55 protein-coding genes and 1 pseudogene (2 of these 56 cut by a window edge) are annotated in these 56,798 nt (G+C 63.6%); 32 read left to right on the forward strand and 24 right to left on the reverse strand.

What is annotated here, in order from left to right; all coding sequences use genetic code 11:
- The 7 genes from CKO35_RS07475 to CKO35_RS07505 form a co-directional block, all read right to left on the reverse strand.
- On the reverse strand, positions 1-355 hold the 5' portion of the coding sequence (locus CKO35_RS07475) for a uracil-DNA glycosylase (RefSeq protein WP_200174235.1). Its footprint begins 305 nt before the window's first position; only the first 355 of its 660 coding nucleotides appear in the window; the start codon lies at positions 353-355; its stop codon lies beyond the left edge, outside the window.
- A gap of 114 nt (positions 356-469) precedes the next feature.
- Positions 470-1,189, reverse strand: coding sequence for a response regulator (locus CKO35_RS07480; RefSeq protein WP_338031769.1), 720 nt, complete (start codon positions 1,187-1,189; stop codon positions 470-472).
- Between the two features lie 3 nt (positions 1,190-1,192).
- Entirely contained in the window at positions 1,193-1,660 is a 468-nt protein-coding gene (locus tag CKO35_RS07485) for a CYTH domain-containing protein (RefSeq protein WP_200174237.1), read from the reverse strand.
- 90 nt (positions 1,661-1,750) lie between these two features.
- Positions 1,751-2,722 (reverse strand): beta-ketoacyl-ACP synthase 3, encoded by a 972-nt coding sequence (locus tag CKO35_RS07490; protein ID WP_200174238.1) that lies wholly within the window; start codon positions 2,720-2,722, stop codon positions 1,751-1,753.
- Positions 2,719-3,747: a phosphate acyltransferase PlsX gene (gene plsX / locus CKO35_RS07495; RefSeq protein WP_200174240.1), complete on the reverse strand. Its 1,029-nt coding sequence runs from the start codon at positions 3,745-3,747 to the stop codon at positions 2,719-2,721. The genes CKO35_RS07490 and plsX overlap by 4 nt, the downstream gene beginning before the upstream one ends.
- Positions 3,748-3,947: 200 nt before the next feature.
- The gene (rpmF, locus tag CKO35_RS07500) at positions 3,948-4,139 is read right to left on the reverse strand and encodes a 50S ribosomal protein L32 (RefSeq protein ID WP_008932652.1); all 192 of its coding nucleotides are present in this window, start codon (positions 4,137-4,139) and stop codon (positions 3,948-3,950) included.
- Between the two features lie 87 nt (positions 4,140-4,226).
- Positions 4,227-4,769 carry a YceD family protein gene (locus CKO35_RS07505; protein ID WP_200174242.1) on the reverse strand — a complete coding sequence of 181 codons (543 nt, stop codon included), beginning with the start codon at positions 4,767-4,769 and terminating at the stop codon, positions 4,227-4,229.
- A gap of 227 nt (positions 4,770-4,996) precedes the next feature.
- Between CKO35_RS07505 and CKO35_RS07510 the strand changes: the two genes are divergently transcribed.
- The 3 genes from CKO35_RS07510 to CKO35_RS07520 are packed head-to-tail and all read left to right on the forward strand — an operon-like array spanning position 4,997 to position 8,871.
- Positions 4,997-6,415: an acetyl-CoA carboxylase biotin carboxylase subunit gene (locus CKO35_RS07510; protein WP_200174244.1), complete on the forward strand. Its 1,419-nt coding sequence runs from the start codon at positions 4,997-4,999 to the stop codon at positions 6,413-6,415.
- Between the two features lie 18 nt (positions 6,416-6,433).
- Positions 6,434-8,257, forward strand: coding sequence for a sodium-extruding oxaloacetate decarboxylase subunit alpha (gene oadA, locus CKO35_RS07515; RefSeq protein ID WP_200174246.1), 1,824 nt, complete (start codon positions 6,434-6,436; stop codon positions 8,255-8,257).
- Entirely contained in the window at positions 8,254-8,871 is a 618-nt protein-coding gene (locus CKO35_RS07520) for a Maf family protein (protein WP_420870745.1), read from the forward strand. Before oadA ends, CKO35_RS07520 begins: the two co-directional genes overlap by 4 nt.
- Before the next feature lie 218 nt (positions 8,872-9,089).
- On the opposite strand, the gene CKO35_RS07525 is transcribed toward CKO35_RS07520, so the two are convergent.
- Complete coding sequence (locus CKO35_RS07525; protein ID WP_200174248.1) at positions 9,090-9,515, reverse strand: FHA domain-containing protein; 426 nt, start codon at positions 9,513-9,515, stop codon at positions 9,090-9,092.
- Positions 9,516-9,680: 165 nt separating this feature from the next.
- On the opposite strand from CKO35_RS07525, the gene CKO35_RS07530 reads away from it, so the two are divergent.
- The 3 genes from CKO35_RS07530 to CKO35_RS07540 all read left to right on the forward strand — a co-directional run bounded on the left by CKO35_RS07530 (position 9,681) and on the right by CKO35_RS07540 (position 11,808).
- On the forward strand, positions 9,681-10,625 hold the full coding sequence (locus CKO35_RS07530; protein WP_200174254.1) for an L-lactate dehydrogenase: 945 nt from the start codon (positions 9,681-9,683) through the stop codon (positions 10,623-10,625).
- A 109-nt stretch (positions 10,626-10,734) separates the two neighbouring features.
- Positions 10,735-11,562, forward strand: a complete 828-nt coding sequence (locus tag CKO35_RS07535) for an ion transporter (protein WP_200174255.1) — start codon at positions 10,735-10,737, stop codon at positions 11,560-11,562.
- A gap of 57 nt (positions 11,563-11,619) precedes the next feature.
- Positions 11,620-11,808 (forward strand): hypothetical protein, encoded by a 189-nt coding sequence (locus tag CKO35_RS07540; protein ID WP_200174256.1) that lies wholly within the window; start codon positions 11,620-11,622, stop codon positions 11,806-11,808.
- Between the two features lies 1 nt (position 11,809).
- Here the strand turns inward: CKO35_RS07540 and CKO35_RS07545 are convergent, their stop codons facing one another.
- The 4 genes from CKO35_RS07545 to CKO35_RS07560 form a co-directional block, all read right to left on the reverse strand.
- Positions 11,810-12,163: a metalloregulator ArsR/SmtB family transcription factor gene (locus tag CKO35_RS07545; protein WP_200174262.1), complete on the reverse strand. Its 354-nt coding sequence runs from the start codon at positions 12,161-12,163 to the stop codon at positions 11,810-11,812.
- A 69-nt stretch (positions 12,164-12,232) separates the two neighbouring features.
- On the reverse strand, positions 12,233-12,370 hold the full coding sequence (locus CKO35_RS07550; protein WP_008932661.1) for a hypothetical protein: 138 nt from the start codon (positions 12,368-12,370) through the stop codon (positions 12,233-12,235).
- Complete coding sequence (gene ubiG, locus CKO35_RS07555; RefSeq protein ID WP_200174263.1) at positions 12,355-13,158, reverse strand: bifunctional 2-polyprenyl-6-hydroxyphenol methylase/3-demethylubiquinol 3-O-methyltransferase UbiG; 804 nt, start codon at positions 13,156-13,158, stop codon at positions 12,355-12,357. The genes CKO35_RS07550 and ubiG overlap by 16 nt, the downstream gene beginning before the upstream one ends.
- 60 nt (positions 13,159-13,218) lie before the next feature.
- Positions 13,219-14,121, reverse strand: coding sequence for an NAD(P)-dependent oxidoreductase (locus CKO35_RS07560; RefSeq protein ID WP_200174265.1), 903 nt, complete (start codon positions 14,119-14,121; stop codon positions 13,219-13,221).
- A gap of 176 nt (positions 14,122-14,297) precedes the next feature.
- Here CKO35_RS07560 and CKO35_RS07565 point away from each other — a divergent pair, with 176 nt between their 5' ends.
- The 3 genes from CKO35_RS07565 (at position 14,298) to lexA (ending at position 16,729) form a co-directional block, all read left to right on the forward strand.
- Positions 14,298-15,236 carry an ATP-binding cassette domain-containing protein gene (locus tag CKO35_RS07565; RefSeq protein ID WP_200174272.1) on the forward strand — a complete coding sequence of 313 codons (939 nt, stop codon included), beginning with the start codon at positions 14,298-14,300 and terminating at the stop codon, positions 15,234-15,236.
- A gap of 1 nt (position 15,237) precedes the next feature.
- The gene (locus CKO35_RS07570; RefSeq protein WP_200174274.1) at positions 15,238-16,017 is read left to right on the forward strand and encodes an ABC transporter permease; all 780 of its coding nucleotides are present in this window, start codon (positions 15,238-15,240) and stop codon (positions 16,015-16,017) included.
- Positions 16,018-16,129: 112 nt separating this feature from the next.
- The gene (gene lexA / locus CKO35_RS07575) at positions 16,130-16,729 is read left to right on the forward strand and encodes a transcriptional repressor LexA (RefSeq protein ID WP_200174277.1); all 600 of its coding nucleotides are present in this window, start codon (positions 16,130-16,132) and stop codon (positions 16,727-16,729) included.
- Here lexA and CKO35_RS07580 read toward each other — a convergent pair.
- On the reverse strand, positions 16,721-17,731 hold the full coding sequence (locus CKO35_RS07580; protein ID WP_242467083.1) for an alpha/beta fold hydrolase: 1,011 nt from the start codon (positions 17,729-17,731) through the stop codon (positions 16,721-16,723). The two genes, lexA and CKO35_RS07580, sit on opposite strands and share 9 nt — an antisense overlap.
- Before the next feature lie 144 nt (positions 17,732-17,875).
- Between CKO35_RS07580 and CKO35_RS07585 the strand changes: the two genes are divergently transcribed.
- Together CKO35_RS07585 and CKO35_RS07590 are read left to right on the forward strand one after the other, a co-directional pair.
- A complete protein-coding gene (locus CKO35_RS07585; RefSeq protein ID WP_200174281.1) occupies positions 17,876-19,393 on the forward strand; it encodes a DUF2868 domain-containing protein in 1,518 nt (505 codons plus the stop codon).
- A complete protein-coding gene (locus CKO35_RS07590) occupies positions 19,390-20,775 on the forward strand; it encodes a GTPase/DUF3482 domain-containing protein (RefSeq protein ID WP_200174283.1) in 1,386 nt (461 codons plus the stop codon). Before CKO35_RS07585 ends, CKO35_RS07590 begins: the two co-directional genes overlap by 4 nt.
- Before the next feature lie 120 nt (positions 20,776-20,895).
- Here CKO35_RS07590 and CKO35_RS07595 read toward each other — a convergent pair whose 3' ends face one another.
- Both CKO35_RS07595 and pabB read right to left on the reverse strand, forming a co-directional pair.
- Entirely contained in the window at positions 20,896-22,551 is a 1,656-nt protein-coding gene (locus tag CKO35_RS07595) for a methyl-accepting chemotaxis protein (protein ID WP_200174285.1), read from the reverse strand.
- Positions 22,552-22,655: 104 nt separating this feature from the next.
- A complete protein-coding gene (pabB, locus tag CKO35_RS07600; RefSeq protein WP_200174287.1) occupies positions 22,656-24,077 on the reverse strand; it encodes an aminodeoxychorismate synthase component I in 1,422 nt (473 codons plus the stop codon).
- Positions 24,078-24,190: 113 nt separating this feature from the next.
- Here pabB and CKO35_RS07605 point away from each other — a divergent pair, with 113 nt between their 5' ends.
- The 7 genes from CKO35_RS07605 to moeA are packed head-to-tail and all read left to right on the forward strand — an operon-like array spanning position 24,191 to position 34,079.
- Positions 24,191-25,405, forward strand: coding sequence for an efflux RND transporter periplasmic adaptor subunit (locus CKO35_RS07605; RefSeq protein ID WP_200174288.1), 1,215 nt, complete (start codon positions 24,191-24,193; stop codon positions 25,403-25,405).
- Positions 25,402-28,515: an efflux RND transporter permease subunit gene (locus tag CKO35_RS07610; RefSeq protein ID WP_200174295.1), complete on the forward strand. Its 3,114-nt coding sequence runs from the start codon at positions 25,402-25,404 to the stop codon at positions 28,513-28,515. The genes CKO35_RS07605 and CKO35_RS07610 overlap by 4 nt, the downstream gene beginning before the upstream one ends.
- A gap of 55 nt (positions 28,516-28,570) precedes the next feature.
- The gene (locus tag CKO35_RS07615) at positions 28,571-30,175 is read left to right on the forward strand and encodes a TolC family protein (protein WP_420870746.1); all 1,605 of its coding nucleotides are present in this window, start codon (positions 28,571-28,573) and stop codon (positions 30,173-30,175) included.
- Positions 30,176-30,185: 10 nt separating this feature from the next.
- Positions 30,186-31,088, forward strand: a complete 903-nt coding sequence (locus CKO35_RS07620) for an AEC family transporter (RefSeq protein WP_242467084.1) — start codon at positions 30,186-30,188, stop codon at positions 31,086-31,088.
- A gap of 49 nt (positions 31,089-31,137) precedes the next feature.
- Positions 31,138-31,803: a molybdenum cofactor guanylyltransferase MobA gene (gene mobA, locus CKO35_RS07625; protein WP_200174299.1), complete on the forward strand. Its 666-nt coding sequence runs from the start codon at positions 31,138-31,140 to the stop codon at positions 31,801-31,803.
- Positions 31,800-32,810, forward strand: a complete 1,011-nt coding sequence (moaA, locus tag CKO35_RS07630) for a GTP 3',8-cyclase MoaA (RefSeq protein WP_200174301.1) — start codon at positions 31,800-31,802, stop codon at positions 32,808-32,810. Before mobA ends, moaA begins: the two co-directional genes overlap by 4 nt.
- A 3-nt stretch (positions 32,811-32,813) precedes the next feature.
- Complete coding sequence (gene moeA / locus CKO35_RS07635) at positions 32,814-34,079, forward strand: molybdopterin molybdotransferase MoeA (RefSeq protein WP_200174303.1); 1,266 nt, start codon at positions 32,814-32,816, stop codon at positions 34,077-34,079.
- Positions 34,080-34,142: 63 nt separating this feature from the next.
- On the opposite strand, the gene CKO35_RS07640 is transcribed toward moeA, so the two are convergent.
- The 4 genes from CKO35_RS07640 to nagZ form a co-directional block, all read right to left on the reverse strand.
- Positions 34,143-34,895, reverse strand: coding sequence for an S-methyl-5'-thioinosine phosphorylase (locus tag CKO35_RS07640; RefSeq protein ID WP_200174305.1), 753 nt, complete (start codon positions 34,893-34,895; stop codon positions 34,143-34,145).
- A gap of 107 nt (positions 34,896-35,002) precedes the next feature.
- A complete protein-coding gene (locus CKO35_RS07645) occupies positions 35,003-35,554 on the reverse strand; it encodes a hypoxanthine-guanine phosphoribosyltransferase (protein WP_338031772.1) in 552 nt (183 codons plus the stop codon).
- Positions 35,555-35,600: 46 nt separating this feature from the next.
- A complete protein-coding gene (locus CKO35_RS07650) occupies positions 35,601-35,969 on the reverse strand; it encodes a DsrE family protein (protein WP_008933148.1) in 369 nt (122 codons plus the stop codon).
- Positions 35,970-36,095: 126 nt separating this feature from the next.
- Entirely contained in the window at positions 36,096-37,142 is a 1,047-nt protein-coding gene (nagZ, locus tag CKO35_RS07655) for a beta-N-acetylhexosaminidase (protein ID WP_200174309.1), read from the reverse strand.
- 449 nt (positions 37,143-37,591) lie between these two features.
- Between nagZ and CKO35_RS07660 the strand changes: the two genes are divergently transcribed.
- Positions 37,592-37,861 carry an Lpp/OprI family alanine-zipper lipoprotein gene (locus CKO35_RS07660; RefSeq protein WP_200174311.1) on the forward strand — a complete coding sequence of 90 codons (270 nt, stop codon included), beginning with the start codon at positions 37,592-37,594 and terminating at the stop codon, positions 37,859-37,861.
- A gap of 329 nt (positions 37,862-38,190) precedes the next feature.
- Positions 38,191-40,248 carry a TonB-dependent receptor family protein gene (locus CKO35_RS07665; protein WP_200174313.1) on the forward strand — a complete coding sequence of 686 codons (2,058 nt, stop codon included), beginning with the start codon at positions 38,191-38,193 and terminating at the stop codon, positions 40,246-40,248.
- A 72-nt stretch (positions 40,249-40,320) separates the two neighbouring features.
- Here CKO35_RS07665 and hemP read toward each other — a convergent pair whose 3' ends face one another.
- The 3 genes from hemP to CKO35_RS07680 all read right to left on the reverse strand — a co-directional run bounded on the left by hemP (position 40,321) and on the right by CKO35_RS07680 (position 43,155).
- Positions 40,321-40,479 (reverse strand): hemin uptake protein HemP, encoded by a 159-nt coding sequence (gene hemP, locus CKO35_RS17920; protein WP_338031770.1) that lies wholly within the window; start codon positions 40,477-40,479, stop codon positions 40,321-40,323.
- Between the two features lie 168 nt (positions 40,480-40,647).
- Entirely contained in the window at positions 40,648-41,922 is a 1,275-nt protein-coding gene (locus CKO35_RS07675) for a GGDEF domain-containing response regulator (protein ID WP_200174322.1), read from the reverse strand.
- Between the two features lie 387 nt (positions 41,923-42,309).
- Entirely contained in the window at positions 42,310-43,155 is an 846-nt protein-coding gene (locus tag CKO35_RS07680; protein ID WP_338031771.1) for an ATP-grasp domain-containing protein, read from the reverse strand.
- Positions 43,156-43,308: 153 nt separating this feature from the next.
- Between CKO35_RS07680 and frdA the strand changes: the two genes are divergently transcribed.
- The 6 genes from frdA (at position 43,309) to cas6 (ending at position 47,981) form a co-directional block, all read left to right on the forward strand.
- A complete protein-coding gene (gene frdA / locus CKO35_RS07685) occupies positions 43,309-45,069 on the forward strand; it encodes a fumarate reductase (quinol) flavoprotein subunit (RefSeq protein ID WP_200174324.1) in 1,761 nt (586 codons plus the stop codon).
- A 12-nt stretch (positions 45,070-45,081) separates the two neighbouring features.
- A complete protein-coding gene (locus tag CKO35_RS07690) occupies positions 45,082-45,834 on the forward strand; it encodes a succinate dehydrogenase/fumarate reductase iron-sulfur subunit (RefSeq protein ID WP_008933156.1) in 753 nt (250 codons plus the stop codon).
- Complete coding sequence (locus tag CKO35_RS07695) at positions 45,834-46,232, forward strand: fumarate reductase subunit C (protein WP_200174326.1); 399 nt, start codon at positions 45,834-45,836, stop codon at positions 46,230-46,232. Before CKO35_RS07690 ends, CKO35_RS07695 begins: the two co-directional genes overlap by 1 nt.
- Complete coding sequence (gene frdD / locus CKO35_RS07700; protein ID WP_200174328.1) at positions 46,232-46,594, forward strand: fumarate reductase subunit FrdD; 363 nt, start codon at positions 46,232-46,234, stop codon at positions 46,592-46,594. Before CKO35_RS07695 ends, frdD begins: the two co-directional genes overlap by 1 nt.
- Positions 46,595-46,705: 111 nt before the next feature.
- Positions 46,706-47,020, forward strand: a complete 315-nt coding sequence (gene csx16, locus CKO35_RS07705) for a CRISPR-associated protein Csx16 (protein ID WP_200174329.1) — start codon at positions 46,706-46,708, stop codon at positions 47,018-47,020.
- Positions 47,021-47,024: 4 nt separating this feature from the next.
- On the forward strand, positions 47,025-47,981 hold the full coding sequence (gene cas6, locus CKO35_RS07710; protein ID WP_200174331.1) for a CRISPR system precrRNA processing endoribonuclease RAMP protein Cas6: 957 nt from the start codon (positions 47,025-47,027) through the stop codon (positions 47,979-47,981).
- Between the two features lie 124 nt (positions 47,982-48,105).
- Here the strand turns inward: cas6 and CKO35_RS07715 are convergent, their stop codons facing one another.
- Both CKO35_RS07715 and tnpA read right to left on the reverse strand, forming a co-directional pair.
- A complete protein-coding gene (locus CKO35_RS07715; protein WP_200174333.1) occupies positions 48,106-48,441 on the reverse strand; it encodes a HigA family addiction module antitoxin in 336 nt (111 codons plus the stop codon).
- A 182-nt stretch (positions 48,442-48,623) separates the two neighbouring features.
- Positions 48,624-49,054: pseudogene (tnpA, locus tag CKO35_RS07720) on the reverse strand (IS200/IS605 family transposase).
- A 360-nt stretch (positions 49,055-49,414) separates the two neighbouring features.
- On the opposite strand from tnpA, the gene CKO35_RS07725 reads away from it, so the two are divergent.
- The 6 genes in view from CKO35_RS07725 to CKO35_RS07750 are tightly spaced (at most 5 nt apart) and all read left to right on the forward strand, a layout consistent with a single transcriptional unit that may run on beyond the window.
- A complete protein-coding gene (locus CKO35_RS07725) occupies positions 49,415-51,046 on the forward strand; it encodes a hypothetical protein (protein WP_200174334.1) in 1,632 nt (543 codons plus the stop codon).
- Positions 51,047-51,051: 5 nt separating this feature from the next.
- The gene (locus CKO35_RS07730; RefSeq protein WP_242467085.1) at positions 51,052-51,702 is read left to right on the forward strand and encodes an RAMP superfamily CRISPR-associated protein; all 651 of its coding nucleotides are present in this window, start codon (positions 51,052-51,054) and stop codon (positions 51,700-51,702) included.
- A complete protein-coding gene (locus CKO35_RS07735; RefSeq protein WP_200174338.1) occupies positions 51,699-53,297 on the forward strand; it encodes a hypothetical protein in 1,599 nt (532 codons plus the stop codon). Before CKO35_RS07730 ends, CKO35_RS07735 begins: the two co-directional genes overlap by 4 nt.
- Positions 53,294-54,730, forward strand: a complete 1,437-nt coding sequence (locus tag CKO35_RS07740; protein ID WP_200174340.1) for an RAMP superfamily CRISPR-associated protein — start codon at positions 53,294-53,296, stop codon at positions 54,728-54,730. Before CKO35_RS07735 ends, CKO35_RS07740 begins: the two co-directional genes overlap by 4 nt.
- Entirely contained in the window at positions 54,730-55,251 is a 522-nt protein-coding gene (locus CKO35_RS07745; RefSeq protein WP_200174342.1) for a hypothetical protein, read from the forward strand. The genes CKO35_RS07740 and CKO35_RS07745 overlap by 1 nt, the downstream gene beginning before the upstream one ends.
- On the forward strand, positions 55,248-56,798 hold the 5' portion of the coding sequence (locus CKO35_RS07750) for a TIGR03986 family type III CRISPR-associated RAMP protein (RefSeq protein WP_200174344.1). Its footprint extends 636 nt past the window's final position; the window shows 1,551 of its 2,187 coding nt (coding positions 1-1,551); the start codon lies at positions 55,248-55,250; the stop codon falls past the right edge of the window. Before CKO35_RS07745 ends, CKO35_RS07750 begins: the two co-directional genes overlap by 4 nt.

Below are 56,798 nucleotides of genomic sequence, written 5' to 3' on the forward strand. Positions count from 1 at the left end.
TCTCCGGGGGCAGACACTTGACGGCGTTGGTGATGCGGCAATCCCGCAACGTCAGACCATCATCACGGCTGACTGATTCCGGGGCACTGCCAAAACCCATCTCATATAACATCCGGTAAAGCAGAATCCCGGCATGATCCCCGGTGAACGGACGGCCACTGGCGTTGGCGCCATGCATCCCGGGAGCAAGTCCCACGATCAGAAACCGGGCCTCGGGATCGCCAAAGGGAGGCACGGGCGCGGCATGGTACTCAACATGCCGCGCCCGCACCCCAGCCAGAAAATCCACCAGTCTCGGACAACGGGAACAGGCCGGATCAAAACACTCCGGAGGAACGGGAACAACAGGGTTCATGGCTCTAAATCGCTGTCGCTGGAACGGATAGGGGTTACGTCATGCAGGCGGTCGAGGCTGATGCGCGTCGGGTCAAGGGCCGTAAACGGCCTTCCAGATCCGGTGCATCGACATCTAACGATCAGGGAGTGACGGGGTGGAAATACCGTGATCCAGCGCCATGCGGAATAATTCGATATCGGACACACACCCCAGTTTGTCACGCAACCGTCCCTTGTATGTGCTGACCGTCTTCACGTTCAGCCCCAGATGGTGCGCAATCTCACCGGGTTTCTTGCCTTCCACCATCATGATCAGGATCTGCCGTTCCCGATGGGAGAGCCTGGCCAGGGGGTCGGCGGCCTTGTCTCCGGTTTCCGCCAGCTGCCGGGCAATCTTCGGGGTGACATGACAGTCCCCGCGCATGGCCAGACGAATGGCCTGTATCAGCTCATCCTCCTGACAGCCCTTGCTCAGATAGCCGGCCACACCGCTATCCAGCATCCACCGGGGGTAAGGGCCCTCCTCCTCCACGGTCAGGGCGATGATCTTGATGCCCGGCCGAAATTCCAGTGCCTTGCGCGTTGCTTCAAGCCCTCCCATGCCGGGCATGTTGAGATCCATCAGAATCACGTCAGGCCGCAGGCGCACCAGCTGTTCCAGGGCTTCCTCCCCGGATGCGGCCTCACCGATCACCTTGATACCGGTATATGCCGTCTGGGCTTCAAGGAGACCGCGGATCGCGCGACGTACCAGCAGATGGTCATCCACCAGCAGCACATCGACCATGAGGGCGGTATTTTCAGATTTGCTGGCAGCTTCCCCTGCGGTATGTATCCCGATTGAGGAAGACATGGTTCACCAGTCCTTATAAGGATGTCTGACAAGGCTCGTATTGTAATAACGGACATCATGGGAGACTTCGTCTCCCACCCAGGGCGGCAAACTGGGGGAATCGTCAATGTGCCGCAGTTCCACCTCGGCCACCACCAGCCCGGCGTTATCCCCTTCGAAGACATCCACTTCCCAGACATGATCTCCATGGGGGACAAAGTGACGTGTCTTCTCAATCAGAGGATGGATGCAGAGGGTGTCCAGCAACTCCCGGGCATCTTCGGCCGGGATGGCATATTCATACTCCTGCCGCCTGACCCCAAGGGTGGCACTCTTGATGTTCAGGTGGGCCGAGGCGTCCGAGATACGAATCCGGATGGATGTCCTCTCGTTACCGCAGAGATAGCCCTGGCGATACTGAACGCATCTGGAAGCCTGCTGTTTCCAGGCATCCGAAACCACGAGGAATTTTTTTTCAATTTCCAGTCCCATGGCCGCCGACGCACAACCCTGCTGTGGATACGCCCGACATCCTACCACGATTCACAAGGATAACGGGAAGTGACTGACGCAATGCAGCAATCAGAAATAAAGCAGGGCCGACCCCCAGGTGAAGCCGCCGCCAAAGGCCTCCATCAGCACCAGGTCTCCCTGCTTGATCCGCCCGTCACGCACCGCGGCATCCAGCGCCAGGGGAACGGAGGCGGCAGAGGTATTGCCATGCTTTTCCACCGTTACGACCACCTTCTCCATGGGCATCTTCAACTTGCGGGCGGTGGCCTGGATGATGCGGATATTGGCCTGATGGGGAATCAGCCAGTCCACCCGGGACTGATCCACGCCGCTGGATTCCAGGGTCTCCTCGACAATGCGCCCCAAGGTATTGACCGCCCACTTGAAGACCTCATTCCCCTTCATCTGCAGGTAGGCCTCACCGGCCATCATGTCGGCATATCCCTTGCCTACCCCCCTGGGGACATTGAGCAGGCTCTCGTATCGGCCATCCGCATGCAGGTGGGTGGCAAGAATACCCGGTGAATCCGAGGCCTCCAGAAGCACAGCTCCGGCGCCATCCCCGAACAGGACGCAGGTACCGCGATCATTCCAGTCAAGAATGCGGGAGATGGTTTCCGCCCCCACCACCAGGGCGCAACGAGCGCTACCGGCACGAATGAACTGATTGGCCACGCCAAGCGCATAGACAAAGCCGGTGCATACCGCCTGGACATCGAACGCGGCACAACCGTTGTGGATTCCCAGGCGCTGCTGCAGCAGGCAGGCGGTACTGGGGAAGACCTGATCCGGCGTGGTGGTTCCCACGATGATGAGATCAATATCCTCGGGCCGGCGTCCCGCCATCTCCATCGCGGCGCGAGCCGCCTTTTCCGCCAGATCGCAGGTGGTTTCATCCGGTGCGGCAATATGCCGCTGACCGATGCCCGTTCGCTCACGAATCCATTCATCGGAAGTTTCCACGAACTTTTCCAGGTCGTGATTGGTGAGCACCTTTTCCGGAAGATAGCTCCCGGTGCCCGTGATCCGGGAGTAAATCACTGGTCTTTTGCCTCTTTCAGCAGTTCTTCCAGCCGCTTGTCAATACGCTGCGGCACCCGTTTGCGCGCCTCCAGACGGGCGATGCGGATGGCATTTTCAAAGGCAACGGCATCGGCCCCCCCGTGGCTCTTGATCACCACCCCCTGCAGACCCAGAAGGCTGGCACCATTATAGGCACGGGGATCGATACGTCGCCGAAACGCCCTCAATACGGGCATGGCCACCAAGGCGGCAAGCTTGCTGTAGAGACTGCCGGAAAACTCGCTCCGCATGTAGTGAGACACCATGCGCGCCACCCCCTCGCTGGTCTTGAGGGCGACATTACCCACGAAGCCGTCGCATACCACCACATCCACATCACCGCAGTAGATGTCGTTGCCTTCGACGAAACCGATGTAGTTCAGGTGGCTGGCCTCCAGCATGCGGGCCGCCTCCTTGACCTGATCGTTGCCCTTGATCTCTTCCTCGCCGATGTTCAGCAGGCCGACCCGGGGCGAGGCGATATTGTCCACCGCACTGGCCAGCTCGGACCCCATCACCGCAAACTGATAAAGATGGGTGGCGGTACAGTCCACATTGGCCCCCAGGTCCAGCATGTGGGTATGGCCCTTGATGGAGGGAATGGCAGTGATGATGGCCGGCCGGTCGATGCCCGGCAGGGTCTTGAGCACATAGCGCGCCGTGGCCATGAGGGCCCCGGTATTACCCGCACTGACGCAGGCATCGGCCTGCTGGTGCTTGACCAGGTTGATGGCCACCCGCATGGACGAATCCTTCTTGTTGCGCAGTGCCTGGGACGGGGGCTCGTCCATGCCCACCACCTGGCTGGCGTGATGCAGGCGCAACCGGTCGGAGGGCGCCTTGCCACAGGCGGCCAGTTCCTGCCCGACCCGTTCCTTGTCGCCCACCAGGATCAGGTGGATGTCGGAAAACTCCTCCAGGGCCTTGACTGCCGCAGGGACAACCACGTGGGCACCATGATCACCGCCCATGGCATCCAGTGCGATGGTAAAGATTCCACTCATGGGAAAACCTGCTTTGAATCAGCGCGAAAAAGCTTCGTGGATAAAACACCCACGAAGCCCATGGAATACAGCCCTCGGCTCCGTCCGGCAGGCGGGACGACGCGGGCAGGATGACACACACGCCGGCCAGATGCGAGCCGCTTGCCTCGACGAGGCAGAAGCACACCGGCCGGAATCCAGAGATCCGGCCGGCAAACGTCTTACTCTTCGTCCTGCTGTTCCTTGGCCTTGATCACCTGCCGGCCACGGTAGAAACCGTCGGCACTGATATGGTGACGGCGGTGGATCTCACCGGTGGTGGGTTCGGTGGACAGGGTGGGGCCCTTCAGGGCGTCGTGGGAACGACGCATGCCCCGACGGGAAGGGGTGGTGCGACCTTGTGCAACAGCCATGGTGTCATCTCCATCTATACTGAATCTATACTGAAAAACATCAATGCCCCACGGGTCCCGACCGGAACCCGGGGGGCATGGGGTGTTTCAACTGTCTGCGCCCTGCCCGCCCTTGAGGCGGCCCAGCACGGCAAACGGGTTGTTCTCTTCTTTCTGCGCGGCCTTCACGTCCCGACCGTTGAACTCGGGCTGAAACCCGGCCTCGCATGCCTGCTCCGGGTGCAGGGGCACCACCGGCAGGCACAGCATCAGTTCATCTTCCACCAGCGCCACCAGATTCAGGCGCTCGTCACCGACCACCAGCACGTCTTCCTCGCCCAGGGCGCCGGCGGTCTGGCGATCTTCCTGCACCAGCTGCATCTCGAAACGGGTGTCCACCGGCAGGGCCATAGGCTCCAGACAGCGCTGACACAGGGGAGCCAGCTCGGCCACCACATGGCCGCTCAGCCGGGGGCGGCCCGACGGCACACGGTCAAAGCACAGCTCAACCCGGCACAGACCTTCGCCCGGTCGCCCCAGCGCCTCGGCCAGACGCGGCATGGCGGCAAGATCCAGCACACCGTCCAGGACACGGGACTTGTCCGCCAGGCGGAAGGGATCGACCAGTTCGGGTAGCAGGCTGTCGGACATAAGCGCGCAATTCTAAAGGCGTTCTCGCACCAGTGTCAAAAGCAATCTCCCCCATGACCTGAAAACCGTGAATCGCGCCCCGACTCCCCCTCTCCCTTCGGGAGAGAGGTGGGATTATTCCGTTTCCATCAACAAGGGTGGCGCATATCGCCATGACCGTTTGCTTGAAAAGCCCTGCCCTGTTCAAGGATACTTAGTGCTTTGCTTATAACGTGCGGGATGCTTGCGTGATAAATAAGTTACTGATTGCCAACCGCGGTGAGATCGCCGTCCGCATCATCCGTGCCTGCGCGGAAATGGGGATTACCTCGGTGGCGGTCTACACCGACGCCGACCGTCACGGTCTCCATGTCAAGAAGGCCGATGAATCCTACTCCCTCGGCCCCGATTCCCTGTCCGGTTATCTGAACGTGCATCGGCTGGTGAACGTGGCCCGCAGCGCCGGCTGCGATGCCATCCACCCCGGTTACGGCTTTTTGTCGGAAAACCCCCAGTTTGCCCAGACCTGTGCCCGGCGGGGCATCCGGTTCGTGGGGCCGGACGCTGACATCATCCGCCGCATGGGGGACAAGGTAGCCGCCCGCGAGGCCATGATCGCCGCCGGCGTCCCCGTGGTCCCCGGCAGCGAAGGCAATCTCAAGGATGTGGAAGAAGCCGCCGCCCTGGCCCGGGAGATCGGCTATCCGGTCATGCTCAAGGCCACCAACGGTGGCGGCGGTCGCGGCATCCGTCGCTGCGACGACGAGGCCGCCCTGCGCCGAAATTATGAGCGTGTACGCTCCGAGGCCACCAAGGCCTTCGGCAGCACCGAGATCTTCATGGAGAAGGCCATCATCAATCCGCGCCACATCGAGGTGCAGATCCTGGCCGACCGCCACGGCAACGTGATTCACCTGTTCGAGCGCGACTGCTCCATCCAGCGCCGCCACCAGAAGCTGGTGGAAATCGCCCCCTCTCCCCAACTCTCCGAGGACCAGCGCCGGGAGGTGGGCGAACTGGCGGTACGGGCGGCCCGGGCGGTGAACTATGAAAATGCCGGTACGGTGGAGTTCCTCATGGACGCCGACGGTCGCTTCTACTTCATGGAGATGAACACCCGGCTGCAGGTGGAACACCCGGTCACCGAAATGATCACCGGCGTGGATATCGTGCAGGAACAGATCCGCGTGGCCTCGGGACTGCCCCTCACCTACCCCCAGGATCAGATCACCCGGCGCGGATTCGCGGTGGAATTCCGCATCAACGCCGAGGATCCCAAGAACGACTTTCTGCCCAGTTTCGGCCGCATCACCCGCTACTTCGCCCCCGGCGGACCGGGCGTGCGCACCGACGGCGCCATCTATACCGGCTACCACATCCCGCCTCACTATGACTCCATGTGCGCCAAGCTCGTCGTCTGGGCCATGGACTGGGACAGCCTGATCCGCCGTGCCCGGCGCGCCCTGGGCGACATGGGGGTCTACGGGGTGAAGACCACCATCCCCTATCACCTGGAAATCCTCAACAGCGAGGCCTTCCGCCAGGGCAGCTTCGACACCGGTTACGTGGATGCCCATCCGGAACTGACCGATTACTCCGTACGCCGCCCGACCCGCGAACTGGCCGCCGTCATCGCCGCCGCCATCACGGCTCACAAGGGTCTTTAAGACAAAAGGTATTGATAGATGTCCAAGGTAACGATTACTGACCTGACCCTGCGTGACGGCCACCAGAGCCTGATCGCCACCCGCATGCGCACGGAAGACATGCTCCCCATCTGCGAGAAGCTGGACGCGGTGGGGTTCTGGTCCCTGGAAGTCTGGGGCGGCGCCACCTTCGATACCTGCCTGCGGTTTCTGAAGGAAGACCCGTGGGAGCGCCTGCGCAAGCTGCGCGAGGCCCTGCCCAACACCCCCTTGCAGATGCTGCTGCGGGGCCAGAACCTGCTGGGCTATCGCCATTATGCCGATGACGTGGTACGGGATTTCGTCGCCCGCTGCGCCGACAACGGCATGGACGTCTTCCGCATCTTCGATGCCATGAACGACACCCGCAACGTGCGCGTCTCCATCGAGGCGGTGAAAAAGGCGGGCAAGCACGCCCAGGGCGCCATCAGCTACACCACCAGCCCGGTGCATACCCTGGACCAGTTCGTGACCATGGCCCGGGAGATGGTGGAGATGGGCTGCGACAGCATCGCCATCAAGGACATGGCGGGCCTGCTCACCCCCCGGGCCGCCGGCGAACTCACCGCCGCCCTGGTGGACGCGGTGAAGGTGCCCGTGCACCTGCATACCCACGCCACCGCGGGCCTGTCCGAGATGTGCCACCTCAAGGCCATCGAAAACGGCTGCAGCAACATCAATACCGCCATGTCCGCCTTTGCCGGCGGCACCAGCCATGCCCCCACCGAGAGCATGGTGGCGGCACTGCGGGATACCGAGTACGACACCGGTCTGGACCTGAACCTGCTGCAGGAGATCGGTTTCTATTTCCACGAAGTCCGCAAGAAGTATCATCAGTTCGAGAGCGAATACACCGGCGTGGATACCCGGGTGCAGACCACCCAGATCCCCGGTGGCATGATCTCCAACCTCATCAGCCAGCTCAAGGCCCAGGGTGCCCTGGACAAGGTGAACGCGGTGATGGCCGAAATCCCGCGGGTACGGGAGGATCTGGGCTATCCGCCCCTGGTCACCCCCACCTCCCAGATCGTGGGCACCCAGGCAGTGATGAACGTCCTTACCGAGTCCCGCTACAAGACCATCACCAACGAGGTGAAGCTCTATCTGCAGGGCCGCTACGGCCGTACCCCCGGCCACGTCAACAGCGTGGTCCGGCAAAAGGCCATCGGCCACGCCGACGTCATCGAGTGCCGGCCAGCGGATCTGCTGGAGGACGAAATGGACGCCCTGCGCGGCCAGATCGGCGAACTGGCCCACTCCGAGGAAGACGTCCTCATCTATGCCATGTTCCCCGAGATCGGCCGGGAGTTCCTGGAACAGCGACGCGACGGCAAGCTGGTCCCCGAACCCCTGGAACCCCTGGGCGGCCAGGGCGAGGACAAGGTGGCCCCGGTGGAATTCAAGGCCACCCTGCATGGGGAGACCTACCATATCAAGCTCACCGGCACCGGCCACAAGCGGGATCACATGCGTCCCTTCTACGTGACCGTCGACGGCATGCCGGAAGAGATCGTCATCGAAACCCTGGACGAGATCCTGGTGGACGGGGACAACGGCGCACGGCGCGGCGGCCCCCAGGGCAGCGGCCGCCCCCGGGCCACCAAGCCTGGCCATGTCACCACCTCCATGCCGGGCACCATCATCGACGTGCTGGTCAAGGAAGGGGATACGGTCAAGCCCGGTGACGGCGTACTGATCCTGGAGGCCATGAAGATGGAAACCGAGGTCCAGGCCCCGGTGGGCGGCGTGGTCAGGGCCATTCACGTGTCCAAGGGCGACAGCGTCAACCCGGATGATGCCCTGGTGGAAATCGAGGAAGCCTGATGGTGATGGCACAGGCGGCACGCACCCTGGTTCTGGCCTCCACCTCACCGTTCCGGCGCGAATTGCTGGAACGGCTGGGGTTGCCGTTTTCGACCTGCGCCCCGGACGTGGATGAGACCCCCCTACCGGGGGAGTCTCCCGCGGCCATGGTGGCCCGCCTGGCCCGGGCCAAGGCGGAAGCGGTCCGGGACCGATTTCCCGACGCCCTCATCATCGGCTCGGACCAGTGCGCGGAACTCGATGGAAAGATACTGGGCAAGCCCGGCAACCATGAACGGGCCGTCGCCCAGTTGAGCGCGGCCTCGGGACGCAGCGTGGCCTTTCATACCGGACTGTGCCTGCTGGATACCGGAAGCGGTGAGAGACAGGAGGCGGTGGAACCCTTCCGGGTACACTTTCGCACCCTGGGCCGGGAAGAGATCGAGGATTACGTGCGCCGGGAACAGCCCTACGGCTGTGCCGGCAGCTTCAAGTCGGAAGGATTGGGCATTGCACTGTTCGAGCGCATGGAGGGTGATGACCCCACGGCCCTGATCGGACTGCCCCTGATCCGCCTGTGCCGGATGCTTGTCCACATCGGGATGCCGGTCTTGAAACTCTCGGCAACCGACTGACCTTGTAACTGCCCAGGGCGGTCATTCCCGCTCCGGGCAGTCGCTCCCGCGAAAGCGGGAACCCGGTCAGGCGCACAAACCCTGGACTCCCGCTTTCGCGGGAGTGACGGGAAGGATACTCCGGGGGTAACGAAAAGCCCCTCCAGGGCGCGGGCGGCAAGTGGACGCAGAACTTCCTTACAATGGCCTTTAATCCGAAGAGGGATACTCGCTACTTGCTAGTGAGGCACGGAAAACGCCACCAGATCCACATCACCCTCCACCACGGAACGCCCAAGGCTGATGACGCCCTCACCCACCAGCGGCAGTTCTTCCCCGTTCAGCAGGCAGATCTCTTCCATGCCGTGCACGCGAACATACGTACCGTTGGTACTCTGGTCCACCAGCACAAACTTACCCTTCCGATAGATCACCCGGGCGTGGTGCCGTGAGGCAACGGGTACATTGACCACAAGATCGCAGTCGGGACTGCGACCCACCACAAACACCCGTGCCCCGGCCTTGAAATCATGCTTCTCACCATGCACCGAAAACGTCATGACCGCATTGAGGTTGTACAGGGCACGCACGGCATCTGCACTGATGCGCTGTGTCGGAGAGCCTTCTTCATAGTCGTCATCCGGGATGCCGGAAGAGGAATTCATCTGGGAATCACCTTGGTCGGCAATAGGTCATCTGCCTATTATGTCCTGAGTCCTGAAAAATGTTCTGTGATCGTCTGCAGAATTCATACAAAAACGGCGGAAAGAGACAACCACCATCAGGTTCACTATCCTTTACAGTGTAACGCATAGCCGGGGACATGACAGATGACCAGACTCAATACCGTGGGCATCATTGGCACGGGCAATGTGGGTATCGCCGCCGCCTACTCCCTGTTCCAGCGGCAGGTCACAAGCCGCCTCATCCTGCTGGACAGGGACCGGAGAAGGGCCGAGGGCGAGGCCATGGATCTGATGCATGGGCAATCGCTGGTGGGTCGGGTTTCGGTCCTGGCCGGGGATTACCCGGATCTTTCCGAGTGCGGCGTGATCGTGATCACGGCCGGGGTCAGCCAGAAACCGGGGGAATCCCGTCTGGAACTGCTCAACCGCAATACTGCCGTCTTCAGGGAAATCGCCGCCCAGCTGGATCACCATGCCCCGGAAGCGATACTGGTCATTGCCACCAATCCGGTGGATATCCTGACCCATGTGATGCAACACCTGAGCCGACGCCCGCCGGAACGTATCATCGGTACCGGCACCATGCTCGACACCTCCAGATTCCGGGCTGCCCTGGGTGATCACTATGGGGTAGACCCCCGCTCCGTCCACGCCTACATCATGGGAGAACATGGTGATTCGGAAGTCCCGATCTGGAGCACCGCCAAGGTGGGAGGACTGAGCATCCATCAGCAAACCATCAACGGCAGGGATTTCGATGCCCAGGCCATGCAACGTCTGTTCCTGGGAGTGAAAAACGCCGCCTACGACATCATTGCACGCAAGGGCTACACCAACACCGCCATTGGCCTGGTGATCAGTCACCTGGTCAGGGTGATCCTGGAGGACCAAAAGAGCGTCCTGCCGGTGAGCGTCAACCCTGACGGAACCTATGGCCTGCAGGGCGTCTGCCTGAGCATCCCCTGCATCATTGGACGGGACGGCATCGAAGCCCAGGTTGCCCCGTTACTCAACCCGGAAGAACTCAAGGGCATGCAGGATTCCGCCGACGTCCTCAGGCGCAGCCTGCAGGGTGTTCAACTGGCCTGATTCCATGTAGCGGATGATTGTATCGAAGGGCGGATTTCATTAATCTGCCCCTCGCTCGGGCTTTGGCCCGCCTTTCCAGCCGCAATTGAGCACCCGGGAGTCCCAGACCATGCAAGCCGAGGCCGGCCTTCGCGCCCGAGTGGGCGCCTTCATCGAATCCGATCGCATTCAACGCATCATCATTGCGCTGATCCTGATCAATGCAGCGATACTTGGTCTGGCCACTTCACCCACACTCATGGAAATGGCCGGCCCATGGCTGATGAATGCCGACCGCGTCATCCTGGGGGTGTTCGTGGTGGAGATCCTGCTCAAGCTCTACGCCCAGGGCCTGAGCTTCTTCCGCCGCCCCTGGAACGTCTTCGACTTCCTGGTGGTGACCATTGCCCTGATTCCCACCACCGGCCCGCTGGCCGTACTGCGTGTCCTGCGTGTCCTGCGCCTGGTATCCATGGTGCCCAAGCTGCGCTTCATCGTCGAGGCGCTGCTCAAGGCGATCCCCGGCATCCTGTCCATCTTCGGGCTGCTGATCCTGCTTTTCTACGTGTTCGCGGTCATCGCCACCGGCCTGTTCGGCTACTCCTATCCGGAGTGGTTCGGTCACCTGGGCAGATCCATGTATACCCTGTTCCAGGTGATGACCCTGGAGAGCTGGTCCATGGGCATCTCCCGTCCGGTGATGGAAACCTATCCCTGGGCCTGGGTGTTCTTCGTGCCCTTCATCCTGATCGCCACATTCACCATACTCAACCTGTTCATTGCCATCATCGTGAACACCATGCAGTCCATGCAGGAGGAGCAGCAGAAATTCGAGCATGACACCATCGAAGAGGTGGTGCATACGGAAAACGCCCAGCTCCACGAAGACCTAAAGGCCCTGCGCCAGGAGATCTCGGCCCTGCGGCAGGAAATCTCGCAACTGCGCGGCAAGGAATAGGCCGCGCCATCAACAACCCGGCCCGCCCTCAAGGACAGGCCGGGCAGGAGGCGACCAGTGCGCGAAGAAAACACATCCACGGACAACCCTCAGCTCCATGACGGATCCGAACGGCGCAAGGGAGAGCGGCGCAAGCTGCCCGATCGCAGGGAAATGATCCGTTTCGAGCTGGAAAAGGAGCCCCGCAGATCCGGCAGGGACCGGCGCAGGAGCCGGCAGGACCTGTGGGAAAGACGGGATTTCTAGTTCACGCGGCGCAGCCCCTCCCGGGGCGGCCATCCATGGCATCAAGACGCGAGCGGTCTTCGCTGTAAGGACTCATGCCGCCACAGGCCGCTGTCGTCTGCCGCAGCACTTCCCGCACCCAGGCCGGCAGCGCGGGATTGATGCGATAGAAGATCCATTGGCCCCGACGCTGGTCGGCCACCAGCCCACTCTCCCGCAGCAACGCCAGATGACGTGACATCTTCGGCTGCGGCACACCGATGGCGTGGGTGAGCTCGCACACGCACAGGACATCCTCCTCGTCGAGGAGGACCAGGCACCTCAGGCGGGTGGAATCGGACAGGGCCTTGAACACGGATTCCGGCGAGATCGTCATGGGGGGTGACTATAGGCCAAGGGCAAACCCGGGAACAAGCCGCTGCCGACGCTCACCAGCGGGTGACGCTCACTCCCGCCCGTCCCGACCGTACACCACCACATAGGCCCCGTAGAGAAACAGCACGCCGCCCGCCACGATGACAGGCATGGATCCCAGCAGGAAACCCACATGGCCCAGGGCATATCCGATCACGAACCACCACATGTGCGACTCCTCGACTCCGTCACTCCCGCGAAAGCGGGAGTCCGGGTTGTCATCAGCATATAGTTCACCCCCATGTAGCCGGTGAGGTGCATGCCGCGGTTGAAGGGATTGACCCTGACACCGGTCCGCTCCAGCACCCGCAAGTCGTCCGGCGCCAGCAGCGCCTCCAGTTCCGCGGGTTTTGGAAAACGGCGCCACTGATGGGTGCCTCGGGGCAACCAGCGCAGGATGTATTCTGCCCCCAGGATGGCCACGATGAACGACACCGGGTTGCGGTTGATGGTGGCAATGAAGCTGTACCCTCCCGGCCTGACCAGCCGGTTGCAGGCGGCCATGAAGCCCGGCAGATCCGCCACATGCTCCACCACTTCCATGTTCAGCACCACATCGTACTGTTCTCCGCGGGCGGCCAGGGTCTCAACAGGCACCGCCTCGTAATGGATGTCCAGTCCGGAATGACCGGCATGCAGCCGCGCCACGGCGATGTTTCTTTCGGTCACATCCACTCCCTCGACCCGGGCGCCCAGACGGGCCATGGACTCGCTGAGGATGCCGCCGCCGCAGCCGATGTCCAGCAGGCGCAGACCCTCCAGGGGGCGGGACACCGCTGGGTCGCGGCCCAGATGGGCACAAAGCCGGTTGCAAATGTAATCAGTGCGCAACCGGTTGAGGGTGTGCAGGGGCCAGAAGGGGCCGCTTTCATCCCACCAGCGATCCGCCAGCGCGGTATAACGGGCCACTTCCTCCGGGTCGATGGAAGACGGCTTGAGGGCTTCAGGCGAGTTCACGTTGGCTCCGGTGACTGGATCAATGAAGATTCTATTCCTGTTCGGCCATTGCAGGGGCACTCAGTTCCCGTTGCCGTTCATCGGTCCCGGAGGCGCCAGTCGGCGCAGCACCTCGGCCACCACGGCGGAATCCTCCTCCCCATGCCCCAGTCCCACGGCGGCGCTGATCCACTGGGCGGACAGGGCGGTGCCCGGCAGGGGCAGGCCCAGATCCGCCGCCGCCCGCAGGACGATGGCCATGTCCTTGTTATGCAAACGGGCCTTGAAACCCGGGGGATACTCCCGCCGGATCATGCGCTCCCCGTGCACCTCCAACACCCGGGAATAGGCCAGGCCGCCCATGAGGGCCTCTCGCATGGCTGCCGGGTCCACTCCGGCAGCCTCCGCCAGGCTGATGGCTTCCGACACCGCCACCATGGTTTGGGCAACGATGAGCTGATTGCAGGCCTTGGTGAACTGACCGGCCCCAGCCCCCCCCACATGGGTGATGGTCCGGCCCACCACCTCCAGCAGCGGCCGCACCCGCTCCAGGATGGCGGTCTCGCCGCCCACCATGATGGTCAGGGTACCGTCGACGGCGCCGCGTTCGCCGCCGGACACCGGGGCATCCAGCAGATGGATCCCCCGCTCCGCCAAGGTGTCCGCCAGCCGCCGGGTGACGGTGGGCGAGATGGTGCTGTGGTCCACCACGATCATCCCCGGCCTGGCGCCCTCAACCACGCCGCCAGGCCCCAGCAAAACCTGCTCCACATCGGGTGTATCCGACACATTGGTGAAGACCACGTCCACCTGCCGGGCCAGATCCGCGGGACTGTCGGCCCGATGGGCGCCCTGCCCCACCAGGGCGGTCAAGGTCTCCGGGCGACGGGCCCAGACGGTGACCTCATGCCCCGCCGCCAGCCAGTGCCCCGCCATGGGGCGCCCCATGATGCCAAGACCGATACAGCCGATTTTCAGCGTCATTGAAAAAAATCCCTCAGCGTTATTGAAAAAAACCGTTTCAGAACATCCCTGGATATTCCCTCGGGGTTTGCTGTCTGACGACATCCCCCCTTCACCGGGACGGGACTGACAAAAATGCCTGCCGATAGGTTAGCCTGTCCACCGCCCCAAGACCCGGAAGGATTGCCTTGCCTCACATGGACCCGCTCGATCCCCCCTCGATCCCCGCCCCCATTGCCCAGGCCCAGGGACTGGTCAAGCGCTATGATGGCCGCACCGTGGTCGATCATATCGACCTCACGGTCCAGCCGGGCGAGTGCTTCGGACTGCTGGGCCCCAACGGGGCCGGCAAGACCACCACCCTGCGCATGCTGCTGGGATTGACCCCGCCCGACGAAGGTGCCCTGTCCGTACTGGGTGAACCCATCCCGGAGCGGGCCCGGGAGGCCCGCCGGCGACTGGGGATCGTGCCACAGTTCGACACTCTGGACCCGGACTTCACGGTACGGGAAAACCTCCACACCTACGCCGACTATTTCGGCCTCAAGGGACGGGCACGCCGTCAGCGGGTGGAGGATCTGCTCCGGTTCGCCAGCCTGGAATCCCGTCGGGACGCCCCCATCAGCGCCCTGTCCGGCGGTATGAAACGGCGCCTGACCCTGGCCCGTGCCCTCATCAACCAGCCCGAACTGGTGGTGCTGGACGAACCCACCACCGGCCTGGACCCCCAGGCCCGGCATCATATCTGGCAATGCCTGCGCGGCCTGCTCAAGAGCGGCACTGCCCTGATTCTCACCACCCACTACATGGAAGAAGCAGAGCGGCTGTGCGATCGCCTGGCCATCATTGATCGGGGCCGCGTGGTGGCCCAGGACTCGCCCCAATCCCTGATCCGGACCCATATCGAACCCCACGTGCTGGAACTGGACGGGCCAACCGCCATGGCCTGGCTGGATGCACAGACCGGGGATCTACCGGCACGACTCTGGCGGATGGGCGATCTTGCCCTGCTCTACACCCTGCAGGCCGCCCCCCTGACCGCCGCGCTGGAACAGGCCGGCATCCGCTACCTGCATCGTCCCGCCAATCTGGAGGATGTCTTCATGAAGCTCACCGGTCACGAGTTGAGGGACTGACATGTCCGCTTTCCCCCTACCCAGGCTCAGCCTGCGATTCATCCCGGTGTGGCGCCGCAACCTGCGGGTCTGGCGCAAGATCATGGTGCCTTCCATCATGGGCAACTTCGGCGAGCCGGTGCTCTACCTGTTGGCCTTCGGCTATGGCTTCGGCCGCCTGGTGGGGGATCTGGGCGAGTTGCCCTACATGGTCTTCCTGGCCTCGGGCATCGTCTGTTCCAGTGCCATGTATACCGCCAGCTTCGAAGGCATGTACTCCGCCTATACCCGCATGTCGGAACAAAAGACCTGGGACGGCATGCTGGGCGCCCCCCTCAACCTGGACGACATCGTGCTGGGCGAGATCATCTGGGCCGCCACCAAGGCCCTGTTCAGTGCCGGCGCCATCCTGGTGGTGGCCGCCGTGCTGGGCCTGATCAGCGACCTGCGCGCCCTGCTGGCCCTGCCGGTCATCCTGCTGGCGGGCTTTTGCTTCGGCGCCTGCGCCATGATCGTCACCGCCGTCTCCCGCAGCTATGACTTCTTCCTCTACTACTTCACCCTGGCGGTCACCCCCATGCTGCTGCTCTCCGGGGTGTTCTTTCCCCTGGAACAGCTCCCAACCGCCGTGGCGGCCCTGGCCTGGGCCCTGCCCCTGGTGCATGTGGTGGAGATCGTCCGTCCCCTGATGACCGGGGCCTGGCCATCCCAGGTACCGCTGCACCTGTCGGTGATTCTGGTCTATGGTCTGGTGGGGCTGACCGTGGCCACGGCATTGCTGCGGCGACGGCTGATGCGCTGATACCGACTTGCCAATGACCGGGGCTTGCCCTACTGTGCAAAGATATACCTTCGCCCATTGATCGAAGGCCCCGGCCCGCCGCCGGCATCCCCGGCGTCAACGAGAACCTGTCATGGAAAAGCTCACCCCCCGCCAGACGGAAATCCTCGATTTCATCCGCGACTGCCTGCAATCCAACGGCCTGCCGCCCACCCGGGAAGAGATCATGCGGGCCTTCGGCTTCCGTTCCCCCAACGCCGCCGAATGCCACCTGCGCACCCTCGCCCGCAAGGGGGCCATCGAGATCCTGGCCGGCACTTCACGGGGCATTCGCCTGCTGGGGGGAACGGGACTGCCCCTGGTGGGCCGGGTGGCCGCCGGGGCGCCCATCCTGGCCCAGGCCCATATCGAGGATCATTACCAGTTGGATCAGCGCCTGTTCCGGCCCCGGCCGGACTACCTGCTGCGGGTCCAGGGTGACAGCATGCGCCTGGCCGGCATCCTGGACGGAGACCTGCTGGCGGTCCACCGCACCCACGAGATCCGTAACGGCCAGATCGTGGTGGCCCGTCTGGAGGACGAGGTAACCGTGAAACGCTTTGAACGGCAGGGTCACCGGGTCCGGCTGAAGCCTGAAAACCCCGACTACCGGCCCATCGAAGTGGACCTGCGCAGCCAGTCCCTGGACATCGAGGGTATCGGCGTCGGGGTCATCCGCAGTGGTTCATGGTGAGATCCCGGGTGCTGCCCGCGCCCGTAGCCAGTCACGCACCGCCGCCGCCACCGCCGCCGGGCATTCCTCCTGGGGTACGTGCCCGCACTCGGGCAGCATGATCCGGTCCGCCGACGGCAGGGCCAGGGCGGCGCGGATGGAGTCCTCCGGCGGCACCACCCGGTCCTGCTCACCGATGATCACCAGCGCCGGCTGAAGGATGTCGGCCAGATGGGCGCTGACATCCACCGGACTGGACATGGCCCGCACGAACAGTTCACCCCAGGCCAGATCCCAATGCCGCACCCGGGTATGCAGGGTGGTCAGTGCCCGGCGCTCGTCGGTGATGCGCTCCGGGTCATGGTAGGACAGATCCAGCAGGGCGCCGCTGCTGCCCAGTCGGCGGGCCAGCAACAGGTTCAGACGCCGCAACTGGGGCCATTCCGCCACCGACTCGGGGAAGCTGGGGCGGTTCACATAGACCCAGGGATTGACCAGCACCAGTCCGCTCACCCGTTCGGGCCGGCTGAGGGCCGCCTCCATTGCCAGGGTGGCGCCGGAGGAGTTCCCCACCAGTACTGCCTGCCCCACCCCCTTGGCGTCCAGAAAGGCGAACAGGTGTTCCAGGGCCGCGGTCTTGGTAAAGGGATTGCTGCCGGACCATTCCCCTCGCACCGGTTTGGCGCTCAGGCCATAGGGCACCTGATCGTAGGCCAGGACCCTGCCTGCCCCGTCCAGGTCGTCCATCATCCCGTTCCAGGTGAAGGCGTTGAAGGTGAAGCCGTGCAGCAGCACCAGAACGGGGCCCTCGGCGGCCTCCTGTTCCCGCTCCAGGTAGTGAATCATCAGGCCGTCCGTGCCGTCATGGGGGATGGTCAGGAAACGACTCTCCGGCAAGGCCACATCCACCGCCGAAGACAGATCGGGCAGCGGCCGGGGGGAAATGAGGAACGGCCCCAACAGGCCCGCCACGAGCACCAGGGACAACAGACCGCCCAACAGGATCAACAACCATCGCAACATGCCGGCTTCCATTTCATCAAGGGATGTTCCGACGATTGTATGCGGGATATTCCAAATCCGTCATTCCCAAGCACATGACCATACCACTGATTTCCTCGCACCCAGGTTGGCGTCCCGGGGACATGGCCTTATAGTGTGCCCGCAATGAATACCCATATTTCCGACAAGGCGAGCCAAGCCCCCCATGGACGTTTCACCGACCGTCTCGTGGCCGAGGCCGTGCGCCTGCACGAAGATCGCGCCGGCCGTGTGATCGACGAGACATCGGCCTGGCAGGCCGGGCGTGATGCCGGCGGCGACCTGGAGCATCGGGTGCTGGTTCGCGCGGGGGCCACACGCCTGGGTGGCCAGGTGCGGGAATCCCTTGGCGGTGCACGCACCCTGGCAGGCTGGCTCCTGATCCTGATCCTGCTGCTCACCGGCCTGAGCGGCATGGCCGCCGCCGGTGCGGCCCTGGCAGCCCCCCTGGTGGCGGGCAGCTCCCAGATCAACATCCTCTGGGCCCTGGGCAGTCTGCTGGGCGTGCAACTGCTGATGCTTCTGCTATGGGCAATGTTCATGCTGGTCCGCCCCCGGGGCGGCGGAGGTCTGCTGGGCCAGGGGGTACTGGGCCTGGGCGGGGGACTGGCCCGGCGCATGGTCCGGGGGCAGGCCCCGGTACTGGCCATCCGCGCCCTGCTGCAACTCATGAGCCGCAATGGCCTGGGACGCTGGTCCGCCGGCACCCTCACCCATCTCATCTGGGCGGCCTTCACCGCCGGGGCCCTGCTCATGTGCCTGTGGGCCCTGAGCGTCCGCCAGTACGATTTCATCTGGGGCACCACCCTGCTGGCCGAAGATCATTTCGTCGCCCTGATCACCGCCTTGGGCCTGTTGCCCGGCTGGCTGGGACTGCCCATGCCCGATGAAGCCCTGATCCGCGCCAGCCGGCTGGGCGTGACCGAAGACGCCCTGGGGCGGGTGCAGTGGTCAAGCTGGCTGCTGGGCAGCCTGCTGTTCTACGGCCTGCTGCCCAGACTGGGGCTGGGTCTGTGGTGCGCCCTGATGGCGCGACGGGCCCGGCGGCGGCTGCGTCTGGACCTGGCCAGTCCCGGTTACGCCCGTCTGGCTCCCCGATTGCTGCCCAATTCCCAGCGCCTGGGGGTTGTTGACCCGCCACCGCTCAGCCTGCTCCTGCCCCCCGAACCGCCCCGCCACCGAGAGCGCCACGGAGGCGCCACCCTGGCCCTGCTGGGCTATGAGCTGGAACAGGCCAACGAACACTGGATTCAACATCACAAGCACCCTGCATGGATACCCCTGGGCCAAGTGGATGACCGTCATACGCGGCGGGATGTCCTGGCCGCGGCCCAGGCCCTGCAGCCCCCCCCCGCCGTGGTGGTGGTCGTCTGCTCCCTGGCCCGAACCCCGGATCGCAGTACCGAGGGGTTCCTTACCGACCTGCGCACCCGGACCCGTGCCCCTGTCTGGCTCCTTCTGGACCAGCAGGACATGGCGAGGGCCCGGGGCATCGACCCCCGGGCCCGTCGCACGGCGTGGGAACAACTGGCGGAACGGACTGGCGTGGATCGGCTGTTGCCGGAGCGACCGACGGATGAAGACCGGGCGGCGGCGGAGATTCTGGAGGCAGCCTTTGCTGCATCGGAGGATGCAACCCCATGACATCGATCCTGGAAGTGGCCGTGGTCGGCCACACCAATACCGGCAAGACCTCCCTGCTGCGCACCCTGTCGCGGGATACGGAATTCGGTGAAGTCCGCGATGCCCCGGCCACCACCCGGCATGTGGAAGGCACCCAGCTGCTGGTGGACGGGGAACCCCTCATGACCCTCTACGATACCCCGGGCCTGGAAGATGCCTCCGGCATTCTGGACTGGCTGGATGAAACCGGCGGTGGACGTCAGGCCAGAGGGGATGATCTGGAGCGTTTTCTGGAATCCCCCGATGCCGCCGGCCGGTTCGATCAGGAAACCAAGGTGTTGCGCCAGTTACGGGCCTCTCAGGTGGGGCTGTACGTGATTGATGCCCGGGAACCGGTACTGGGGAAATACCGGGACGAACTGACCGTGCTGGGCCTGTGCGCCCGCCCCCTGCTGCCGGTACTGAATTTCGTCGCCGGTCCCCACAACCGGGCCCAGGAATGGCGGGATGCCCTGGCGCGGCTGGGGTTGCATGCCGTGATCACCTTCGATTCCGTGGTCTATGACCTTCAGGGCGAACTGCGTCTGTACGAAAAGCTCCGCAGCCTGCTGGACCCCTGGCGCATTCCCCTGGAACGGCTGATGCAGGCCCGGGAACGGGAGGCCCACTGGCTCCGGCAGGCGGCGGCGGAAACCGTGGCCGACATGCTCATCGACGTGGCCGCCTGCGTGATGGTGGTGGAGGGCGGGGGCCGGCACGATACCGAAAAGGCCATGGAAACCCTGCAGGACCGGGTCCGGGAACGGGAGCAGGCCTGTGTGGATGCCCTGCTGAACCTGTTCCGGTTTCGTCCCAGCGACTACCTGGGCGAGCGCCTGCCCCTGGAGGATGGTCAGTGGGGGCTGGACCTGTTCACCCCCGAGGCACTGCGCCACTATGGACTGCGCACCGGTGAAGGCGCCGCCGTCGGTGGCGCCATGGGAATGGCGGTGGACGTGATGGCCCTGGGCACCACCCTGGGGGCCGGCACGGCGGTGGGCGCGGCTGCCGGCGCCCTGCTGGGCAATACCCTGGATCTGGGACGCCGGCTCATGCACCGGATGCAGGGGCACCGGGAACTGAGAGTGAACAACAACACCCTGAGACTGCTGGCCCTGCGCCAGTGCCAGCTGGTGCAGGCACTGATTCACCGGGGACACGGTGCCGACCAGGCACTGCAGCTGGACGCACCGACGGACGACACTTGGCGCAAGGGTTCATTGCCCAAGCCAGTGCAGAAGGCGCGGCTCTATCCAGAGTGGTCGAGACTGAACAGCGATGCAACCGGCACCGAGTCCCGTGCCCGTGCCCAGGCCCTGGATGCCCTCACCCTGCTCCTGTCCGGGGATGCCGACACCCCCTGATTCACGGATTCAGGGGCGTAACCTTGTTCCAGGCCCAAGGCCACGCCCTCGGGAGACAGGGGGCGCGGCCTCTTCCCTCCCCGAAGGAGGGGCGGAGGGGAGAGGCACAATCGGGTCCAGTCAAATACGGAAGCGCCCGACCCGTCCCTGCAGATCGGCGGCGAGGCGGGCCAACTCCTCGCTGGCCGAAGCAATCTGGGCGGCGCCCCGGGACGTCTGATCCACGGAATGGCTGATATTGGAGACGTTGCGATTGATCTCCTCGGCCACCGCCGACTGTTCCTCCGCCGCGCTGGCGATCTGGGCATTCATGTCGTTGATACCGGTGATGGCCTGATTGATCGTCTCCAGCGACTGACCTGCCTTGGCGGCCTGGGTCACGCTCTCCCTGGCCTTGCCGCGCCCTTGCTCCATCACCTTGACCGCGCCGCTGGTTCCGCTCTGCAGCCGCTCGATCATGGCCTGGATCTCCTTGGTGGATGACTGGGTCCGGCTGGCCAGGGTCCGCACCTCATCGGCCACCACGGCAAACCCCCGCCCCTGTTCACCCGCCCGGGCCGCCTCGATGGCCGCGTTCAGCGCCAGCAGATTGGTCTGCTCCGCGATACCCCGGATCACATCCAGTACCTTGCCGATTTCCTCGCTGTCGGCGGACAGGCGCCCGATCACCTCGGCGGCATTTTCCACCTCGCCCGCCAGGGCCTCGATGGAGGCGATGGTCTGCTTCACCACCTGGCTACCCGTACGGGACTCATGCTGGGTTTCCTGAGCGGCCTGGGCCGCCTCGCCGGCATTCCTGGCCACCTCTAGCACCGTGGCGGTCATCTCGTTCATGGCGGTGGCCACCTGATCCGTCTCCGAATGCTGATGACGCACCTGCTCCCGGGTCTCCTCAGAGGTGGTGGAGAGCTGCTCCGAGGCGGACGCCAGTTGGGACGTGGCCACGGACACCTGGCGCACCAGTTCGTGAATGCGTTCGGCAAAGGCATTGAAGGCCGAGGACAGGTCGGCCAGCTCGTTCTTGCCGGTCACCGTGAGTCGTCGTGTCAGATCCCCCTCGCCGTCGGCAATGTCCCGGAGAGTGGCACCGACATGCCGGATCGGATTGACGATGGACCGGGCAAACAGCACCGCGCCCACCATGCCCAGGGCGATCACGGTCACCAACGTCAGGACCATGCGCACCAAAAGACTGGACATGCCCGAAGCCACGATGGCGTCGGCCTGGGTGCGGGGAACACCCAACCCCATAACGCCGATGACCTCATTGCGCTGATTGAAGATGGGTTCATAGGCGGTCAGGTGAGGTACGCCAACCACCAGAGACTCACCGACGTAACGCTGACCTCTGGCCACTGTCTGGTGGACCGGTGTATCCCGTCCCAAAGGCGTCCCCACGGCCCGGCGCCCGTCGGCCCCGATTACGCTGGTGGACACCCGGACGAATTCATTGCGATCGGCGGCGAAGAAGGTGAATAACAGTCCCAGATCCCGGCTGATAGCGTCGGCCATGTCATGGCGCCCTTCCAGGGGTACGCCCCGGGCATCCACCAGGCGACCGTCCTGCAACCTCAATTCGCCGTAATACTGTTGCAGATAGACCCGGGCGGCCTTGAGATCGCCATCCGCCTTGACCAGCAGGCTGTGTTCCACCAGGCTGCGGGCGGTGCTGGCCGCGGACTGATAGGACACGGCGGCCAGCAGACAGCCCACAACGGTCAGGCCGACGATGGCTAGAAGAATCAGTCTTGTACGGATGGTGATGTTGTCCAACATCGGATGCCCTCGAAGGTCATTGCAACAGGACGGCCACGGCCGACCGGGGTCCTGACAGTGGTGAGGCGACCGCATTTCAATCGGCCATGCCCCATCTTAGGACTTTATCGGCTCTCCCGGTTATTTTCTTGAATCAAAGCGTCATTTGAAACGCCCGTTTCAAGGAGCTGCATCATTGCCGCCGCCTTGTCCAGGGTTTCCTGATACTCCTGCTCCATCACTGAACCGGTGGTGATGCCACCCCCCGCCCAGAACCGCAGTGTTCCATCGCTGAATACCAGGGTACGGATGGCAATACTGGTATCCAGGGTGCCGTCAAAGCCCAGGAATCCGATAGCCCCGCAGTACACCCCGCGGCGATGGGGCTCCAGGGCCTCGATGATCTCCATGGCCCTCAACTTGGGTGCCCCGGTGATGGACCCTCCCGGAAAACAGCCCCGCAACAGATCGACGGCATCCCGACCCGGCGCCAGCCGGCCAGTCACAGTGCTGACCAGATGATGCACCGTGGCATAGCTTTCCACCGCGAACAATTCCGGCACCGCCACGCTGCCGACGTCGCAGGTCTTGCCCAGATCATTGCGCAACAGATCCACGATCATCACGTTTTCCGCGCGATCCTTGTCACTGGTCGCCAGGGCTTCCCGCAGCCGCAGGTCCTCCTCCGGCGTCTTTCCCCGGGGCCGGGTGCCCTTGATGGGACGGGTGTTGGCCATGCCGTCCCGAAGATGCAGGAAGCGTTCCGGAGAATTGCTCAGGATGGACACCCCGGGGAACCGGAGAAAGGCCCCGTAAGGCGCGGGGCTGAGTTCGCGCAACCGTCGATACGCGCCCCAGTCATCCCCTTGGGCAGGCGCCTCGAACCGCTGGGCCAGATTGACCTGATAACAGTCACCCTCGCGGATGAATGCCTGTACGCGATCAAAGCGGCGGCGGTAGTCACCGGGCGAGAGGTTGGCGCGCAGCGGCCCACCCAGGACAAACCCGCCCCGGGAAGACAGTGAAGGGGGGTGACTGAACCGCCGCACCAGTGACTCCCAGCGTTCGGCGGTGCGTCGATCCCTGCCCTGCCCCACCAACACGCAGGTGCGCAGATCATGGTCCACCACCACCGCCCAGTCATGGATGCCGAGCATCATCTGGGGCAGGGATTCATGATCCCCGGCCAGAGTGGGCAAATGTTCCAGGCGCCGCGCCAGATCATAGCCGAAGTAACCGACGGCCCCGCCAGCAAAGGGCAGTCCGGCCAGCGGTCGGATGGGCGCCCCCAGGCGTGTGCGCAGGACCTCGAAGGGGTCGGCTCCGGTTATCTCCAGCTGTTCGCCTTCCCGATTCCGCACCCGGGTCAGATCCCCATCCGTCACCAGGGTGAGATAGGGGTCTGCGGTGATAATGTCGAAGCGGCCCCTGGCCTGACCATGACGGGCACTGTCCAGGAAGACGGCCCAGGGTTCCTCATGCAGCGTCTCGAACAGACGGGCGGAATCCTCGGGATAGGGCAAGGGTGCCAGTGACACGGGGCACATCGGATGATGAATCCATGGGAAGATAGTAGGAGACCCGCATTCTACCGAACCCGATGACCGGATTGCGGTCCCTTGGATGCATTGCCCACGTTTCAGGACAATCACCGCCACCAATGAACAAAAAATACCTGCTTACCGCCGCTACCGCAGCCATCCTCGTGCTGCTCATCCTGCTCCTGTTTCGGCCGGGCGGCGAAAACGATGCCACCCCGCCCCCCGCCTCCCAGCGCACTCCGGCGACCGTTCCCGTGGCCGTGACACCGATCGTCAGCGGTGACATCACTGAATGGGTGGTCTTCACCGGATCCCTGGTGGCCGCCCATCGGGTGGAGGTGGCCACACGGATTGCCGGACGCCTGGAACATCTGCACGTGGATATCGGCGATGCCGTGGCACCCGGCACCCTGCTGGCGGAACTGGATGACGACGAGGTGGTGCAAAGCCTGGAACAGGCCCGGGCCGAGCTGGCCGTGGCCCGGGCCAGCCTGGGAGAATCCCAGGCCGCCCTGGCCGCCGCCCGGCGCGCCCTCATCCGCACCCAGGAACTGCGGGCACAACGCATCGCCTCCCAGTCCGAACTGGAAGCGGCACAGACCGAACTGGATGCCCAGCAGGCCCGAGTGGCCCTGGCCCGTTCTCAGATCGACCAGCGTCAGGCCGCCGTGCGAAACGCGGAAATCCGGCAGGCCTACACCCGCATCCACGCCGACGCCAAGGCGGAACAACATCCCCAGTGGCTGGTGGCGGACCGTTTCGTGGATCGGGGCAGCATCCTGCAGGCCAACACCCCCATCCTGGCCCTGGTGGATCTCACCCCCCTGCGGGCCCGGGTGTTCGTCACGGAACGGGACTATGCCCGTCTGTCACCAGGCCAACCAGTCACACTGACCACCATCGCCTACCCGGGAGAGACCTTCCAGGGCTGGGTGGAGCGGCTGTCACCGGAATTCCGCGAGGCCTCCCGCCAGGCGCGGGTTGAGATCCATGTCCCCAATGAGGATCAGCGCCTGCGGCCCGGCATGTTCGTGGAAGCCCGCATCGCCACCCGCGCCCTGTCCGATGTCACCCTGGTCCCCGTGGATGCCCTGGTGGAACGACAGGGCAGATCCGGCCTGTTCCTGGTCGAGGTCACGGAAGCGGGACCCACGGCACGGTTTGTCCCGGTGGACACCGGCATTGAGGAACGGGAACGGGTCCAGATCATCAGCCCGGCCCTGGAAGGCCGGGTGGTCACTCTGGGGCACCATCTGATCAGCGACGGGACACGCCTGCGCCCGGTGGACCGGGATGAGTCGGAACCGACCCAGGGCGGGAGCACCGAGTCATGAACCCGGCCGTCTTCACCGTTCCCCGTCCCATCTTCACCGCCATGGTGACCGCCATCGTGGTCACCCTGGGGCTGATGTCCCTGTTCCGCCTGCCCATCGACCTGATGCCGGACATCACCTTTCCCACCGTCTCGATCATGACCAGCTATGAGAATGCCGGCCCCGACGAGATCGAACAGCTCATCACCCGCCCGGTGGAGGAAGCCGTCTCGGCGGTCCCCGGGGTGGAGGAAGTCACCTCCACCTCATCGGAAGGCTCCAGCAACGTGCGGGTCTCCTTTGGCTGGGGGACCAATCTGGACGCCGCCACCAACGAGGTGCGAGATCGTCTCGACCGCATCATCAACGCCCTGCCCGAAGAGGCCGGGCGCCCCCTGGTCAGGCGCTTCGACAGCGCCGCCTTCCCGATCATGATGATCGGCGTGGGGGGGAACCTGGACCCCATCGACCTGCGCCGGCTGATCGACGACCGCATCCGTCCCCGCCTTGAGCGGGTACCCGGCGTGGCGGCGGTGGATGTATGGGGGGGACTGGAACGGGAAATCCGGGTGGAGGTGGACCCGGACCGGCTCCAGGCCCTGAGCCTGGGCCTGGACGAGATCCGCCAGGCCCTGCGGGACGCCAACGTCATTCACCCCGCCGGCGAGATCGCGCGGGGCCGCATGGACCTGCGCCTGCGCACCCCCGGCGAGTTCGAAAACCTGAATCAGATCCGCGCCACCGTGGTGGCGGTACGCGACGGCGCCCCCATTCATCTGCACCAGGTGGCCGAGGTGCGCGATACCCATCAACGCATCACCCGCATCATCCGCATCAATGACGTCCCCGGCGTGCGTCTGGCCATCCAGAAGCAGTCGGATGCCAACACGGTACAGGTCTCCCGGGCGGTCCAGGAAGAGATCCTGCGCCTGGACCGGGATTTTCCCCAACTCAATATCGCCACCGCCATCGACACCTCGGGGCACATCGAACGCTCGATCCGGAACGTGGGCCGTTCCATTCTCTACGGCGGCAGCCTGGCGGTGCTGGTGCTGCTGTTCTTCCTGCGCCATCTGCGCTTCACCCTGGTGGCCGCCACCGCCATCCCGGTATCGGTCATCGCCACCTTCGGGCTGATCTACTTCGGCGGCTTTACCCTCAATCTGATGACCCTGGGCGGACTGGCCCTGGGCGTGGGCCTGATGGTGGACAATGCCATCGTGGTGATCGAAAACATCGCCCGGCGCAGCAAGGAAGAAGGCCTGAGCGCAATAGAGGCAGCCACCCGGGGCACCGGTGACGTGGCGGCCGCCATCACCGCCAGCACCCTCACCACCCTGGCCATCTTCCTGCCCATGTTCTTTGCCCAGGAGCTGGCCGGCATCCTGTTCAAGCAACTGGCCCTGGTGGTGGCCTTCAGCCTGTTCTGTTCCCTGCTGGTGGCCCTGACCCTGGTCCCCATGTTGATGGGACGGGAGGCCACGGTGAAGACCCGCACCACCCCCGGCGGCATCCATCGACTGGGAACCGCGGCCGGTGGCCTGGTACGCGGACTGGAGCGAGGCTACCTGACCCTGCTGGACCGGGCGCTCACCCATCGCTGGGTGGTCATCGTGCTGACCCTCGTACTCTTCGTCGGCGCCATGGCCCTGATCCCCCGCCTGGGCACCGAGTTCATGCCCGCCACGGATGAAGGCCAGCTGCGGGTGAATATCGAGATGGAGCCGGGCACCCGCGTCGAGGTCCTGGATGATGCCGTCCGCCGGATCGAAGCCGTCATCGCCGCCGAAGTCCCGGAAGTGAGCAGCATGATCGCCAGTGTGGGGGCCTCGGGCTTTCGGGCCACTTCCCCTTCCACCGCCAGCCTGAACATCGCGCTGGTGCCGCTGTCGGAGCGCAGCCGTTCCACGGAACAGATCGCCACCGCCCTGCGGCGTCAGGTCACGGAGATCCCCGGCATCACGGTGCGGATTCGCGCCAGCCAGGGGATGATGATGCGTGGCATGGGGGCCGGGCAGGACGGAGAACAGCTGAGCATCGAAGTCCGCGGCTTTGATCTGGAGACCATCGATCTGGCCGCCCGCGACCTGGCCGTACGGATCCGGGGCATCGACGGCATCACCGACGTGCGCCTGGGCCGGGAAGATGGACGCGTCCAGCAACTGGTCCGCATCGACCGCGCCCGGGCTTCCGATCTGGGCATCAGCGTGGCACAGGTGGCCCGCACCCTGGAAACCGCACTGAGCGGCGGCATGGCCGGCCAGTTCCGGGATAGCGGCAGCGAGACCCGCATCTGGGTTCAGCTACGGGATGCCGAGCACCTGGGTCTGGACGACATCCTCAACATCACCCTGCCGGGCCGGGACGGAGAACCAGTCAGCCTGCGCAATCTGGTCAGCCTGGAGGCGGCCATTGCTCCGCTGCAGATCGAACGCAAGGAACAGCAACGGGTCAACACCGTCAATGCCAACATCTCAGGTCGTGACCTGGGGTCCATCGTCGCCGACGTGCGCGCCGAACTGGCGGCCATGCCCCTGTCCCGCGATGTGGAGATCCTGTTCGCCGGCGACGTGGAAGAACAGCAGCGGGCCTTCACCGAACTGGGTCTGGCCCTGCTGATGGCCATCGCCCTGGTCTACATGGTGATGGCCAGCCTGTACGAATCCCTCCGCGATCCCTTCATCGTCATGTTCGCCGTCCCCCTGGCCCTGATCGGGGTGGTGCTCATGCTGCTGGTCACGGGCACCACGCTCAACGTGCAGTCCCTGATCGGCATCATCATGCTGGCCGGGATCTCGGTGAACAATGCCATCCTGCTGGTGGACCAGAGCGCCCGCCTGCACCGGCGGGAGGGCCTCAAGGTCCGTGACGCGGTCCGCGAGGCCTCGCGGCGGCGCCTGCGTCCCATCCTCATGACCTCCCTCACCACCATCCTGGCCCTGATCCCCCTGGCGGTGGGTTTCGGTGAAGGCGCCGAGGCCCAGGCCCCCATGGCCCGGGCGGTGATCGGCGGCCTGATCAGTTCCACCCTGATCACCCTGCTGCTGATTCCAGCCCTTTACACCCTGTTCCACCGGGACCGACCCACCCGGCAAACCGTTGACGGACCCTTGACCCATGCCCCAGCCTGATCGACCCCATCCCCGGCCGGCACGGATCGCCCTGGCGGCGGCCGTTGCACTGCTCATGCTCGGCGACGGCGCCCAGGCCCGGCAGGAGGCGCCGGCCCATTACACCCCGCCCGGCTGGCTGGATGAGCGGCTGGACGCCCACCTGCCCGACGGGCTGCTCCCCCCCGATGACCTGCCCATGGTCACACCCGCCCGGGACGGGGACGGTACCCTGCCCCTGGACACCCTGGGGCCGGATGCCCTGTCCCTGTCGGTGGAACAGGCGGTGTTCCTGGCCCTGACGCACAACCGGTCCCTGGCGGTTCAGCAGCTCCAGCCCCTGATTACCGGCACCTTCGAGGCGGTGGAACGGGCGGTGTTCGATCCGGTGCTGTTCGCCGAGATGTCCCTGCGTCGGGACGAGACGGTACGCCAGTTCGACCAGCGCCCGGATCTGCCCGATCAGATCACCCGCTCCGACCGTGACATCTTCGAGGGCGGCCTGCGCCAGCGCCTGCCCACGGGCACGGACCTGGAGCTATCCCTGCGCACGGTGCGCAGCGAATCCACCCAGACCAGCGAACAGTTCACCTCGCGGGCGGGACTGACCCTGACCCAGGCGCTGCTGCAGGGGGCACGCATCGACTCCAATCTGGCCCGTCTGCGTCAGGCCCGTCTGGATACCCAAAGCTCCCTGTACGAATTTCGCGGCTTTGCCGAAAACCTGGTGGCCGATGTGGAAGCGGCCTACTGGGACTATGTGCTGGCCAGTCGTCGCACCGCCATCTTCGAGGAATCCCTGGCGGTGGCACGCCGGCAGCTGGAAGAGACCCGCCAGCGCATCCGGGTGGGAGAACGGCCGGAAACCGAGGAAACCGCCGCCCGGGCCGAAGAAGCCCTGCGCCGCCAGGGGCTGATCAACGCCCGTTCCGACCAGGCCCGAGCCCGTATCCGGCTACTGCAACTGATCAACCCCCGGCATGCCCACTGGGGCACCGCCGTCACGCCCCAGGACCGGCCCGATCATCAGGTGCCCGCCATGGAGCCGGTGGACCTGCATCTGGCCCTGGCCCGGGACCATCGCCCGGACCTGAACGAGGCCCGGCTGAGGGTGCAACGGGGAGAGCTGGAGGTGATCCGCACCCGCCAGGGCCTGTTGCCCCGGCTGGACCTGTTCATCACCCTGGGCCAGACCGGTTATGCCGCCGCCTTCGGCGAGGCCTGGCGAGAAATCGACGGCCCCGGCTACGACTACAGCGCCGGACTGCGCCTGGAACACCCCCTGGGCAACCGCGCCGCCCGGGCGGAGTCCCAACGGGCGGGGCTGACCCGTCAGCAATCCCTGGAGGCCCTGGGCAATCTCCAGCAGCTCACCGCCCTGGACGTGCAGAATGCCTGGTTCGAGGCCAACCGCACCCGGGAACAGATCCAGGCCACCCGCCTCACCCGGGAACTGCAGGAGGAGGTACTGCGGACCGAACAGGTCCGGTTCCGGGTGGGTACTGGTACGGCCCTTGCGGTCTCCCAGGCCCAGCGGGACCTGCTGGAAAGCCAGCTGGAAGAAATTGAATCCCTGATCCGCCATCGCCAGGCCCTGACCGAACTCTACCGCCAGAGCGGCACCCTGCTCCTGCGGCGGGGCATCGAGGCGCCGGGAGCGGAACGAGTCGAACTTTTATAATCTTTTACCCATGAATCCACTAAACATCCTGCTGCCCACCTTCGCCCTGGTGGTGCTGGGCCATCTGCTGCGTCGTCATGCCGGTTTCAGCCCGGGTTTCTGGTCGGACCTGGAATGGCTGATCTACTACGTCCTTTTTCCCGCCCTGCTGTTCGGCGCCCTGGCCCGCCGCCCCCTGGAATTGCAGAGCGCGGCGGGCATGATCTACACCGGGGTCATCTTCATGACGGCAGGAATGCTGCTGGGATACCTGGGGCGATACCTGCTCAGGCTCACGGAAATCGAGTTCGCCTCCTCATTCCAGTGCGCCTTCCGTTTCAACACCTACATCGGCTTTGCCATCCTCGGCGGGCTGTATGGAGCCGATGGGGTTGCGGTGTTCGCCATCCTGGCCGGGTTCATGGTGCCGCTGGCCAACCTTGGGGCGGTCTGGGCCCTGGCGCGCCACGGCAATCAGGGCCTGCTGCGGGAGCTGGCCCGCAATCCCCTGGTTCTGTCCACCTTCGCCGGGCTGGCCTGGTCCCTGTCCGGCTGGCCCCTGCCGGAGATGGCGGACACCACCCTGCGCTTTCTGGGCGAGGCCGCCCTGCCCCTGGGCCTGATCGCCGTGGGTGCGGGCCTGCGGCTGGCGGGCCTGGGCAGCCGCCTGCCAGCGGTGACCTACCTGAGCATCGTCAAGCTGCTGCTGGTCCCGGCCGTCGCCCTGACCGCGGCCACCCTGTTCGGCCTGACCGGCCCGTATCTGGCCTCTGCCCTGATCCTGGCGGCCCTGCCCACCGCATCGTCCGCCTATATCCTGGCGGTGCGCATGGGCGGAGACGGACAGATCGTCGCCGCCATCATCGCCACCAGCACCCTGGCCGCCGCCGTCACCCTGCCGTTCTGGATCTACATGGGACGCCTGGGCATCTGATCCCATGGACTGGCCGGACTCCGACCAATGACATAGAATCAGTTGCACTATGCATAGTCCAAACCACCAGACCACCATCACCGGAGCCATCCTTGCCGGCGGCAGGGGAACACGCATGGGTGGTCGGGACAAGGGGCTGATCCCCCTGGCCGGCGGTTACATGGTGGAACGGGTGATCGACCGTCTGCGGCCCCAGGTGTCGGACATGCTGCTCAATGCCAACCGGAACGAAACCTTCTACGCCGACCTGGGCCTGCCGGTGGTCGGGGATGACATCGGCGACTATGCAGGTCCGCTGGCGGGACTGGCCGCCTGCCTGAGGGCCAGTCGGCATCCCTGGGTAGTGACCTGCCCCTGTGATGCGCCACTGCTGCCGACGGACCTGGTCCCAAGACTGATACACGCCGCCCATGAGCAGGCGACCGACCTGAGCGTGGCCCATGACGGCGAACGCCTGCAACCTCTGTTCGCCCTGGTACCCACCCGTCTAGCGCAGGATCTGGCACACTGGCTGGCTAACGGAAACCGGAGGACAGGCCGGTGGTTTGAACACCACGGGGCGGCCATTGCCGATTTTTCCGACTGCCCCGAGGCCTTTTTGAACATCAACACGCCCGCGGACCAGGCCGAGGCCATCACCCGCCTGGACACACGCCGGGTTTCGCACACGCAAAGTCATGCAGGCCAGCCCATCGCCGAGGAGCGCAGACCATGAACCAATCGATCCTGCCGCCCCCCCAGTTGATGGACCGCTTCGGGCGTCAGATCACCTATCTGCGCATCTCCGTCACGGACCGGTGTGACTTTCGCTGCGTCTACTGCATGGCCGAAGAGATGCAGTTTCTCCCCCGCCAGCAACTCCTCACCCTGGAAGAAATCGCCTGGATTGCCCAGGCCTTCGTGTCACTGGGCGTCCACAAGATCCGTGTCACCGGCGGTGAACCGCTGGTCAGACGCGGAGTGATGAGCCTGTTCGAAACCTTGGGCACCCTTGAGGGCATCAAGGACCTGACCCTGACCACCAACGGCTCCCAGCTGGTACGCCATGCCCGTGACCTGCGGGCCGCCGGTGTCAACCGCATCAACATCAGCCTGGACAGCCTCAAGGCCGATCGATTCCGCCGCCTCACCCGAACCGGCGACCTGGCACAGGTACTGGCAGGCATCGAGGCGGCCATGGATGCCGGCTTCGATCACATCAAACTCAACAGCGTGATCCTCAAGGGACGCAACGAGGACGAGATCCTTGACCTGGTGCATTACGCCCGCATCCGGGACCTGGACATCAGCTTCATCGAAGAAATGCCCCTGGGCCTCATCGGCGACCATGACCGTGCCGAAGTCCACTATTCCAGCGACGAGGTGCGGGCCGACATAGAAACCAGGCATACACTCATTCCCACCACCGAGCACACCGGTGGACCGTCACGCTACTATCGACTGGACGGCACTTCCATCCGGGTGGGGTTCATCTCACCTCACAGTCATAACTTCTGCGACAACTGCAACCGGGTACGCCTCACCGCGGAAGGCCGGCTGCTGCTGTGCCTGGGTCAGGAGCATGCCGTGGACCTCAAGCGGGTGATCCGCTCCCATCCCGGCGACCTGCAGGCCCTGACCACGGCGATCCGGCAAGGGATGCAGATCAAGCCCTGGGGCCATGAATTCCAGCTGGACGCACAACCCGTCATCTTCCGACACATGAACCGCACAGGCGGCTGATCCGTGGCCCATACCTCCTCCCTTCCCTCCTGCCGTGATGATCACGATCCCGACTCCCTGACCCTGGAGCAGGCCCGGAACCGGGTGCTGGCGCAAGTGATTCCGGTCCGGGGGCGGGAATGCCTGATGCTGCGCCTTGCGCTGGGACGGGTGCTGGCGGAACCGGTCATTGCCGATGCCCCTGTCCCGGCCCACGACAATGCGGCCATGGATGGCTACGCCCTCGCGGGTGCCGACCTCCCCCGGCAAGGCAAGGCCGCCCTGGACATCATCGGCACCGCCTGGGCCGGGCGTCCCTTCATGAACGCCATCGGGCAGGGACAGTGCGTGCGCATCATGACCGGCGCCATGATCCCGCCCGGTTGCGATACGGTGATCATGCAGGAGCACGTGGAAGTCCAGGACCAACGGGTGCATGTGGGTACCGGCCACCGGCCGGGTGAGAACATCCGGCCCGCCGGGGAGGATATCCACACCGGTCAGACCGTGCTGGCGGCGGGGACGCTCATCACACCGGCCCGTCTGGGCCTGCTGGCCTCCCTGGGCCGGGTGGAAGTGAGCGTACACCGCCGCCCGCGGGTGGCGCTGTTTTCCACCGGCGATGAACTGACCGCCCTGGGAGAACCACTTCCCCCGGGGGGAATCCACGACAGCAATCGCCATACCCTGTCCGGCATGCTGACACGACTGGGAGTGGAACTGATCGACATGGGCGTGGTGCGGGACGAACCCCGGCACCTGCGGGAGGCTTTCGAAGAAGCGGCCCGCTGCGCCGACGTGCTCATCACCACCGGCGGCGTCTCGGTGGGCGAGGCGGACTTCGTGCGCGACCTGCTGGGGGAACTGGGACGAATCAGTTTCTGGAGGGTGGCCATCAAACCTGGTCGTCCCATGGCCTTCGGCCATCTGGGGCAGACCGTGTTCATGGGCCTGCCCGGCAATCCGGTGTCCGCGGCCGTGACCTTTTACCAGATCGTTCAGCCGGCGCTGCGGCGGATGATGGGCGAGACCGATGTCTCACTGCCGCCCTGCTTCCCGGTGCGCTGCCTGTCGGATCTGAAAAAACGCCCCGGCCGGATGGAATTCCAGCGGGGCGTACTGAGTCAGGAGGATGGCGAAGAATGGGTGGTCCGGGCCACCGGCTCCCAGGGCTCGGGGGTACTCAGTTCCATGAGCGAGGCCAACTGTTTCATCGTGCTGGAACTGGAACAGGGGCCGGTGGCGGCCGGCGGCTTGGTCAAGGTACAGCCCTTTCAGGGGCTGATCTGACTCCGCATGACCCAGGCAGGCCCCTCTCCCCTTGCGGGGAGGGGTTGGGGTGAGTGAAGCGCTTCACAGGGTAGGAATGATGTTCTCCAGCAGGGTACGAACATTCACCATGCCCTCGGCCACGTTGCGATCCACCTCCTCCATGGTGATCTCGCCCTGGCCTTCCCCGCGACCGGCGGCCCAGTTGGCCACCACGGCACAGGTGGCGTAGCACAGCTCCAGTTCCCGGGCCAGGGCCGCCTCGGGCATGCCGGTCATGCCCACGATGTCGCAGCCATCCCGCTCCAGGCGGTTGACCTCCGCAGCAGTCTCCAGCCGTGGCCCCTGGGTCGCCCCATAGGTGCCACGGTCCACGAAATCCAGCCCGATCCCGCGCGCCCCCTGGATCAGCGCCTGACGCAGTTCTTCACAGTAGGGATAGGTGAAATCCACATGGGTGACATGGCTCAGATCCGCCTCGAACAGGGTATGGGCGCGGGACCAGGTGTAGTCGATGATCTGGTCGGGAAACACCATCCGGGGTGGTGCCATCTCCGAAGTGATGCCACCCACCGCGGCCACCGCCACGACCCGGCGGATGCCGGCATTTTTCAGCGCCCACAGGTTCGCGCGGTAGTTGATCCGGTGGGGTGGAATGGTATGCCCATATCCATGACGGGCCAGGAACATGACCTCGCGACCGGCCAGCACACCATGGGTGATGGGGCCAGAAGGCTCGCCATAGGGGGTGTGCATCACCTCGCGACGGGTGATCTCCAGGCCCTTGAGGGAAGTCAGTCCGGTGCCGCCGATGATGGCGATGGTGGTATCAGTCATGGGGTCCTCATTGGATGCAACAGGCGAGGCAGCATCCCTGCGGGATGCTGCCCGGGGAATTTCAGGGGCGGTCACTGGCCCGGAAAAGGCACATCGGGTCAGGGATTTCAGCAACCCTTCACGGCATAGATGCCGGGGGCATTGCGCAGGTATTCCTTATAGTCCATCCCGTAACCGAAGACATAACGGTCTTCCACCTCCACTCCCAGGTAGTCGGCCTCAAGCCCCGGCACCCGCCGGTCATGGTGCTTGAGCACCAGCGCCGCGGACAGGACCTGACCGGCCCCCTCTTCACGGCAGTAATCCAGGATGCCCGCCAGGGTATGGCCCTCGTCCAGGATGTCGTCCAGCACCAGGACCGTACGACCCTTGAGCGAAGTCTGCGGTTTCACCAGCCAGTGCAGTTCCTCGCCGCCGGTAAGGGCGCCCCGGTACCGGGTCGCATGGAGATAGTCCACCTGCAGGGGAAAATGCAGACGGGTCAACAAATGACCGGCGGCCACCACGCCGCCGGTCATGACACACAATATCAAGGGATTGCTGTCCGCCAGATCACGGGTGATGGCCTCGGCCATGCGGTCCATGGCCGCCTCCACCTGTTCACGCGGCACGAGGCAGTCAGCCTCGGCCAGGACCTGTTTCACATGCTCCGGAGTCACAGACATGGCAACCCTTTCTTGTTTTGACGGAAAGATCTAGAAAGATCTAGTAAGTGAATGTCACGGTATCATCATCCATGGCCTGGCCGATCACGTAGGCGCCGCCCACGGTTTCCTCGATCTCGGGAATCAGATCATTCCCCCACAGATCCAGGGTGGGCGTGCAGACCTTGAAGTGCGCACCGGCCTCATGGGCGTCCTTGATGAAATCATACACCGACTTGGTGCTCCCCTCCTGCACGAACAGGTTCTCGGCCACGCCCTTCTTCGCCAGTTCACCGGCGCGGCCGGTCATGATCACCTCCACCTCGTATTCCATGGCGGCGGCCACGGTGGCCTGGAAGAAGGGGGCCCCCAGCTCGGAGGGGTTTTTGGGATCGGTATTGACCATGATGATCAGTAACTTGTCGGCCATTATCTTGCGTCTCCTCGGGTGGCATAACCTTATGTTGCAAAGGCATTATAGGCACCGAATTCCAGGCCCCACAATCTATAAGAACCGCTTATTCCGGGATCAGTCACGGGCGCGGGAACAGGCCCCTCAGACCGGCAATCCCAAGTTTTGATCATCATCCAACGCCCGGGCAAGGCGAACCGCCGCCTCCCATTCCGGATCAGCTTCCAGCCCGGACCAGGACGGGGCACGACGCCCATGCATGCGGGCCAGGCGAGCCATGGAAGCCGGATCTGCATGTCCCTCCAGGGCATCAAGTACCTGCAGGGCGCCCTCCGGGTGATTACAGACCAGCACCATGTCGCAACCTGCCTCAAGGGCCAGACGGGCACGCCGGGGAAAATCACCGAAACTCTCCGTGGCGGCCATGCTCAGGTCATCGCTGAAGATAGCCCCCTTGAAACCCAGGCGTCCGCGCAGCACACGCTGCAGCCAGATGGGGGAAAAACCCGCGGGTAAATCATCCACCTGGTCGTAGACCACATGGGCAGGCATGATGCCGGCGATGCCCTCCCTCACCAGCCGGTCAAAGGGCTGGAGATCATCATGCAGGATCCGGTCGAACGGCCGGTGATCCACCGGCAGGGCCAGATGGGAATCCGCCTGCACCCCACCATGTCCCGGAAAGTGCTTGCCCACGGCTTCCATGCCCGCCGCCCGCATGCCGGCCACGACCTGATGCCCGAGTTCGCCCACCACCTCGGGACGACGGTGAAAGGCCCGGTCACCGATCACGCCGCTGCAGCCGTGGGCCAGATCCAGCACCGGGGCAAAGCTGAAATCCACCCCCACTGCACGCAGTTCCGCCGCCAGCAGCCAGCCCAGGCTCCGGGCCGCACGGCGGGCAGCCGCCCGATCACGATCATGCAGGGAACCCAGGGCGGCCATGGCCGGCAAATGGGTGAACCCTTCCCGGAACCGTTGCACCCTGCCCCCCTCGTGGTCCACCGCCACCAGCAGATGGGGATCCCGCAAGGCATGGATCTCGGCCACCAGCGTCATGAGCTGCTCGCGGGATTCGAAATTGCGGGTAAACAGGATCACGCCCCCGACCCCGGGGCGTTTCAATAACTGCCGCTCCCGGTCCGTCATGGACGTGCCTTCCAGATCCACCATCACAGGCCCAAGGGGCATGACGCACACTCTCCCGGCTCGGAAAGCAGGGATTGTAACCAAATCCTTGCCGGTTTCACGGCATTGGATGAAGAAAGCCGAAGACAAAAAAACGGGGCGCCGAAGCACCCCGCAAGCAGGAGGAGTAAACGATGACCGACATGACCAATAGGGCTGAATGTCAGACAATTTTTAAAAAGCATGAAACGTGCCATAAAAAAACACCGGCGCAGGGCGTTCAATACGTCAAAAGACAGAAAAATCCGCCCTCCAGATAGGCAGGCCGGAAAAACACGCTCCAATCTGGTGCAAGGCGCCAGCCAGCTTTCACGCCCCTGTTTTGTGACCGATGCAATATCTTTCGGGGAGATACTATGGATACTTAATGTCTCCTGTTAAAATTCAATTCCCAATCCCATCACCCAGCTTGACCGGAGGTTCCAATGCAGAAAGGAATGTTCAAAGTGGCCATGGCTTCAGCAGCGGTCCTGACGCTGGTGTTGACCACGGGCTGTGCCACGACCAAGAACCTGGAAGAAAACCGCCAGATGATCGACAACGTCAAGGTCACCAGTGATCAGGCACTGAGGACCGCCAATGACGCCAAGGCCAGTGCCGACCAGGCCAACCGCACCGCCAACGAAGCCGATCGCAAGGCTGATCGCGCCCTGCAGGAAAATGCCCGCCTGCGCGAGATGATCGAGCGCATGGAGCGTACCTACCAGCGCCCTGGCAAGTAATTCCCTCCCCGGATTTTCGCAGCGCTGACCTTGAGGTCGGCGACTGCCCGCCCCTGATGAAAGCCCGCCTTATGGCGGGCTTTCCTTTTATACCTCACCAAAACCACACCGGATTGCGGCAAACACCGGATCATGGTTTGACAGATCGCAAAAAAATAAATGAGAATAAGAACAATTGTGAATTTTCAGTGGGGATCGCGGTTGTGATCTTCCTTTCCACAACCCAGACCGCAAGCCAGCCAATCCCCCTGAGGGCCTAGCCAGCCAGCATTACCTTGAATCTCACAGGGGAAGCATCCGTGCCCAATATATGCCAAGCAACCGGCGGCATGCCGGATCGACTCAGATTGACCGCACTGGCCACCGGGGTTTCCATGGCTCTTGCCATTGGTGGTGCCTCAACCGCCATGGCACAGCAATCCACATTCAACCTGCCACGTATTGACGTAGTCGGCCAGACCGATGCCGACATCGCCCGCCAACCCGGGGCCGTTAATAAAGTGACTCGGGAAGAGCTTGAACTGTGGCAGCCTCTGTCCACGGAAGACGCACTGCGGCGTGTTCCCGGCATCAGCATCAAAAAGGAAGAAGAATCCGCAGTGATCGCTAATATCGGCATTCGTGGCCTAAGCGCCGCCGACTACAAGACCCTCATTCTGGAAGATGGTGTGCCGGTGGCACCGGGGTTGTTCGTAGGTAACGGTCGCTACTATAACCCCCGCATCCAGCGCATGGAGGGTATCGAGATCCTCAAGGGCCCGGCGGCCCTGCGTTACGGCCCCAACACCATCGGCGGCGTGATCAATTATTTGACCAAAGAACCCGAGGACGGCGTGAGCATCAGTGGCCGGATCGGCTCCCATAACCTGCGCGAATCCACGGTAGAACTTGGCGGCAGCGCACCCTCGGGGGATGCTCGCCTAGGCGCCGTGGTGACATGGGCGGAAAGCGACGGCTTCATGGACAAGGGTTATCGGATGTCCGACGTCATGGTCAAGGGTGGCATGGCTGTTGGCGAAAACCAGTGGGTGAGCATGAAATTCAGCCACTATGACAATGACGCCAATATTTCCTATCGCGGCCTCTTCCTTGATGCCTATAAGTCGGGGGCGGACTATAACCCGGCACCGGATGACTGGTTCCTGACTGAGCGTCAGTCCTTCGATGTAAACCACGAATGGCTGATCAGCAATACCATGCGCCTGAATACGCTGGTGTACTGGAGCCAGATGTACCGTGACTACTGGCGTTACGGGGTCAACCAAGCGGATTCCGTGGCCGCCGGCCGCTGGATCTATACCGACGCCGTCACGGGTAATAACCGCGCCTTTGAACGGATTGGCCTGGATACCCGCCTGAAAATTGATCACAACAGCTTCGGCATGCAGAACGAGGCGGAAATCGGCCTGCGCTTTATGGACGAAAGCATGACCGACCAGCGTGTCAGAGCCATCCGGGCTCAACCGCGTCACGGAAACGTCGACAGAAATGAAAAACAGACTGCCCAGAGCCTGGCGGTATTTGCAGAAAATCGTTTCCTGGTCAATGAACGACTGGCCATCACGCCCGGTCTTCGCATCGAGACTTACGAGCAGAAACGGGATGACAGGGTCGATAATGATAACGATGGCACCTCTCGCAACACCGAGGTGCTGCCGGGTATCGGCGCCACATTCCAGTATTCTCCCCAAGTTCAGTACTACGGCGGCATCTACAAGGCGTTCTCGCCGCCACTCAACAACCAGTCCATCGTCGACGGCGTGGACCAGAAACTGGATGCGGAAAACTCCATCAACCTGGAAATCGGCGTCCGGGCACATCATGGCAATCTGCGGTATGAACTCACCGCCTTCCACATGGATTTTGACAACCAGATCACCCCTGCCGTGAGCGGCAATCTGGCCAATGCCAATGCCGGCAGCACCCTGCATCAGGGTCTGGAAGCGACGATGGGATATCAGTGGCACAATGGGTTCAGCCTGGATGCCAACGTCACCTACATACCGACGGCCGAATACCGGGAAAACCGAGGCGGTGGCATTGACAAGGGCAATCGCCTTCCCTACTCACCGGAGTTGATGGCCAATGTCACTCTGGGCTATGCGGCAGGCCCCATCAGAACCGCCCTGTCGGGCAACTATGTCGGCAAGCAATATGGTGATGGTACGAACACCAGGGAAATCACGCCAGTCTCGGGTATCTGGGGTGGTGAAATTCCCAGCTACCATACCTTCGATTTGACGGGCCTGTACGACGTGAGCAGCCAGTTCACAGTCTTTGGTGCCATCAAAAACCTGACCGACGAACGCTATATCGGCGGACTGCGACAGGGAATCTATGTGGGACCGGAGCGTAGCTTTGAATTGGGTGCACGCTATCGCTTCTAAATCGCTGTAAACCTGAGCACCCGGCCCTGCCCCATAGAGAAGTAGGGCCGGGTGCCTTGCCTATCTCTCCTTTCACTTGGTCAGAATCAATTTCCCCTTACTGGTGACCCGCAGGGTATAGATCTCACCCTGGTGCTTGATCCGCAACTGGCGATGCCCCTCCAGCAGTTCCGTACTGGAAAGCAACCTGCCTCCCAGGGGAGACGCCGGTTCCGCGTATACCTCCTGCACTCCCTTCCCTACGGTCAAATGGTGTTTCTGCTCCTGGTTCATCAGGACACTCTCTCTGCGTCAGGGTCCAGGCAGCCGCACGCGGCGACCGGACCGTATTCAATCAACTGGCAGAGGATTGTTATTGATAATCGTTATTATTGTCAAACTCCCTGCGATCCGGAATCATTACGGCTCCATACGGACCTGATCCCTGCCCGAAAATTTGGCTTCATACAGCAACCGATCGGCCCGGGCCAGCATGTCCTCCAGACCGCTTCCCGGATGAGTCACCACCCCCAGACTCGCACTGAGCGGCACACTGGTACCCTTGATGGTCACATCCAGAGCGGCGATCTCGGCCCGAAGTTTCTCTGCCAGCAGCCAGGCCTCGTGACCATCCATGTTCTGGGCCACGACACAGAACTCCTCCCCTCCGTAACGGGCCACGATATCGGAACTGCGGGTGATTCCGAGCAGATGACGGGCTACCTTTCTGAGCACCTCATCCCCCCCGAAATGACCAAAACGGTCATTGACACCCTTGAAATGATCCAGATCCATCAGGATCACCGCCAGTCCCTGGCCGGTCCTTACAGAGGCATCGAACAGCATCCGACCGGCATCAGCCAGATACCGGCGATTGTAAAGCCCCGTCAGCGGGTCCCGGTTGGCATTCTCCTCCATATCCCGGATCAGCTCGATCAGCTCCACGTTCTGATTCACGCGAACGAAGAATTCCTCTTCCAGAAAGGGACGATTGATGAAGTCATTGGCACCCGCCTTGAGCAGTCGGGCGGAGAGCATGCCCGATCCATAGTTGGACATGCCGATGATGCAGAGATGACTGCGGGAATAACGCTGACGGATACGGCCGATGAGTGCGACGCCGTCCATGCCCGGCATGTTCTGGTCGCACAGGACCAGCCGGATATCCTCGTGCTGCTCCAGCTGTGCCAGGGCCGAGATACCGTCCCGGGCCTCCCGCAGGCGATAACCGTAACGACGCAGCAATTCCATGAGATAGGCACGGGCGGAATTGGAATCATCCACCACCAGCACACTGATATGGCGATTCCGGTAGATACGCTCCACCGTGCGCACCACATGCTCGATCTCGGACGGGTTGGTCTTGTTCACATAGTCCACGATGCCCATGTCCATGAGGCCGTCCCGCTCGTTGTCGTTGAGACCGGCGGTCAGCACCAGAGCCGGCACGCCCTGGGACATGACCCAGGGCACCACCTCTCCATCTGGAGCATCGGGCAGATTGAGATCGAGCACCGCCAGGAACAGTGATTCCTTGCGGGCCAGCACGATCTTGCGAGCTTCATCCAGAGTGCCGGCCACCTCGACCGTCACACCTTCGATAAGACCGATGCGATCCGCCAACAGACCAGCCACGGAGCGGCTGTCTTCCACGACCAGCAGGGTATGCCCCCGCTTGTCCACGTCACTTGCCATGAATCACCTTGGGATGCTCTGAATACGTCATGCGGGCGCATGCGGGAATCCAGCATCAGGTAGCACAAAGTAAAACCGCCTCTGTTCGTCATTCCCGCGCACGCGGGAATCCCGCGGGCCTGGGGTGCATGTCCTCGGAAAGATCCGTCATTCCCGCGCACGCGGGAATCCCGCCGCGGGCTGCCGCAATTCCCGCCCCCTCGCCTCGCGGGAGTCACAACGGGAGAACTGTTCCGGGAGTGACGACAGAAGACTTGCTCGGTATTGCCCTTGCATCGCACGGTATCGGGTACCGGACGAACCTGATCCCTATATTAGATCAAGTATCAGATCAGAAGTGACAGACAATCGCCGCGGGAGGCCGTAGTCCCGGAACAGTGATCGGCATCAGGCCGCCAGCAGGGGGCTGGGAGAACGGGGAGTGGGCTGACGGGCCAGCAACCACCTCAGGATGGCATCCTGCACCCGCAGACCATGCCGGTTCAGGGCCGCGTTGCCGAACAGGGTATTGAACTCCAGCAGATAGGGATGCTCCCCCACCATGGCCACATCGAAACCGGCGTGGTCAATCCTCAACCGGGAGGCCACCTCGGCCACCAGTTCCAGGGCCTGTGGCGGCACCGCGTCGAAATGGATCCGTCCACCCTGGGCCACGTTATTGTGAAATGCCCCTTCCGCCGCCTCGCGCCAGTAGGCGGTAAACACTCCATCACCCACCCATACCACCCGGATGTCCTTACGGATGGGCAGCAGTTCCTGGGCATAGAGCACCGGCTGACGGGCAGCCCAGTCACGCAGTTCGGCCACCGTCCGGATCAGCGCCACCCCCTGCCCCATGGAGGAGCGGGGCACTTTCAGCACACAGGGCAGCCCCAAAACATCCAACACCTCCTCCACGGCGGCGGGCGTGGCCGGAAGGATCAGGGTATCGGGCACATGCCGGGGACAGAGGGCCTGAAAGGCCCGGGTCATCTCGATCTTGTCATGCCCCAGGTGATAGGACGACACGGAAGGGAAAACCGGACACCCCAGGGCGTAATGCAGGCTGTTCACCTGCCAGTATTCCGGGAACAAGAGCCAGTCGGCTTCCTGCAGACGCTGACGTTCCGCCAGATAGTTTTCCGGACGCACATAGCGCACACCGGGCATGCCGATGGTCCGGAAGGGATCGAAAGTGATCAGGTGCAGCCACAGCCCATCGCCTCGCGGCGGCACATCGCATTGCTGCGCCACGCAAGTTCTCCTGAAAAAGAGGTAAAAAGACGACCGACTCATACACCGCAGGACGCGGCGGCGGGATCTTATGCCTTTTTTGATCTGGCTGGAAGTGTGGCCGCGAGGAATCCTGCTAAAGTGTCTCCAAACCCTTCACAACGGGATCATTCCATGCAGGTCATCCAGTCCGACGTGGTCATCATCGGCGGCGGAGGTGCCGGACTCCGGGCCGCCATCGCCGTGGCACAGGAAGCCCCGGGGCTTTCCGTGGCCCTGGTTTCCAAGGTCGTCCCCATGCGCAGCCACACCGTCGCCGCCGAAGGCGGCTCCGCCGGGGTGATTCACCCGGATGACAGTCTGGACAAGCATTTCGACGACACCGTCTCCGGCGGCGACTGGCTCTGTGAGCAGGACGTGGTGGAGTACTTCGTCGGCCAGTGCACCCGGGAGATGATCCAGCTGGAACAATGGGGCTGTCCCTGGAGTCGCCGGGACGACGGCAGCATCAACGTGCGCTTCTTCGGCGGCATGAAATCCCCCCGCACCTGGTTTGCCGCCGACAAGACCGGCTTTCACATCCTCCACACCCTGTTCCAGACCTCGCTGCAGTTCCCCGCCATCCGGCGCCATGACGAGTTCTTCTGCACCGATCTGTTGGTGGAAGACGGTCGCCTGCAGGGCGTGCTGGCCCTGTGCATCGCCACCGGCGAACCGGTCCTGTTCCAGTGCAAAGCGGCGGTGCTGGCCACCGGCGGCGCCAGCCGGGTCTTCGGCCAGAACACCAATGCCGGCATCGTCACCGGCGAGGGCATGGGCATGGCCTACGCCCAGGGCGTCCCCCTGCGGGACATGGAGTTCGTGCAGTGGCACCCCACCGCCCTGCCCGGCAGCGGCATTCTCATGACCGAAGGCTGCCGCGGCGAAGGCGGCATCCTGCTCAACAAGGACGGCCACCGCTACCTGCAGGACTACGGCCTGGGTCCCCTGGACCCGTGGCCCCGCCCCCGCGCCATGGAACTGGGACCCCGGGACCGCCTGTCCCAGGCCTTCTGGCACGAGGACCAGGCCGGCCGAACCCTGCAGACCCCCCACGGCACGGCGGTCCATCTGGACCTGCGCCACCTGGGGGAGAAGAAAATCATGGAACGCCTGCCCATGATCTGCGAACTGGCCCGCACCTTTGCCGCCGTGGACCCGGTCACCGCCCCCATTCCGGTGCGGCCCGCCGTGCACTACACCATGGGCGGCGTACTCTGCGATGTCCATGGCGCCACGCCGCTGCCCGGCCTCTACGCCGCCGGCGAATGCAGCAGCGTGGGCATCCATGGCGCCAATCGCCTGGGCTCCAACTCCCTGGCCGAACTACTGGTCTTCGGCCGCGCCGCCGGCCTGTCCGCCGCCCGCCATGCCCGTGAAACCCATGCCGCCTCCGCCGCGCTCCAGGCCCAGGCCGAAAGCCGGGCCGCCGTGCACTTGGACATGCTGCGCCGGGAAGGCGGCACCCGGGTGGCCCGGCTGCGCCAACGCCTGCACGAGATCATGGAAGCCGGCGTCGGCATCGTCCGCGAAGGGCCGCGCATGGCACGGGCCTGCGAACAACTGGCGGAGCTGCGGGAACAGTTCCGGGCCGGAGTGGCCCTGGATGACCGGGGCCGTGCCTTCAACACCGAATGGCTCACCGCCATCGAACTGGGCCATACCCTGCAGGTGGCCGAGGCCATGGCCCATGCCGCCCTGCTGCGACAGGAATCCCGCGGTGCCCACATGCGCATCGACGGTTTCGAGGCCCGGGACGACGAGCGCTTTTTGTGTCACTCCCTCATCCATAGCCAGGGCGACGCCCCGCCCCGTGTGACCCACAGCCCGGTCACCATCACCCGCTCCCAGCCCAGGGCGCGGGTCTACGGCGGCGCCGCCCAGAACCAGTCATAACCGGGGGATACCGTGAGCCAGACCCGCACCATCATGATCGAGTGCCTGCGTTATGATCCCGAGCAGGACCAGGCCCCCCATTACCGGACCTATGAGGTCCCCTTCACCGACGAGATGTCGGTGCTGGAAGGGCTGCAATACATCAAGGACCACCTGGACGGCAGCCTCACCTTCCGCTGGTCCTGTCGCATGGCCATCTGCGGCAGCTGCGGCTGCATGGTCAACCACCAGCCCATCCTGAGCTGCCAGAGCTTCCTGCGGGACTACTACCCGGCCCGCATTCGGGTGGAACCCCTGGAGCACTTCCCCATCGTCAAGGATCTGGTCATCGACCAGAGCGACTTCCTGGGCAAGCTGGAATCCGTCACGCCCTACCTGGTCCCGGCCCAGCCGCTCACCCCGGAGGACGGCCCCAACCTGCAAACGCCCCGGCAGATCGAGGACTACCTGGGGTACGCCCAGTGCATCAACTGCCTGCTCTGCTACGCCGCCTGCCCCCAGTACGGCCTCAACAATGCGTTCACCGGACCGGCCGCCCTGGCCCTGCTGGCCCGCTACAACGCCGACTCCCGGGATGCCGGACAAAAAACCCGAATGGAGGTGGTGAATGCCGAGGAAGGCGTCTGGGGCTGTACCCTGGTGGGCCTGTGTTCGGAAGTCTGCCCCAAGCACGTGGACCCGGCCCGGGCCATAAACCGCAACAAGATCAACAGCACCCAGGATTACTTCCTGCGCTTTCTGGCGCCCTTCGGGAGGGGTTCGTGATGACGCCTGCACCCAAGACCTACGTCCGCCCCATGAACCGCTGGTGGATGCGACACCCCGCCTACCGCCGCTACCTGCTGCGGGAAGGCACCAGCGTGATGGTGGCGGCCTATGCCCTGTTCCTGCTCGCCGGCATGGTCTGCCTGGTGCTGGGAGAAACCGCCTTCAACCTGTGGCGGGGCTTTTTGCAGTCGCCGGTGTCGGTGATCTTCCATCTGGCGGCCCTGGCGGCCTTCGCCTTCCATGCCTGGACCTGGTTCAAGGTCATGCCCCTGACCACGCCCCCGCTGCGATTCCGGGGCCGGCCGGTCCCTGACCGCATGATCTTCCGCGCCGCCCTCTGGGCCTGGGGCATCGCCTCCCTGGTCCTTCTGGTGCTTGCCATGAGGTTTCTGTGATGAGAACCCGTTCCCACGAACCCATCGTCTGGTCCCTGTTCGGCGCCGGTGGCGTCTTTGCCGCCCTGCTGGGCACCATGCTGGTCCTGATCATCGGCATCCTCGTCCCCATGGGCCTGGGTTTCGGTCCCGACGCCATGCACTACGACAGCCTGCGTAGCCTGTTCGGCCATCCCCTGCCGGCCCTGGGCCTGGCGGTGGTCATCAGCCTGTTCCTGTTCCACGGCGCCCACCGCATCTACCACACCCTGCATGACCTTGGCATCCCCGCCTCGAAAAGGATGATGCTGGCCTGCTACGGCAGCGCCGCCGCCGGCTCCGGCGTGGCCCTGCTGCTGGCGGGAATGCTGGTGGTGTTCTGAAGGCGGCAAGCACTTTGGTCACTTGCGAGAAAGGCAAGCTTGCCGGGGCCAAGATAAGGACCAAACTGCTTAAACTTATGCAGACACCTTCCACATCGGAGTCTGCACACCATGGGCAACACCTATTTCATCAGCCGCCACCCCGGCGCCGTGGCCTGGGCCGCCAGGCGGGGTATCCCCGTGGACCGCACCCTGGATCATCTGGAGATCGACCTCGTCCATCCCGGTGACACCGTCATCGGCACCCTGCCCATCAACCTGGTGGCCCGGGTCTGCGAACGGGGCGGTCGCTATCTTCACCTGAGCCTGTCGCTGCCCCCGGAACTGAGAGGACAGGAATTATCCGCCGAGACACTGGAACGGCTGGGGGCACGGCTGGAAGAATACGAAGCCGTCCGCAAACCCTGTCCGGAGGCAAGGAAATAGCCCAATGACGTCACAGACCATCAAACTGCCCTTGGCCCGTTACCGGCTGTGGTTCCAGGCACAAACCCCGGTCACACTGCCCCGATTTGCCGGCTCCACCTGGCGGGGCACCCTCGGTCATGCCCTCAAGAAGGCCGTCTGCGTCACCCGTCAACCCCATTGCAGATCCTGCATGCTGCTGCATGCCTGCGCCCACGCCTACATCTTCGAGACCCCGCCGCCGCCCGGCGCCGGAAAGATGCGAAAATACACTGCGGCCCCCCACCCCTTCGTACTCAGTCCACCCGACGGCCCGCATCAGTTGTCACCCGGGGACGAATATCCCCTGGATCTCACACTCGTCGGCCAGGGCAATCGTCACCTGCCCTATGTCATCCATGCCCTGTCCCTGGGGGCCCGCAACGGGATCGGCAAGACCAGGGGCGCTCTTGAACTGACCAGGGTGGATCAGGCCGTCACGGTCGATGCCATGGATTTGCAAACCATCTTCATACCGGGACAACCCGTCCAGACCCTGCCGGCGCTCACGCCCTCCATCCCGGCAACGCCGAAACAACCGATCACACTGACGCTGCACACCCCCCTGCGACTCAAGCGCGATGGACACACCGTACAGCCGGATGAATTCCACTTTGCCGACCTGTTCTCCAATCTGCTTCGGCGCGTCTCCATGCTCAGTTACTTTCACACCGACACGCCCCTGGACACCGATTTCGCCCAACTCACCCAGGCCGCCCGGGCATGGCAAGCAGATCATGCCCGGCTGCAGTGGCAGAGCTGGCAGCGCTACTCATCGCGCCAGAAAGCCCACGTCAACATGGACGGCCTCACCGGACAACTGACCCTCCCCCACGAAGGCATCGAACCCTTCTGGCCGTATCTCTGGCTGGGGCAGTTCATTCATGCCGGCGCGGGCACGGTGATGGGACAGGGGCGATACCAAATGGCAAGCTTGAGATAAAAACCGGATCAGGCCCATCAATGGGGGAAGCACCCAACAAGCCCCCCACCGTCACTCCCGCGAAGGCGGGAGTCCATAATCTCCGGCCCATGACCGGATTCCCGCCTGGGCGGGAATCACTGATTCAGAATTTCCCATGCTCAGCCATTGGGGTTGAGCAATTTTCTGACACAGAATTCCAAGGACGAATACTCTTCAACTGATCCTTAAGGACATCTTCTGCAACTTCGGTGTCATAGGCCACCTGTGCCCGTAGCCAATAGCCATTCGACAACCCAAAGAAACGGCAGAGACGCAAGTCAGTGTCCGCGGTTATCGAGCGCTTTCCGGCAATGATCTGGCCGATTCTCTGAGCGGGCACGCCAATTTCCTTGGCCAATCGATACTGAGAAATGCCCATGGGGTCTAGAAACTCTTCTTTCAGTAGTTCCCCCGGCGTTACGGCATCAATCGTGCGCATGGGTTACCTCCTCATTCAGAATATTGTTGAAAACTGTAAATTCGGCTTTGTACTCGGCAAAGATTTTGTCGAATTCATTTGGAGTGTTGGCGAGACTAGCAAGTATTCCCCGGCAAAGCCGGGGGCTTCAATATGTGAGCCGCTCAAAGCGGCATAAACATGGGGCCACCTGAAGGTGGCTTTCAGCTCCAGAGCTTCATCTGGTCAAGGCGCTTGTCTTCGGCCTCCTGGTGACGGATGTACTGTCGTATCGTCTCCTCATCACGCCCCACCGTCGATACAAAGTTCCCCTGGCCCAGAAACTCTGGCCCACAAAATTCCGCTTCCTCTCTCCGTACACCCGGGCAATGTGAATCGCACTCTTGCCCTTGATGTACCCCACAACCTGCGATACCGCATACTTTGGTGGGATCGAAATCAGCATATGGACATGGTCCGGCATCACATGCCCCTCTTCAATCCAGCTTTCCTTCTGCCTCGCCAGCCGATGGAAAACTTCCCCCAAATGTCGTCTCAATTGGCAAAAAAGGAGCCTGCGACGATATTTCGGGATGAATACCACGTGATATTTACACTCCCACTTGGAGTGGCTTAGGCTCTCAAATTCGTCCATTGGGATTCTCCTGTGTCGTGTACTTGGCGGCTCACAACCGGGAGTTTTCCCAATGGACTCCCTACAATGTCAAACTTCTACTGTCACCCCGGCAGAGCCGGGCGATTTCCCAAGTCTGGCTAAGACGACTTGAGGTTAACCTCCTCTCCAGTCCTGGTCTGTCGGAAACATTCCCTGATGGCGCAGGATGAAGAAGCCCCCTACAAAGCGACGGCTAAGTAGCTATGAGCCTTGTCACCCCAGCGGATGAAGTCAGTACCATGGTCAACGGCATCATCAAGGGCTGCCAAAACCGCATATTTTGTGTACCCTTGCCAAATTGCTAATTACCTCTGCAAGCGACGAGAAAGGGAAAGCACCATGGCAAACCACGCCTATCTGTTCGAGGCCCGTTCAATTCAGCCTTTTCTCTTCGCATCTGGACGGCTGGCCGACATGGTGGCCGGCAGCAACCTGCTGGATGAGATCTCGCGACGAATACTCGATCAGGCACTGCAAGCCTGCGAAGTCGATCCAGAAACGATTCCAGCGCCACGCCGGGCTGGTGGCGCCATCTACCTCCTCTTTGAGCATGAAGCAACAGCCCGACGGTTCCGAGCGTTGTGGCGCACCCTTGTTGGACAGCTACTCCCCGGAATCGAACGGGTAGACTGCATTAGCTCAGGCGACTCAGCGAAGGAAGCCATCGACGCCGGAATCGCGGTGTTGGCCGGCAGGCGCAACCTGCGCACCGCCGAACTCCCCAATCCGGCCCCCGTTGCCGAGCGCAACGCGCGCACCGGCGAAGTCGCCGTGGCCCGGGACCGAAAACGTGACCGAGAGCCCGTGGACGCCGCGACGCTGGTAAAGCGGCGTTTTGGTTTACCGGAATACGATGGGCTGGCCAGCAAGTTCGACCCGCAGGGCCTAGCCGAATGGCCCAACAATTTCGAACAGGATCACCCTCGGGGAAGGCGCTTCCCGCTGGACGAGGACCGCATGGTGGGCCTGATCCACGCGGACGGTAACGGACTGGGCCAGATCCTTCACGTACTCAGTCATGCCACCCGTCAAGTGCCTGAACATTACGTTCGGCTCTATCGCGCTTTCTCGCAGGGGATGGACGCGGCCACGTGCGAGGCCGCCCGACACGCGACCCAAACGGTTCTGCAACCCCATATCACTGACGGCGTGTATCCGGCACGTCCTCTCGTTCTCGGTGGCGACGATATGACCCTGCTTGTGCGCGCCGATCTTGCAATGGACTTCACCGACCTCTTCATTCAAGCGTTCGAACATGAGTCCGCCAGCATGTTGCAAGGCCTTTGCACACAACTGGAAGGTGCCGGGACACCCGGTGAGGTGATAGCCAAGCTGCCACCACGGCTGACTGCTTGTGCCGGTATCACCTATCTGAAGTCCAGCCAGCCGTTCTCGCGCGGATACCAGCTTGCCGAAAGCTTGTGTACCCAAGCCAAGCAGACCTCGCGCATGGCCACCACCGAGGGCACGATCCCGTCTTCCATTGCCTTCCACCGGATCCAGGCGACCTTGGTCGACGATGTGTCAGCGCTCCAACGACAGGAGGTGGAGCGCCGGGATCCTGTGAATAACACGGTCTACCGCCTTGGCCTGGCGGCCTATGCAGTCGGTGAGCCGGACGCTGTTGCCCTGCCGCGACTGGATTCACTACGCAAGCTTGCCGGCGTTCTGAGAAGCGGCTCACTCAACGCCACCCGCCTGCGACAACTGGCCACACGCATCCATGAAAGCCCCGATCTGGCGCGTAAGGAATACAGCCGCTGGCGCGCCCTGGCTGAAACGAGCGCGGCCCACGACCTCCGAGACTTCGACCGCTACCTGGAGAGCCTGGTTGGCCACGGGGGACACGATCTGCCATTTGGCCCCCCCAAGACCGGCGATCACGAGAGCGCAATCCGCTCCAGCCCTCTGGGCGACCTGCTGGCGTTCTTGGCCATCCACGGACACGAAAGCCGCAAGGAGATCACCTGATGTCCATGAGAACACTGACCGTGCATCTGCACGGATACTGGCGTTGCGGTAGCGGCCAATCCGGCGGAACGCATCTGGACACCCTGACCAGCCGCGACGGTGAGGGACTGCCCATGATCCCCGGTCGTCATCTCAAGGGACTGCTGCGCCATGCGATGCGATGCGCGCAAGCGTGGAACTGGCTGGACGGTGTATCCCTGCCGGACGGGCCTGTCGAGAGCGTCGAGGAACTTCTGTTCGGCTCCCTTAGCGGTGTCGAGTCACGCTACGCCACCCGACCCGGGATGCTGCTCGTCGATGATGCGGCGATGCCAGAGGCAGAAAGAGCTTTTCTCGTACATCCCGACACCGACGGCCCCCAACTCCGTCCATTTCTCTACCGGGACATCCATCGAACAGCCATCAACCGACAGGGAAGCGCCAGTGACAAGACCTTGCGCGGCGCCGAAGTCGTCCTACCGATGCGCCTGGAAGCCTCGTTGAGCCTGGAGGTTACCTCGCTGGAAGACGACCTGCGAAGGCAGCAGGAATGTGCCCTGGGCGAAATCGACCTGTGGGGCACACTGAAAGGCGTCCTGCCACTGATCAGCGCCATCGGAGCCGAACGCAACCGCGGTCTGGGTGAGGCCGCACTGATCCTGGGAGGGCCGTCATGAATGCAGCGCGTCACGCTTTTCGCGTCACCCTTGAACAGGACGTGATCGTCAGCCGTTCCGCCGCGACCGCCGGCGAACACGAAACCCTCGACCACCTACCCGGGAACCTCTTCCTGGGCGTGGCGGCGTCCCGACTGTATGCCGACCTGCCGGGCGATCAGGCCTGGCAGGTCTTCCACAGCGGAGCGGTTCGCTTCTGCGACGGTCTGCCGGAAACCGGTGACGGCACCACCGGATGGCCTCTGCCGCTTGCCCTCCACCACTATAAGGACGAGGTCGCCGTGCGGGAGAATCCCGGGCACGAGCACCTGCAGTTCGATGCCGACCGGGTGTTCAACCTCATCCACCATTCCCTCGCGGCTGGCCGCCAGCCACGTCAACTTCGCGGCGGCCACATCAGCGCCCAAGGCATGTGGATCCGACCGCGAACACGCCAATCCCTGAAGACCGCCATCGCGCCGGAGACCGGCCGGGTCGAGACGGGCCAGTTGTTCGGCTACGAGGCCCTCGTGCGCGGCCAGCGCTTCATCTTTGAACTGCAGACGGACGCCACGGTGGAGAAGGCCATCGTTCAGCGCTTACGCGAGTGCCTGAGCGGACCGGCGCGGCTGGGCCGCTCCCGAAGTGCCGAGTTCGGGCGGGTGCAGATCGAACCTCTGAATACCCTGCCCTTGCGACCGGCCGGCATTCCCGATGCGAACCAGATACTGACCCTCTGGCTGTTGTCCGACCTGGCTCTTCGGGACGACAAGGGGCAACCCATTCTGCGCCCCTGGCCGCAGTGGCTTGGACTGCCTGACGGGACCCAATGGGATGAGAAGAGGAGTTTCCTGCGCACGCGCGGCTACAGCCCCTACAACGGCAAGCGTCGGGGTAGGGACACAAACCGCCAAGTGATCACCCGTGGCAGTATCCTTTGTTACGTCCTGCCGCCGGGAACAAACCCGGACGACCTGCCCCCGCTGGAAGACGGTGTCGGCTGCCACCGCGAGACTGGCCTGGGGCAACTGGTGGCAAACCCGCAACTGATCGCCGGCGAGCGCCTCCGTCTGCAACAGGGCCCCGCAAGCACCCGACACCCCGTCCCGACGCCGCAGGAGCCCGATAGTCCGCTCTTGCGTCAGTTGCGCCGGATGGCCGCCACCGACGGGATCTCGGTCGACGCCGGGCAGCGTACGCGGCAGGTCTTCGACGCGCTTGTCCAGGGCCTGGTGGAAGCCCGTATCTGGCAGGGCATCCCCGAGGATGCGCCACTGGAGGACGCCCCCCGACGCAGCCAGTGGGGGCGTCTGCGCGATGCAGCCAACCGTCATCGACGTGACCCGGACGGGCTCTGGGTCACCCTCTTCGCCTCCCCGGATGCCGCAGACCCCGAAGACGCCATCGTGCGTGCGCGTTCCGGTTGGCATCTGGCATTGGGCCCGAACGAGGATACAGATCGCTTGGGGCAGCGCCTTCAGCATGAACTGGAGCGAATTTATCGCGAGACCCCCGAGCATTTACCGGAGGTGGTGGCACGGCTGGCCTCCCTGGGTCAAACACCAGACTGGACCCGCGCCGTGGAAGGATGCGCAATCAGGGAACCACAGACATGATCCCCAGATACCCAGTCCACGACTTTGCCCGCGTGACCCTGGAAGCCGAGACCCCGCATGCAATCGGCTCGGGGGCCGGCGATGCCACTCACGATCTGGTCTTGATGCGGGACGCTAACCACCTACCCACCCTCCCCGCCAGCGGATTGGCCGGCGTGCTGCGGCATGCCTGCGCCAAGGAATACGATGAGGCCACCGCCAACCATTTGTTTGGTTGCCTGGAAGGCGACGGGCATATCTCGCGCGTCCAGGTCTTCTGGGGGCTGGTCCATGACAGCTTTAACCGCCCCATGGAAGGCGTGCGCGAAGATGTCGACAGCGACGAGTTGCTATCCCGGTTATGCCTGCCGCACCCGCTGATCCGGCAACGCGTCCGGCTGAATCATCGGGGCGCTGCCGAGGAACGTGGCAAGTTCGACGTCACGCTCGCCCCGCGGGGGACCCGCTACACCTTCCTGCTGGGCCATTGGAGTGATGGCTCCGACGCCGCTTTCGAGGAATGGCAACAACTGCTGCACCTCCTGCAATCGCCGGCCCTGCGCTTGGGCCGGGGCACGCGGTCCGGTTCCGGTGCGTTCCGGGTGGTCGAACTGGACGCGGCGCGCTGGGATCTTCGCACGCCCGAGGGACGCGAAGGCTTCTGTCGGCGTCCACGCCAACGCTCCAGCCGCAAGGGTCTGCAACCCCTCAAGCTCGGCCGGGCCGAGTTGCGCATGCCCGGCGTGGAACTGCAATTGAGAGCCGAGGCAGGATGGCGTATCGGTGCCGGCGAACACCCGCTCGGCAGCTACACCGGACTGAAGGAGCCCGACAACATGCTGCCGCAGAGTGAGCCCGTCATCGAATGGAGCGACGGGCGCGGGACCTGGAGCTCACCACGACCGGTCGTTCCCGCCTCGGCGATCAAGGGCGCCCTCGCCCACCGCGTGGCTTTCCACCACCGCCGCCTGACCGGCGACTTCATCGCCATCGACGGGCCGCCGCCCGACCCGGAACGCAGCGAGGCGGTACGCTGCCTGTTCGGGCACGCCAGCGACCATGACGCCTCCGGGCTCGCCGGCTCAGTCATCATCGACGACACCTATTTGGAACCCGAACAGGTGATCCACGCGCCGATGCACAACCGCATCGATCGTTTCACCGGTGGTGTCATGCGCGGCGCGCTGTTCCAGGAAGAACAACTCTGGCGAAGCCGTCTGACGCTGCGTTTGCATATCCTTCCACATGGGCACATCCCCATCCCGGTGGAAGTGCGCCAGGCCCTGAATCTGGCCCTGCGTGACCTTGCCCGAGGGTGGCTGCCGCTGGGCGCCGGAGGGAGCCGGGGGCTTGGTGGCCTGATTGCGGATCAGGATCCCGTCTGGAACGACAATGGGGTCTGGGTGGCTGGTCAGGATGCACCAATGCTCAACACGGAAGGAGACACTGCCTGATGAACCGTTTCGAATCGCTTCTCGACGATCACCGACGCTTCCTCCGGACCTGCGAGGAGCAGGGCTGGGACTGGATTCCGCCCCGGCTGAGCCCCGTTCGGGTGCAGCACAGTTGCGAGGAACTGGACCCGAACACCGTGCTCGAGCGCTGCCGCGTGTTGTGCAGCGATCACGGCTGGATGCAGTGGCCCGACGAAGTCCGGAGTCTGCCCGCCGCCCCCCTGGACGAGATGCCGCCACTGGACGGCGAAGGTCGCGCCGCGGACGGTACCCGCTGGCAACTCGAATACCGAGGCAGCAATCTCTGGCGTCTCCATCGTTTCCAAGTGGAGGAAACGGAATCCACGCCGACGCATCTGGCCGAGCCGGTGACTCATCTGAATGACCACCGGGCACCCGCGCCGCTGCGATATCTGCGGCTGTATGGGTTCACGCAACAACCCGAAGGCGCGGACCCAAGCGACGCCGCCCCCGAACCCGTGCTGGCTGTATTCGACGGATTCCAGGAGGACCGGGCATGACGCTCAACCTGCCCTATAACTTTGTGCCGCTCACCCCGTTCGTCCTGAGACCCGAGTGGGGCTCCCACGTCAGTCACGACCACCCGTTCCAGGACGGCTGGAGCGGGGAACTTCACATCTGTCTCACTACGCATACTCCGCTGAGTTTGGGCGGCTTACAGCAGCCTGCCAGCGATCACGAGCCTGGCAAGGTCCACTTTTTCCGCACACCGGAGGAACGGCCGGCGATCCCGCCCAGCAGCCTCAAGGGGATGCTGCGCCACGTGCTCGAGATCGCTGCTTTCGGTCATTTCCGGCAGGTGGAAGACAAGCGCCTGGGAGTCCGCGATCTCACCAAGGCGGACAACTTCTACATGAAGGAAATCGTCAAGAAACCCGTGCGCGCCGGCTGGCTGCGCTATCGCGACGGCATGTGGTTCATCCGGCCAGTGAAATTCGTCCGCCTGCATCAGGCCGAATTGATCCGCGCCCTCGGAATCGATGACAACAACTGGAAAAGAGCAGGCACCGTGGAAAGGCGTTGCCGGCTCATCGGAGCCCTACCTGAGATCCGCTTCGATATCGGCCCGACGTCCGCCAACGGTCAGTCCGATGCCTGTAATCTCGGGCGCGGAGCGCTGCAGGGTCACATTGTTGTCACCGGGCAACCAGGGCCGGACTACACCCACGAAAATGCGAAGAAACGTGAGTTCATCTTCTACGATCCCGTAGAGCCACAGGAGGAGATCCTCGTATCCCCCGCAGTGATGACTGATTTCCAGTTCATCCATCAGGAATCCGATGAATGGAACCGCGTCTGGAAACCACAACTGCACACCGCTTCCCCCGGGGTACCGGTGTTCTGGCATGCATCAGCCGGACGCGATGGCGAGAGCGCGGTTAGCTCGCTCGGTCTGGCCATGATGTACCGGCTCGCCTATCGCAACACCTTACACGATGCCATCCGCAATACCCGCAGCCGGGTGGCCGCAGACTGCGCTCACCTGGACACCACTGAACCCGATCTGGCCGAACTCCTGTTCGGCCGCATCGATGCGGAGCTCTCCGACGCCAGTCTGCGAGGCCGCGTCATGCCCGGTATCGCCGAATCTCCTCAGGACATCACGACCAAGTGGGAAGGCCCGATGGTGCTCAACGAGCCCAAGCCCACGTTTTACCCTGCCTACCTGCGCCAGCCCGAGAAACACAAGGCCTATATCACCCTGATGGACGACAAGGCCCAACTGGCCGGCTGGAAACGTTACCCGGTCCGCAGTGAGCACCGTGTACCTCCCCCTCCGATAAAATCCGGCTCTAAAGTCCAGGTGAAGCTGGAGACCGTGCCCCCGCAGACGCACTTCAACACGCAGATTCGCTTTCATAACCTGCGCGACGTGGAACTGGGCGCGCTCGTCTGGGCGCTGGACTTCGGCGGACGAGATGGACTGCGCCATACGCTGGGTACCGGCAAACCGTTCGGACTTGGCCAAGTCTCTGTCAGCATCACCGACGCCTGCCTGGTACCCAACGATCCTGAACGCTCCGTCGACAAGGACCCTGACATAAAC

The organism is Ectothiorhodospira shaposhnikovii (assembly GCF_016584105.1).
GTDB lineage: Bacteria > Pseudomonadota > Gammaproteobacteria > Ectothiorhodospirales > Ectothiorhodospiraceae > Ectothiorhodospira > Ectothiorhodospira shaposhnikovii.

What these genes read in the sequence shown, in the direction of transcription:
- CKO35_RS07480 (WP_338031769.1), bottom strand. Translation starts at nt 1,189, where the DNA reads ATGTCTTCCTCAATCGGGATACATACCGCAGGGGAAGCTGCCAGCAAA.
- CKO35_RS07485 (WP_200174237.1), bottom strand. Translation starts at nt 1,660, where the DNA reads ATGGGACTGGAAATTGAAAAAAAATTCCTCGTGGTTTCGGATGCCTGG.
- plsX (WP_200174240.1), bottom strand. Translation starts at nt 3,747, where the DNA reads ATGAGTGGAATCTTTACCATCGCACTGGATGCCATGGGCGGTGATCAT.
- rpmF (WP_008932652.1), bottom strand. Translation starts at nt 4,139, where the DNA reads ATGGCTGTTGCACAAGGTCGCACCACCCCTTCCCGTCGGGGCATGCGT.
- CKO35_RS07505 (WP_200174242.1), bottom strand. Translation starts at nt 4,769, where the DNA reads ATGTCCGACAGCCTGCTACCCGAACTGGTCGATCCCTTCCGCCTGGCG.
- oadA (WP_200174246.1), top strand. Translation starts at nt 6,434, where the DNA reads ATGTCCAAGGTAACGATTACTGACCTGACCCTGCGTGACGGCCACCAG.
- CKO35_RS07525 (WP_200174248.1), bottom strand. Translation starts at nt 9,515, where the DNA reads ATGAATTCCTCTTCCGGCATCCCGGATGACGACTATGAAGAAGGCTCT.
- CKO35_RS07530 (WP_200174254.1), top strand. Translation starts at nt 9,681, where the DNA reads ATGACCAGACTCAATACCGTGGGCATCATTGGCACGGGCAATGTGGGT.
- CKO35_RS07535 (WP_200174255.1), top strand. Translation starts at nt 10,735, where the DNA reads ATGCAAGCCGAGGCCGGCCTTCGCGCCCGAGTGGGCGCCTTCATCGAA.
- CKO35_RS07545 (WP_200174262.1), bottom strand. Translation starts at nt 12,163, where the DNA reads ATGACGATCTCGCCGGAATCCGTGTTCAAGGCCCTGTCCGATTCCACC.
- CKO35_RS07550 (WP_008932661.1), bottom strand. Translation starts at nt 12,370, where the DNA reads ATGTGGTGGTTCGTGATCGGATATGCCCTGGGCCATGTGGGTTTCCTG.
- CKO35_RS07560 (WP_200174265.1), bottom strand. Translation starts at nt 14,121, where the DNA reads ATGACGCTGAAAATCGGCTGTATCGGTCTTGGCATCATGGGGCGCCCC.
- CKO35_RS07565 (WP_200174272.1), top strand. Translation starts at nt 14,298, where the DNA reads ATGGACCCGCTCGATCCCCCCTCGATCCCCGCCCCCATTGCCCAGGCC.
- CKO35_RS07570 (WP_200174274.1), top strand. Translation starts at nt 15,238, where the DNA reads ATGTCCGCTTTCCCCCTACCCAGGCTCAGCCTGCGATTCATCCCGGTG.
- lexA (WP_200174277.1), top strand. Translation starts at nt 16,130, where the DNA reads ATGGAAAAGCTCACCCCCCGCCAGACGGAAATCCTCGATTTCATCCGC.
- CKO35_RS07580 (WP_242467083.1), bottom strand. Translation starts at nt 17,731, where the DNA reads ATGTTGCGATGGTTGTTGATCCTGTTGGGCGGTCTGTTGTCCCTGGTG.
- CKO35_RS07585 (WP_200174281.1), top strand. Translation starts at nt 17,876, where the DNA reads ATGAATACCCATATTTCCGACAAGGCGAGCCAAGCCCCCCATGGACGT.
- CKO35_RS07590 (WP_200174283.1), top strand. Translation starts at nt 19,390, where the DNA reads ATGACATCGATCCTGGAAGTGGCCGTGGTCGGCCACACCAATACCGGC.
- CKO35_RS07595 (WP_200174285.1), bottom strand. Translation starts at nt 22,551, where the DNA reads ATGTTGGACAACATCACCATCCGTACAAGACTGATTCTTCTAGCCATC.
- pabB (WP_200174287.1), bottom strand. Translation starts at nt 24,077, where the DNA reads ATGTGCCCCGTGTCACTGGCACCCTTGCCCTATCCCGAGGATTCCGCC.
- CKO35_RS07605 (WP_200174288.1), top strand. Translation starts at nt 24,191, where the DNA reads ATGAACAAAAAATACCTGCTTACCGCCGCTACCGCAGCCATCCTCGTG.
- CKO35_RS07610 (WP_200174295.1), top strand. Translation starts at nt 25,402, where the DNA reads ATGAACCCGGCCGTCTTCACCGTTCCCCGTCCCATCTTCACCGCCATG.
- CKO35_RS07615 (WP_420870746.1), top strand. Translation starts at nt 28,571, where the DNA reads ATGCTCGGCGACGGCGCCCAGGCCCGGCAGGAGGCGCCGGCCCATTAC.
- CKO35_RS07620 (WP_242467084.1), top strand. Translation starts at nt 30,186, where the DNA reads ATGAATCCACTAAACATCCTGCTGCCCACCTTCGCCCTGGTGGTGCTG.
- mobA (WP_200174299.1), top strand. Translation starts at nt 31,138, where the DNA reads ATGCATAGTCCAAACCACCAGACCACCATCACCGGAGCCATCCTTGCC.
- moaA (WP_200174301.1), top strand. Translation starts at nt 31,800, where the DNA reads ATGAACCAATCGATCCTGCCGCCCCCCCAGTTGATGGACCGCTTCGGG.
- CKO35_RS07640 (WP_200174305.1), bottom strand. Translation starts at nt 34,895, where the DNA reads ATGACTGATACCACCATCGCCATCATCGGCGGCACCGGACTGACTTCC.
- CKO35_RS07650 (WP_008933148.1), bottom strand. Translation starts at nt 35,969, where the DNA reads ATGGCCGACAAGTTACTGATCATCATGGTCAATACCGATCCCAAAAAC.
- nagZ (WP_200174309.1), bottom strand. Translation starts at nt 37,142, where the DNA reads ATGCCCCTTGGGCCTGTGATGGTGGATCTGGAAGGCACGTCCATGACG.
- CKO35_RS07660 (WP_200174311.1), top strand. Translation starts at nt 37,592, where the DNA reads ATGGCTTCAGCAGCGGTCCTGACGCTGGTGTTGACCACGGGCTGTGCC.
- CKO35_RS07665 (WP_200174313.1), top strand. Translation starts at nt 38,191, where the DNA reads ATGCCGGATCGACTCAGATTGACCGCACTGGCCACCGGGGTTTCCATG.
- CKO35_RS07675 (WP_200174322.1), bottom strand. Translation starts at nt 41,922, where the DNA reads ATGGCAAGTGACGTGGACAAGCGGGGGCATACCCTGCTGGTCGTGGAA.
- frdA (WP_200174324.1), top strand. Translation starts at nt 43,309, where the DNA reads ATGCAGGTCATCCAGTCCGACGTGGTCATCATCGGCGGCGGAGGTGCC.
- CKO35_RS07695 (WP_200174326.1), top strand. Translation starts at nt 45,834, where the DNA reads ATGACGCCTGCACCCAAGACCTACGTCCGCCCCATGAACCGCTGGTGG.
- frdD (WP_200174328.1), top strand. Translation starts at nt 46,232, where the DNA reads ATGAGAACCCGTTCCCACGAACCCATCGTCTGGTCCCTGTTCGGCGCC.
- csx16 (WP_200174329.1), top strand. Translation starts at nt 46,706, where the DNA reads ATGGGCAACACCTATTTCATCAGCCGCCACCCCGGCGCCGTGGCCTGG.
- cas6 (WP_200174331.1), top strand. Translation starts at nt 47,025, where the DNA reads ATGACGTCACAGACCATCAAACTGCCCTTGGCCCGTTACCGGCTGTGG.
- CKO35_RS07715 (WP_200174333.1), bottom strand. Translation starts at nt 48,441, where the DNA reads ATGCGCACGATTGATGCCGTAACGCCGGGGGAACTACTGAAAGAAGAG.
- CKO35_RS07725 (WP_200174334.1), top strand. Translation starts at nt 49,415, where the DNA reads ATGGCAAACCACGCCTATCTGTTCGAGGCCCGTTCAATTCAGCCTTTT.
- CKO35_RS07730 (WP_242467085.1), top strand. Translation starts at nt 51,052, where the DNA reads ATGAGAACACTGACCGTGCATCTGCACGGATACTGGCGTTGCGGTAGC.
- CKO35_RS07735 (WP_200174338.1), top strand. Translation starts at nt 51,699, where the DNA reads ATGAATGCAGCGCGTCACGCTTTTCGCGTCACCCTTGAACAGGACGTG.
- CKO35_RS07740 (WP_200174340.1), top strand. Translation starts at nt 53,294, where the DNA reads ATGATCCCCAGATACCCAGTCCACGACTTTGCCCGCGTGACCCTGGAA.
- CKO35_RS07745 (WP_200174342.1), top strand. Translation starts at nt 54,730, where the DNA reads ATGAACCGTTTCGAATCGCTTCTCGACGATCACCGACGCTTCCTCCGG.